Annotated in this window: 59 protein-coding genes and 3 pseudogenes (1 of these 62 running past the window's edge); 25 read left to right on the forward strand and 37 right to left on the reverse strand. The window is 62.8% G+C overall.

All coding sequences use genetic code 11. The features are described 5' to 3' along the window. Complete coding sequence (locus tag ACF8Q6_RS17440; RefSeq protein WP_392491827.1) at positions 1 to 165, forward strand: DUF6021 family protein; 165 nt, start codon at positions 1 to 3, stop codon at positions 163 to 165. A gap of 92 nt (positions 166 to 257) precedes the next feature. Here the strand turns inward: ACF8Q6_RS17440 and ACF8Q6_RS17445 are convergent, their stop codons facing one another. Then, positions 258 to 509: a hypothetical protein gene (locus ACF8Q6_RS17445; RefSeq protein ID WP_392491828.1), complete on the reverse strand. Its 252-nt coding sequence runs from the start codon at positions 507 to 509 to the stop codon at positions 258 to 260. 8 nt (positions 510 to 517) lie between these two features. After that, on the reverse strand, positions 518 to 1018 hold the full coding sequence (locus ACF8Q6_RS17450) for a DUF4142 domain-containing protein (protein ID WP_392491829.1): 501 nt from the start codon (positions 1016 to 1018) through the stop codon (positions 518 to 520). Between the two features lie 152 nt (positions 1019 to 1170). Between ACF8Q6_RS17450 and ACF8Q6_RS17455 the strand changes: the two genes are divergently transcribed. Beyond that, positions 1171 to 2739, forward strand: a complete 1569-nt coding sequence (locus tag ACF8Q6_RS17455; RefSeq protein WP_392491830.1) for a diguanylate cyclase — start codon at positions 1171 to 1173, stop codon at positions 2737 to 2739. Positions 2740 to 2782: 43 nt separating this feature from the next. Here the strand turns inward: ACF8Q6_RS17455 and ACF8Q6_RS17460 are convergent, their stop codons facing one another. Next, entirely contained in the window at positions 2783 to 3286 is a 504-nt protein-coding gene (locus tag ACF8Q6_RS17460) for a GNAT family N-acetyltransferase (RefSeq protein ID WP_392491832.1), read from the reverse strand. A gap of 17 nt (positions 3287 to 3303) precedes the next feature. Beyond that, on the reverse strand, positions 3304 to 4017 hold the full coding sequence (locus tag ACF8Q6_RS17465) for an MgtC/SapB family protein (RefSeq protein ID WP_392491833.1): 714 nt from the start codon (positions 4015 to 4017) through the stop codon (positions 3304 to 3306). 398 nt (positions 4018 to 4415) lie between these two features. On the opposite strand from ACF8Q6_RS17465, the gene ACF8Q6_RS17470 reads away from it, so the two are divergent. Continuing rightward, on the forward strand, positions 4416 to 4883 hold the full coding sequence (locus ACF8Q6_RS17470; protein WP_392491834.1) for a beta-carotene hydroxylase: 468 nt from the start codon (positions 4416 to 4418) through the stop codon (positions 4881 to 4883). A 34-nt stretch (positions 4884 to 4917) separates the two neighbouring features. On the opposite strand, the gene ACF8Q6_RS17475 is transcribed toward ACF8Q6_RS17470, so the two are convergent. Further along, positions 4918 to 5811, reverse strand: coding sequence for a bile acid:sodium symporter family protein (locus tag ACF8Q6_RS17475; protein WP_392491835.1), 894 nt, complete (start codon positions 5809 to 5811; stop codon positions 4918 to 4920). Between the two features lie 184 nt (positions 5812 to 5995). On the opposite strand from ACF8Q6_RS17475, the gene ACF8Q6_RS17480 reads away from it, so the two are divergent. The 10 genes and pseudogenes from ACF8Q6_RS17480 to ACF8Q6_RS17525 all read left to right on the forward strand — a co-directional run bounded on the left by ACF8Q6_RS17480 (position 5996) and on the right by ACF8Q6_RS17525 (position 14701). Beyond that, positions 5996 to 6859, forward strand: coding sequence for a Dyp-type peroxidase (locus tag ACF8Q6_RS17480; protein WP_121783503.1), 864 nt, complete (start codon positions 5996 to 5998; stop codon positions 6857 to 6859). 89 nt (positions 6860 to 6948) lie between these two features. Further along, complete coding sequence (locus tag ACF8Q6_RS17485) at positions 6949 to 7860, forward strand: aldo/keto reductase (RefSeq protein WP_017148354.1); 912 nt, start codon at positions 6949 to 6951, stop codon at positions 7858 to 7860. Between the two features lie 4 nt (positions 7861 to 7864). Then, the gene (locus ACF8Q6_RS17490) at positions 7865 to 9148 is read left to right on the forward strand and encodes an NTP/NDP exchange transporter (protein WP_392491838.1); all 1284 of its coding nucleotides are present in this window, start codon (positions 7865 to 7867) and stop codon (positions 9146 to 9148) included. A gap of 204 nt (positions 9149 to 9352) precedes the next feature. Further along, positions 9353 to 9478, forward strand: a pseudogene (locus tag ACF8Q6_RS17495) (general stress protein); the annotation flags it as partial. Between the two features lie 58 nt (positions 9479 to 9536). Next, positions 9537 to 9734, forward strand: coding sequence for a hypothetical protein (locus ACF8Q6_RS17500; protein WP_014756700.1), 198 nt, complete (start codon positions 9537 to 9539; stop codon positions 9732 to 9734). A gap of 18 nt (positions 9735 to 9752) precedes the next feature. After that, entirely contained in the window at positions 9753 to 11084 is a 1332-nt protein-coding gene (locus ACF8Q6_RS17505) for an iron-containing redox enzyme family protein (RefSeq protein ID WP_392491840.1), read from the forward strand. After that, positions 11084 to 12037 carry a class I SAM-dependent methyltransferase gene (locus ACF8Q6_RS17510; protein WP_019751594.1) on the forward strand — a complete coding sequence of 318 codons (954 nt, stop codon included), beginning with the start codon at positions 11084 to 11086 and terminating at the stop codon, positions 12035 to 12037. The genes ACF8Q6_RS17505 and ACF8Q6_RS17510 overlap by 1 nt, the downstream gene beginning before the upstream one ends. 6 nt (positions 12038 to 12043) lie before the next feature. After that, entirely contained in the window at positions 12044 to 13150 is a 1107-nt protein-coding gene (locus ACF8Q6_RS17515; RefSeq protein WP_012052321.1) for a carboxylate-amine ligase, read from the forward strand. Between the two features lie 56 nt (positions 13151 to 13206). Beyond that, a complete protein-coding gene (locus tag ACF8Q6_RS17520; RefSeq protein WP_012052320.1) occupies positions 13207 to 13794 on the forward strand; it encodes a nucleosidase in 588 nt (195 codons plus the stop codon). A gap of 85 nt (positions 13795 to 13879) precedes the next feature. Further along, positions 13880 to 14701: a Ku protein gene (locus ACF8Q6_RS17525; RefSeq protein ID WP_004576232.1), complete on the forward strand. Its 822-nt coding sequence runs from the start codon at positions 13880 to 13882 to the stop codon at positions 14699 to 14701. 21 nt (positions 14702 to 14722) lie between these two features. Here ACF8Q6_RS17525 and ACF8Q6_RS17530 read toward each other — a convergent pair whose 3' ends face one another. Genes ACF8Q6_RS17530 through ligD form a run of 5 tightly spaced genes read right to left on the reverse strand, consistent with a single transcriptional unit; the run spans position 14723 to position 20327 of the window. Further along, positions 14723 to 15382: a glycosyltransferase gene (locus tag ACF8Q6_RS17530; RefSeq protein ID WP_392491842.1), complete on the reverse strand. Its 660-nt coding sequence runs from the start codon at positions 15380 to 15382 to the stop codon at positions 14723 to 14725. Continuing rightward, the gene (locus ACF8Q6_RS17535; protein ID WP_392491843.1) at positions 15379 to 15978 is read right to left on the reverse strand and encodes a class I SAM-dependent methyltransferase; all 600 of its coding nucleotides are present in this window, start codon (positions 15976 to 15978) and stop codon (positions 15379 to 15381) included. Before ACF8Q6_RS17535 ends, ACF8Q6_RS17530 begins: the two co-directional genes overlap by 4 nt. An 11-nt stretch (positions 15979 to 15989) precedes the next feature. Beyond that, positions 15990 to 16745 (reverse strand): PIG-L deacetylase family protein, encoded by a 756-nt coding sequence (locus ACF8Q6_RS17540; protein ID WP_012052317.1) that lies wholly within the window; start codon positions 16743 to 16745, stop codon positions 15990 to 15992. Then, entirely contained in the window at positions 16742 to 17785 is a 1044-nt protein-coding gene (locus ACF8Q6_RS17545) for an acyl-CoA dehydrogenase (RefSeq protein WP_392491844.1), read from the reverse strand. Before ACF8Q6_RS17545 ends, ACF8Q6_RS17540 begins: the two co-directional genes overlap by 4 nt. Before the next feature lie 40 nt (positions 17786 to 17825). Beyond that, positions 17826 to 20327, reverse strand: a complete 2502-nt coding sequence (gene ligD, locus ACF8Q6_RS17550; protein WP_392491845.1) for a DNA ligase D — start codon at positions 20325 to 20327, stop codon at positions 17826 to 17828. Between the two features lie 127 nt (positions 20328 to 20454). On the opposite strand from ligD, the gene ACF8Q6_RS17555 reads away from it, so the two are divergent. Continuing rightward, complete coding sequence (locus ACF8Q6_RS17555; RefSeq protein WP_392491846.1) at positions 20455 to 20919, forward strand: phosphotransferase system, HPr-related protein; 465 nt, start codon at positions 20455 to 20457, stop codon at positions 20917 to 20919. Beyond that, complete coding sequence (locus tag ACF8Q6_RS17560) at positions 20916 to 21140, forward strand: metallothionein (protein ID WP_004576227.1); 225 nt, start codon at positions 20916 to 20918, stop codon at positions 21138 to 21140. The genes ACF8Q6_RS17555 and ACF8Q6_RS17560 overlap by 4 nt, the downstream gene beginning before the upstream one ends. A 90-nt stretch (positions 21141 to 21230) precedes the next feature. Here ACF8Q6_RS17560 and ACF8Q6_RS17565 read toward each other — a convergent pair whose 3' ends face one another. From ACF8Q6_RS17565 to ACF8Q6_RS17585, 5 genes are read right to left on the reverse strand one after another with little or no spacing between them, the layout of a single operon-like run. Beyond that, positions 21231 to 21647: a hypothetical protein gene (locus ACF8Q6_RS17565; RefSeq protein WP_012052313.1), complete on the reverse strand. Its 417-nt coding sequence runs from the start codon at positions 21645 to 21647 to the stop codon at positions 21231 to 21233. A gap of 28 nt (positions 21648 to 21675) precedes the next feature. After that, the gene (locus tag ACF8Q6_RS17570; RefSeq protein ID WP_012052312.1) at positions 21676 to 22629 is read right to left on the reverse strand and encodes a lysylphosphatidylglycerol synthase domain-containing protein; all 954 of its coding nucleotides are present in this window, start codon (positions 22627 to 22629) and stop codon (positions 21676 to 21678) included. After that, a complete protein-coding gene (gene clsB, locus ACF8Q6_RS17575) occupies positions 22629 to 23831 on the reverse strand; it encodes a cardiolipin synthase ClsB (RefSeq protein ID WP_053867985.1) in 1203 nt (400 codons plus the stop codon). Before clsB ends, ACF8Q6_RS17570 begins: the two co-directional genes overlap by 1 nt. Next, the gene (locus ACF8Q6_RS17580) at positions 23828 to 24601 is read right to left on the reverse strand and encodes an endonuclease/exonuclease/phosphatase family protein (protein WP_392491847.1); all 774 of its coding nucleotides are present in this window, start codon (positions 24599 to 24601) and stop codon (positions 23828 to 23830) included. The genes clsB and ACF8Q6_RS17580 overlap by 4 nt, the downstream gene beginning before the upstream one ends. Then, on the reverse strand, positions 24598 to 25650 hold the full coding sequence (locus ACF8Q6_RS17585; RefSeq protein ID WP_392491848.1) for a DUF72 domain-containing protein: 1053 nt from the start codon (positions 25648 to 25650) through the stop codon (positions 24598 to 24600). The genes ACF8Q6_RS17580 and ACF8Q6_RS17585 overlap by 4 nt, the downstream gene beginning before the upstream one ends. Positions 25651 to 25774: 124 nt before the next feature. Here ACF8Q6_RS17585 and ACF8Q6_RS17590 point away from each other — a divergent pair, with 124 nt between their 5' ends. After that, positions 25775 to 26326: an ATP-dependent Clp protease proteolytic subunit gene (locus ACF8Q6_RS17590; RefSeq protein WP_012052308.1), complete on the forward strand. Its 552-nt coding sequence runs from the start codon at positions 25775 to 25777 to the stop codon at positions 26324 to 26326. A gap of 1 nt (position 26327) precedes the next feature. Here ACF8Q6_RS17590 and ACF8Q6_RS17595 read toward each other — a convergent pair whose 3' ends face one another. Next, a complete protein-coding gene (locus ACF8Q6_RS17595) occupies positions 26328 to 26726 on the reverse strand; it encodes an NUDIX hydrolase (protein WP_012052307.1) in 399 nt (132 codons plus the stop codon). A gap of 235 nt (positions 26727 to 26961) precedes the next feature. Between ACF8Q6_RS17595 and ACF8Q6_RS17600 the strand changes: the two genes are divergently transcribed. Together ACF8Q6_RS17600 and ACF8Q6_RS17605 are read left to right on the forward strand one after the other, a co-directional pair. After that, positions 26962 to 27171, forward strand: a complete 210-nt coding sequence (locus tag ACF8Q6_RS17600) for a general stress protein (protein WP_012052306.1) — start codon at positions 26962 to 26964, stop codon at positions 27169 to 27171. A gap of 166 nt (positions 27172 to 27337) precedes the next feature. Beyond that, on the forward strand, positions 27338 to 27607 hold the full coding sequence (locus tag ACF8Q6_RS17605) for a DUF6555 family protein (RefSeq protein WP_004374494.1): 270 nt from the start codon (positions 27338 to 27340) through the stop codon (positions 27605 to 27607). Positions 27608 to 27685: 78 nt separating this feature from the next. On the opposite strand, the gene ACF8Q6_RS17610 is transcribed toward ACF8Q6_RS17605, so the two are convergent. The 16 genes and pseudogenes from ACF8Q6_RS17610 to paaF form a co-directional block, all read right to left on the reverse strand. Beyond that, positions 27686 to 27856 (reverse strand): hypothetical protein, encoded by a 171-nt coding sequence (locus tag ACF8Q6_RS17610; RefSeq protein WP_392491850.1) that lies wholly within the window; start codon positions 27854 to 27856, stop codon positions 27686 to 27688. A 245-nt stretch (positions 27857 to 28101) separates the two neighbouring features. Next, complete coding sequence (gene paaZ / locus ACF8Q6_RS17615) at positions 28102 to 30156, reverse strand: phenylacetic acid degradation bifunctional protein PaaZ (RefSeq protein ID WP_392491852.1); 2055 nt, start codon at positions 30154 to 30156, stop codon at positions 28102 to 28104. A gap of 37 nt (positions 30157 to 30193) precedes the next feature. After that, positions 30194 to 31426: an OprD family porin gene (locus ACF8Q6_RS17620; RefSeq protein ID WP_392491854.1), complete on the reverse strand. Its 1233-nt coding sequence runs from the start codon at positions 31424 to 31426 to the stop codon at positions 30194 to 30196. 39 nt (positions 31427 to 31465) lie between these two features. Continuing rightward, positions 31466 to 33034: pseudogene (locus ACF8Q6_RS17625) on the reverse strand (cation acetate symporter); the annotation flags it as partial. After that, a complete protein-coding gene (locus ACF8Q6_RS17630) occupies positions 33025 to 33333 on the reverse strand; it encodes a DUF485 domain-containing protein (protein ID WP_004374508.1) in 309 nt (102 codons plus the stop codon). The pseudogene ACF8Q6_RS17625 and the gene ACF8Q6_RS17630, both read right to left, overlap by 10 nt. Before the next feature lie 141 nt (positions 33334 to 33474). Beyond that, positions 33475 to 34551, reverse strand: coding sequence for a 1,2-phenylacetyl-CoA epoxidase subunit PaaE (paaE, locus tag ACF8Q6_RS17635; RefSeq protein ID WP_161773754.1), 1077 nt, complete (start codon positions 34549 to 34551; stop codon positions 33475 to 33477). A 15-nt stretch (positions 34552 to 34566) separates the two neighbouring features. After that, a complete protein-coding gene (gene paaD, locus ACF8Q6_RS17640) occupies positions 34567 to 35100 on the reverse strand; it encodes a 1,2-phenylacetyl-CoA epoxidase subunit PaaD (RefSeq protein WP_004374513.1) in 534 nt (177 codons plus the stop codon). Then, positions 35087 to 35845, reverse strand: coding sequence for a 1,2-phenylacetyl-CoA epoxidase subunit PaaC (gene paaC, locus ACF8Q6_RS17645; protein WP_004374516.1), 759 nt, complete (start codon positions 35843 to 35845; stop codon positions 35087 to 35089). Before paaC ends, paaD begins: the two co-directional genes overlap by 14 nt. Before the next feature lie 8 nt (positions 35846 to 35853). Further along, the gene (gene paaB / locus ACF8Q6_RS17650) at positions 35854 to 36135 is read right to left on the reverse strand and encodes a 1,2-phenylacetyl-CoA epoxidase subunit PaaB (RefSeq protein ID WP_004374528.1); all 282 of its coding nucleotides are present in this window, start codon (positions 36133 to 36135) and stop codon (positions 35854 to 35856) included. A 25-nt stretch (positions 36136 to 36160) separates the two neighbouring features. Then, on the reverse strand, positions 36161 to 37150 hold the full coding sequence (paaA, locus tag ACF8Q6_RS17655; RefSeq protein ID WP_004374531.1) for a 1,2-phenylacetyl-CoA epoxidase subunit PaaA: 990 nt from the start codon (positions 37148 to 37150) through the stop codon (positions 36161 to 36163). A 226-nt stretch (positions 37151 to 37376) separates the two neighbouring features. Beyond that, positions 37377 to 38696, reverse strand: a complete 1320-nt coding sequence (gene paaK, locus ACF8Q6_RS17660; protein WP_392491856.1) for a phenylacetate--CoA ligase PaaK — start codon at positions 38694 to 38696, stop codon at positions 37377 to 37379. Between the two features lie 121 nt (positions 38697 to 38817). Continuing rightward, positions 38818 to 40038, reverse strand: a complete 1221-nt coding sequence (pcaF, locus tag ACF8Q6_RS17665; RefSeq protein ID WP_392491857.1) for a 3-oxoadipyl-CoA thiolase — start codon at positions 40036 to 40038, stop codon at positions 38818 to 38820. Continuing rightward, complete coding sequence (paaI, locus tag ACF8Q6_RS17670) at positions 40031 to 40471, reverse strand: hydroxyphenylacetyl-CoA thioesterase PaaI (protein ID WP_012052299.1); 441 nt, start codon at positions 40469 to 40471, stop codon at positions 40031 to 40033. Before paaI ends, pcaF begins: the two co-directional genes overlap by 8 nt. Beyond that, on the reverse strand, positions 40464 to 41981 hold the full coding sequence (gene paaH / locus ACF8Q6_RS17675) for a 3-hydroxyacyl-CoA dehydrogenase PaaH (protein ID WP_392491858.1): 1518 nt from the start codon (positions 41979 to 41981) through the stop codon (positions 40464 to 40466). Before paaH ends, paaI begins: the two co-directional genes overlap by 8 nt. Position 41982: 1 nt before the next feature. Beyond that, positions 41983 to 42774 (reverse strand): 2-(1,2-epoxy-1,2-dihydrophenyl)acetyl-CoA isomerase PaaG, encoded by a 792-nt coding sequence (gene paaG, locus ACF8Q6_RS17680; protein ID WP_121783485.1) that lies wholly within the window; start codon positions 42772 to 42774, stop codon positions 41983 to 41985. 34 nt (positions 42775 to 42808) lie between these two features. Next, positions 42809 to 43582 (reverse strand): 2,3-dehydroadipyl-CoA hydratase PaaF, encoded by a 774-nt coding sequence (gene paaF, locus ACF8Q6_RS17685; protein WP_012052296.1) that lies wholly within the window; start codon positions 43580 to 43582, stop codon positions 42809 to 42811. A 345-nt stretch (positions 43583 to 43927) separates the two neighbouring features. Between paaF and paaY the strand changes: the two genes are divergently transcribed. Together paaY and paaX are read left to right on the forward strand one after the other, a co-directional pair. Then, positions 43928 to 44527: a phenylacetic acid degradation protein PaaY gene (gene paaY / locus ACF8Q6_RS17690; protein WP_014861994.1), complete on the forward strand. Its 600-nt coding sequence runs from the start codon at positions 43928 to 43930 to the stop codon at positions 44525 to 44527. A gap of 77 nt (positions 44528 to 44604) precedes the next feature. Further along, complete coding sequence (gene paaX / locus ACF8Q6_RS17695) at positions 44605 to 45528, forward strand: phenylacetic acid degradation operon negative regulatory protein PaaX (RefSeq protein ID WP_267827436.1); 924 nt, start codon at positions 44605 to 44607, stop codon at positions 45526 to 45528. 58 nt (positions 45529 to 45586) lie between these two features. On the opposite strand, the gene fnrC is transcribed toward paaX, so the two are convergent. Both fnrC and ACF8Q6_RS17705 read right to left on the reverse strand, forming a co-directional pair. Continuing rightward, entirely contained in the window at positions 45587 to 46384 is a 798-nt protein-coding gene (gene fnrC, locus ACF8Q6_RS17700) for a Crp/Fnr family transcriptional regulator FnrC (protein WP_392491859.1), read from the reverse strand. 2 nt (positions 46385 to 46386) lie between these two features. Next, positions 46387 to 46635 carry a hypothetical protein gene (locus ACF8Q6_RS17705; protein WP_392491861.1) on the reverse strand — a complete coding sequence of 83 codons (249 nt, stop codon included), beginning with the start codon at positions 46633 to 46635 and terminating at the stop codon, positions 46387 to 46389. 288 nt (positions 46636 to 46923) lie between these two features. Here ACF8Q6_RS17705 and ACF8Q6_RS17710 point away from each other — a divergent pair, with 288 nt between their 5' ends. Continuing rightward, complete coding sequence (locus tag ACF8Q6_RS17710; RefSeq protein ID WP_392491862.1) at positions 46924 to 47850, forward strand: universal stress protein; 927 nt, start codon at positions 46924 to 46926, stop codon at positions 47848 to 47850. A gap of 29 nt (positions 47851 to 47879) precedes the next feature. On the opposite strand, the gene ACF8Q6_RS17715 is transcribed toward ACF8Q6_RS17710, so the two are convergent. Further along, a complete protein-coding gene (locus ACF8Q6_RS17715; RefSeq protein ID WP_012052291.1) occupies positions 47880 to 48428 on the reverse strand; it encodes a GNAT family N-acetyltransferase in 549 nt (182 codons plus the stop codon). 182 nt (positions 48429 to 48610) lie between these two features. Between ACF8Q6_RS17715 and ACF8Q6_RS17720 the strand changes: the two genes are divergently transcribed. The 4 genes from ACF8Q6_RS17720 to ACF8Q6_RS17735 all read left to right on the forward strand — a co-directional run bounded on the left by ACF8Q6_RS17720 (position 48611) and on the right by ACF8Q6_RS17735 (position 52316). After that, entirely contained in the window at positions 48611 to 49537 is a 927-nt protein-coding gene (locus ACF8Q6_RS17720; RefSeq protein WP_088513171.1) for a universal stress protein, read from the forward strand. Next, complete coding sequence (locus ACF8Q6_RS17725) at positions 49528 to 50895, forward strand: MBL fold metallo-hydrolase RNA specificity domain-containing protein (protein ID WP_392491863.1); 1368 nt, start codon at positions 49528 to 49530, stop codon at positions 50893 to 50895. The genes ACF8Q6_RS17720 and ACF8Q6_RS17725 overlap by 10 nt, the downstream gene beginning before the upstream one ends. Positions 50896 to 51053: 158 nt before the next feature. Next, on the forward strand, positions 51054 to 51560 hold the full coding sequence (locus tag ACF8Q6_RS17730; RefSeq protein WP_004577369.1) for a hypothetical protein: 507 nt from the start codon (positions 51054 to 51056) through the stop codon (positions 51558 to 51560). A 63-nt stretch (positions 51561 to 51623) separates the two neighbouring features. After that, the gene (locus tag ACF8Q6_RS17735; protein ID WP_392491865.1) at positions 51624 to 52316 is read left to right on the forward strand and encodes a phosphoribosyltransferase; all 693 of its coding nucleotides are present in this window, start codon (positions 51624 to 51626) and stop codon (positions 52314 to 52316) included. 149 nt (positions 52317 to 52465) lie between these two features. On the opposite strand, the pseudogene ACF8Q6_RS17740 reads toward ACF8Q6_RS17735, so the two are convergent. Both ACF8Q6_RS17740 and ACF8Q6_RS17745 read right to left on the reverse strand, forming a co-directional pair. After that, positions 52466 to 52654 (reverse strand): annotated as a pseudogene (locus ACF8Q6_RS17740) (erythromycin esterase family protein); the annotation flags it as partial. Positions 52655 to 52752: 98 nt separating this feature from the next. Further along, positions 52753 to 53086: the 3' portion of a GNAT family N-acetyltransferase gene (locus tag ACF8Q6_RS17745; RefSeq protein WP_392491866.1), read on the reverse strand. 236 nt of this gene lie beyond the right edge of the window; the window shows 334 of its 570 coding nt (coding positions 237-570); its start codon lies off the right edge, out of view; its stop codon occupies positions 52753 to 52755.

Below are 53086 nucleotides of genomic sequence, written 5' to 3' on the forward strand. Positions count from 1 at the left end.
ATGCCTGGAAGTCAACCACCGCACAAAGAGGGGCCTCACTCGGCCGAGCAGGTCGATAAAAAGACAGACCTTGGTTTCGACCCCGATTCCCCGGATGTCGAAGACCCTCAAGTCGACCCGCAGGGGCCGGCCAAGCCGCCTCGAGACATTGAGAAGAAGGAATAAACCACGGCCTTGATGATTGGCCTCATCGCCGGCAAGCCATGCGCAATATCTCGGGGCAGGCTTGTCGGCGACCAGGCCAGACCAGGTTCTTGTCAGCCTCCTGCGCGCCTGGCGGCCTCTACGCCCGCCGCCGACAGCTTGATCGGGTAGTGCACGCTGATCTGATAATCACTGCTCACCGCCACGCTACCGTCGTGAATCAGACCGGCTTCTTGCAGCGTCTTGAGCATGCCGGCCACCGCCTTTTCGCCGCGGTAGTTGTCCAGCACTTCCTTGCCTAGCCCTTCGGGATGCGCATGCAGCAGACGGGTAAGTACTTCGGTCTTCAATGCATCGTTACTCATGTGCGACCTCACTTGCCGTGCTTGGACTGAAGTGCCTTGGCATGCTCCAGGTGCTGTTCGAGTTTGGGCAACGTTTCGCTGGCAAAGGCCTTCAGTTCAGCCTTGTCGGACGATGCAGCCTCCTTCTTGAACAGTTCCACCGCTTTTTCGTGAGCGTCTACCTGGTTGTTGAGGTACGACTTGTCGAAGGACTCATCGCGCCATTCCAGGATCATTTTCTTGACCTTGTCGGTCATGGCGGCCTCATCCGGCACGGAAATGTCCAGCTTGCGGGCAATGTCGCCGAGTTTCTGGTTGGCCTGGGTGTGGTCGGTGACCATTTGCTGGGCAAATGCCTTGATCTCGGCGTTCTGGCTTTTCTCCTGAGCCAGATTGCCGGTCACCACTTCGGCAATGCCGGCCTCGGTGGCCGCTTCGACGAAATCATCGGAAGTCGCGGCCATTGCGTGCACCGATGCCAGGCCCAGCACCATGGAAAAACCAACGCGTTTGATGAAGAGGCTATTCATGCTTCACTCCTTTTAACCGTGGCGCGACCTCAGTGTCGCGTACGGTTGAGGGTGAAGGCGTGGCAAAGGTTTAATCTTTTTTGCCGCCGGGTCCGATATTCGACGCTGAACTATAGTGAAAGGCGGCGAACGCGGTATGGCCAGGGATTCCAATGTGCGCAGCCCGGAAACAGTATGACGACGGGGTTTTCGCCATCAGTGGCGAGGGCCGCGCGGTGGCGCTGTTCCGTCTGGTACTGGCGTTCATGCTGGCGGTGATGCTGGCATTCGTGCTGGTGGAGGGCTGGCGCATCTGGCGTGACTACCGTTTTGCCTATAACAACGCCGAGAACATGGTCAGCAACCTGGCTCGGGCCACGGCACAGCACGCCGAGGACGCTATCCGCCAGGTCGACGTCATTACCGCGGCCTTGGCCGAGCGCCTGGAAGGCGACGGTTTCGATCACATCGACCGGCCGCGCCTGCATGCCTTGCTGGCGCAGCAAAAAAGCATCATGCCGCAGTTGCACGGGCTTTTCGTTTACGGCCCGGACGGCAGCTGGATCGTCACTGATCAGGCGGCCATCCCGCCCAACGCCAATAACGCCGACCGGGACTACTTCGTCTATCACCGCAGCCATACCGACCCCGGTGTACGTATCGGTTCGGTGGTGCGCAGCCGCTCCACCGGCGACCTGATCATTCCTATTTCCAGGCGCCTGGAGTATGCCGACGGCCGCTTCGCCGGCGTATTGCTCGGCACCATCAAAGTGGCGTGGTTCGTGCGTTACTACGGCGACTTCAAGATTGACGAACGCGGTGCGCTGGTGCTGGCCAAGCGCGACGGCACCCTCCTGGTACGGCGCCCGTTCGTGGAACAGGTGATAGGCCGAAGTCTTGCCAACAGTGAGATCTTCCGCAACCACTTGCCGTATGCCACAGAAGGGGTAGCGGAGGCGGTAGCGGTCGTCGATGGTACACCTCGGCTGTATGGCTACCGCGCGTTGTCCAGCTACCCATTGGTCGTGGAGGCGGGGCTGTCGCGTGAGTCCATTGTCGCGCCCTGGCGGTACGATGCGATCAAGTCGGTGGCGGTATTGCTGCTGTTGTTGGTCGGGCTGGCAGCGTTTGGCGGAGTGGTGCTGCGCCAACTGCGCGAGCGGATCGCCATCGAGCGGGCGCTGCTCCAGGCGCACCAGACGCTGAAAGCGTTGGCCTTGACCGACAGCCTTACCGGGCTGGGCAACCGTCGGCGGCTGGATGGGGTGTTCGAACCTGAGCTGCGCCGTGCACGGCGCCAAGGCTACCCCCTGGCGCTGGTGATGCTAGACCTGGATTACTTCAAGGCCTACAACGACCGCTACGGTCACCCGGCTGGTGACCAGTGCTTGCGACGCTTTGCCGAAGTGCTGCAGCAGGCCTTGAAACGGCCGGCCGATCTGGCGGTGCGCTATGGTGGGGAGGAATTTACGCTGTTGCTGCCCGATACCGATGGCCGCGGCGCGGAACTGCTGGTGCAGGAGTTACAGCAGCTGTTGCGCCGACAGGCGCTGGAACATGCCGCGAGCCCGTTGGGAAGGGTGTCGTTCAGTGCCGGGATCGCGGTGGTCGACCTGGCGCGGGAGGGCGTCACTGCTGAGGCGCTGGTCGCGGCGGCGGACAGGGCGTTGTACCAGGCCAAACAGCAGGGGCGGGACGGGTATTGCGTGGCGGGTAGTGTGGCGGCGGGGCAGGGTTGCTGACCTGGCTGGAGCGCGCGGGGGCGCCATGCGTCGCGATGAAACGCTAAAGCCCCAGACGCATTGCACAACGCCCGCTGAGACCGTGAGCATGCTCGCTTGCGAGGATGCTCTGGAGTCGTTCGCAAAGCCGGCTTTCCTGAAGCATCTCGAACCCGAAACGGGCATAGAACGGCGCATTCCAAGGCACATCCACAAAGGTGGTCAGCGTCAGCTCGCGTACACCGGCGCAGCGGCCTGCATCGACCACTTGCTGCAGCAACCGGCGCCCGACACCTTGCCCCTGGGCCTCCTGGCGCACCGATATCTCATGAAGGTGCAATGCCTGATCCGCCCGCCGGGCGCAGGCAAAACCCACAATGCGCCCAGCCGGGTCCTGCGCCACCCAACTACCATCTGCCTCGACGAAAGCCCTGTGCGCCGCGCAATCCATGACTTCGCCTCGCGCCAGCCAGGCCAGTGCCGGCCAACTGACAAAAGCCTGGGCTGCCGAGCGCTCGACGTCCGGCAGCCACGTGATGTCCCGGTCAAGGGTAGGGCGGATAAGCATGAGTCACTCCTGTCGTTCTAATCCGTCGCCAGCACCTGCGGCTGTAATTGCCAGCGCACCGAGCTTACACCTTTCTCCAGGCTGACCCTGCTGACCAGGCGCTCCAGTTGCGCCGGCGCCTGCGCGGTGCCCAACAGCTCGGCGCGCACTTCCAGGCGCGCAGGATTTTCCAGGTCCTGGCTCTGCAACGACTGCAGGCGCAGTTGTGGGTCGCCCAGGCTATGCAACATCAGGCTACGCACCTGGATCTCATCCTCGCCGCGGCAGACGATACGGACTTCGAAGTGCTGTTCCACCTCGCTGGCCGGCACCACGTCCTGACGGTCCAGGCGCTGGGCGATGTCACGCAACAAGATGTTGGCGCAGAGCACCACCAGGCTACCCAGCGCCGCCTCCATCATCAGCCCGAGGCTGCACAGCACGCCGACCGCAGCCGTGCACCACAAGGTGGCCGCGGTGTTCAGGCCACGTACATTGAAACCATCGCGCATGATGACACCACCGCCGAGAAAGCCGATGCCCGACACCACATAGGCTGCGACGCGCGACGCATCGGCAGGCGCCATGCCTGGCACCGCCTGGGTCATCAATACGAACAGGCAGGCACCGGTACTGACCAGCGCATTGGTGCGCAGCCCGGTCAGGCGTTGGCGCAATTGCCGCTCGGCACCGATCAGCGCCCCCAGCACCAGGGCAATGCTGACGCGCAGCAGAAATACTTTCCAATCCATAGCAAACCTCTTCCGCAGGCACACGCCCGCATGAACGCCATCAGTTGGCGCGGTTGAAATAACCAGAAAATTGCGCAGGACCACGCGGAGGGAAGGAGAAGCGGGGGTTACAGAAAACCACCGTCTTGCCAGAGCGGCCAGACAGGGCAGAACACTGCCGGGCTAGCGCGCCACGCGGGCCTGTCGCAAGCGACTGGGGCTACTGTCCAAGGCAGGTCTCCTGTTGAGGAAGGCAAAATTGCGTCGCGGACCATACGCCGCAGGGCAGAGCAGGTCAAGGGCAAACACATGACAATGGCTTCATCAGGGAACGGCCTGCTGCCGGTCACGCCCACATGGAAAAAACCCTGGGCAGCCGGTAACCTTGCGCCTTCCTTTGCCATCACCCGGACCGTTCCATGCTGTTCAATCTCGCCATATTGTTCGGCACCCTGGTAGCCATGGAGGGCGTTGGTACGCTGGCTCACAAGTACATCATGCATGGCTGGGGCTGGTGGCTGCACCGATCGCACCATGAGCCACACCTGGGTATGCTCGAAACCAACGACCTGTACCTGATGGCCCTGGGGCTGATCGCCACGGCGCTGGTGGCGCTGGGCAAAAGTGGTTATGCGCCTTTGCAGTGGGTGGGCGGTGGTGTGGCTGGGTATGGGGCACTGTATGTACTGGCCCACGACGGCTTCTTTCACCGACACTGGCCGCGCAAGCCGCGGCCGGTCAACCGCTACCTGAAACGCCTGCACCGCGCGCACCGCCTGCACCATGCGGTGAAGGGGCGCACAGGGAGCGTGTCGTTTGGGTTTTTCTATGCGCCGCCGCTGAAGGTGTTGAAGCAGCAACTGCGCAGCAGGCGCAGCCAATCGTGACGCATCCCCGGCACCTGCCGGGCATTGGGTGACGTCAGTTCACGGTTTCACCTTTGGGCTCTGCCGCCACATGCCCGCGGCTCACCCACCAGCCAAACCCGGCCGCAGTAAAGAACATGATCAAGCTGTACAACGCAGCCGGCACCGCCATGGTCGCGTTGTTCAGCAGCGAAGGGCTCAACGCCAGGGCAATCGCCAAGGTCCCGTTATGGATGCCAATTTCCATACCAATGGCAATCGCCTGGCGCTTGGGAATGTTCAACAACCGCGGCACCCAATAGCCCACCGTCAGGCTCAGCAGGTTGAACAGCAGCGCCGCCAGGCCCACCACCGGTGCGTACTCGACCACTGTCTGCCAGTCCTTGGCCAGTGCCAGGACGATGGTGAAGGCCAGGAACAGCGCAGCCACCAGCTTCATCGGTTTCTCCATGCGCGCAGCGAATGCCGGGGCAAAATGGCGAATCAGCATGCCCAGCGCCACCGGCAGCAAGACGATGGCGAACACCTGCATGACCTTGGCGAACTGCAGTGGAATAGCCTGGTCCGAGGCCATGAACCAGCTCAGCGACAGGTTCACCAGCAACGGCATGGTCAGGATCGCGATCAGTGAGTTGACCGCCGTCAGGGTGATGTTCAATGCCACGTCACCGTGGGCCAGATGGCTGAACAGGTTGGCCGTGGTACCGCCCGGCGAAGCCGCCAGAAGCATCAACCCCACTGCCAGGGCAGATTCCAGGCCAAAGCCGTTGGCGATCAGAAAGCACACCAGCGGCAACAGCAGGATCTGGCACACCAGGCCCACCACCACGGGCTTTGGGTATTTCACCACGCGAGCGAAGTCGGCCAGGGTCAGCGACAACCCAAGGCCAAGCATGATGATGCCCAGTGCAAGCGGCAGAAACGCAGTGAACAGGGGCGAGGCGGTCATGAGGGAGATCTCGGGCGAAGGATCTGAAGCAGTGTAGGTCGGCCTTGATCGATAGCTAATTGCAAAGGGCCAGCTCTTGGTAACCGTTTGTTACCACGTGCAGCGGCTGGCGAGGCTGCATGCCGCATTGCAGCAGGCATGCAGGCGAAGTAGCATTCCGTTTTTACCTTAGGATTAGCCTGATATGCCGTTCCAGCAAGGTCTGCTTGCCACCCCGGTGCCGGCCCACGCCCGTCACCTGTTCTTCACCCTGCAGTCGCCCGAGGCGTTGCCTGCCGCGCTGGATGCCTTGCTGCCGCAGGTCGATGGCAAACAGTTGCTGCTGGGTGTAGGCGCCCCGCTGGCCAAGGCCCTGGGCCGTGAAATACCCGGCCTGCGCCCGTTCCCGCTGCTGGATGCCGCGGTGGAGAACCCCAGCACCCAACACGCCCTGTGGCTGTGGCTGCGTGGCGACGAACGTGGCGACCTGCTGCTGCGCGCCCAGGCCCTGGAGCAGGCGCTGGCACCCGCCCTGGGCCTGGCCGACAGCGTTGATGGCTTCCTGCACCGGGGCGGCCATGACCTTACCGGTTATGAAGACGGTACCGAAAACCCGGTAGACGAAGAGGCGGTGCAAGCGGCCATTGCCGCAGATGGCTCCAGCTTTGCCGCGTTCCAGCTGTGGAAGCACGACCTGCAATACTTCAAGTCGTTGCCCCAGGCAGACCAGGACAACATCATCGGCCGTCGCTTGAGCGATAACGAAGAACTCGACGACGCCCCCGAGTCCGCGCACGTCAAGCGCACCGCCCAGGAAAGCTTTGAACCCGAGGCGTTCATGGTCCGTCGCTCGGTAGCCTGGGCCGACCAACGCGGCGCCGGCCTGGCCTTTGTCGCGCTGGGCAAGAGTTTCGAGGCATTCGAAGTGCAGCTGCGGCGCATGAGTGGCCTGGAAGACGGCATCATCGACGGACTTTACCGCTTTAGCCGCCCGCTGACGGGGGGCTACTACTGGTGCCCGCCAATGAGCGAGACGGGTGTCGATCTGAGCCCCTTGCTGCGGGCCTGATCTCTAAACATCCAGATACAGAAACACCCGCAGGCGAGGGACAGAGCGGCTAGGCTTGAAAATTTCCGATTCATGACGGGAGATTTTCCATGTACGCACGTCGTGAAGTCCTACGCGCCGGTGCAACATTGGGGTTGCTGGCCGCCGCCAGCCCTTGGCTGCACGCTGCCGTGCCGGCGGGTTTGCTGGCCCGTAAAGTCCCGTCCACCGGTGAAGCGTTGCCGGTGATCGGTGCCGGTACTTCGGGCAGTTTCGAAGTAGAAAGCGGTTCGCCCCAATACCTTCAGCTCAAAACGGTGCTGAAGGCATTTTTTGAAGGCGGCGGCCGGGTGATCGACACCTCGCCCAACTACGGGGGCGCCGACAGCATTCTCGGCCAGTTGCTGGAAGAGGGCGGCTGGCACCGCCAGTGCTTCCTGGCCACCAAGATCGCCGCCAATAGCCGGGCTGAAGCCCAAGCGCAGTGGGCCGGCAGCCTCAAGAGCCTGCGTACCGACAAGGTCGACTTGCTGCAGATTCACAACCTGCGTGACTGGCAGACCCAGCTGCCTTATGCCCGCGAGCTGAAGCAGCAGGGCGGGACACGTTATGTCGGCATCACCCATTACCTGAACAGTGGCCACGACGACGTCGCCCGTATCGTGCGCAGCGAGCCGCTGGACTTCATCCAGATCAACTACTCGGTCAACGCCCCTGATGCTGCCCGGGAACTGCTGCCGCTGTGCCAGGACAAGGGCGTTGCGGTGTTGATCAATCGGGCCTTCGACGATGGCCGGCTGTTCGCCCGGGTCAAGGGCCAGGCCTTGCCGGGCTGGGCCGCCGAAGCAGGCATCGGCAGCTGGGCACAGCTGTTTCTCAAGTTCGCCATCAGCCACCCGGCAGTGACCACGGTCATACCCGCTACCAGTCGGCCTGACCGCCAGCTCGATCAGCTCAAGGCCGGGCATGAGCCAATGCTCACCCCGGCGCAGCAACAGGCGCTGATCACGCAGTTTGCCTGACATCATGCAAGCCTGGCGGCGGCGCCTGGACCAAGGGCTGAATATCCAGCCTGGTGAAGGGCCGGCGGTCATCGCCGGCTTGTTGCTGTTCTACCTGCTGTTCACCGGTTACTTCATGCTGCGCCCGGTGCGCGAAACCATGGGCGTTGCCGGTGGCGTGGAAAACCTGCAGTGGCTGTTCACCGGCACCTTCATTGCCACGTTGGCGTGCCTGCCGCTGTTCGGCTGGCTGGCATCCAGGGTGCAGCGCAGGCATATCCTGCCTTGGACTTATGGTTTTTTCGCCAGCAACCTGTTGCTGTTCGCGGCACTGTTGGCCGGTAACCCTGACGATCTCTGGACCGCCCGGGCCTTCTACATCTGGCTGTCGGTGTTCAATTTGCTGACGATCTCGCTGGCCTGGAGCGTGCTTGCCGATCTGTTTTCCACCGCCCAAGGCAAGCGGCTGTTCGGTCTGCTGGCAGCCGGAGCCAGCCTGGGCGGGCTCAGTGGCCCCCTGCTTGGCACCCTGCTGGTGGCGCCGCTCGGCCATGCCGGGTTACTGGTGCTGGCGGCGGTATTTCTGCTGGGCAGTATCGGCGCGACACTGTTCCTGCAACGCTGGCGAGCCCGTCAACCCATTGCGATTCAAACCGAACATCAGGACGCGCGGCCACTGGGTGGCAACCCCTTTACTGGCGCCACCGCCGTCCTGCGTTCGCCCTATCTGCTAGGCATCGCCTTGTTCGTGGTATTGCTGGCCAGCGTCAGCACATTCCTGTACTTCGAGCAGGCGCGTATTGTCAGCGAAACCTTCACGGACCGCACCCGACAGACACAGGTGTTCGGCCTGATCGACACGGTTGTGCAGGCCCTGGCCATCCTCACCCAGGTCTTTCTTACCGGGCGCCTGGCCCGTCGGCTGGGTGTCGGTGTATTGCTGGTTGCAGTGCCGCTGGTCATGGCTGTCGGCTTCTTGTGGCTGGCACTGGCCCCGGTGTTTGCCCTGTTCGTGGTGGTGATGGTGGTGCGCCGGGCAGGTGAATACGCACTGGTACGGCCAGGGCGGGAGATGCTGTTCACCGTGCTGCCCGCCGAGGACAAGTACAAAGCCAAGAACTTCATCGACACGGTGGTCTACCGTGGTGGCGATGCGCTGAGCGGCTGGCTCAAGCGTGGGTTGGACGTCATGGGCGAGCACCCACAATTGGCGATGCTGATCGGCGCGCTGCTTGCCGTGGGTTGGGCCGCGACGGGTGGCTGGCTGGGCCGGCGCCAGGCGCGCATGGATCGCCCGCCGCACCACTGACACGCGCACCAAATACGGCGATGCCGTTTATTTAACGCCACCGGTCCGAACCTCTCGTAATAAAGCGAATCTGCCGATATCGCCGAACTCCGAATCTGTGTACGGCATCTTGCCGTGCATTCCGAAGTCATATGAGGTTTGAACACCATGGCCACTAAAGACAACAGCCGCACCGGCAATCAACAAGGCAGCCAAGGCGGTAACAAGAACCCGGGCAATTTCGCCAATGACCGTGAAAAAGCTTCCGAAGCCGGTCGCAAGGGCGGCCAGTCCTCGGGCGGCAACATGCCCCACGACCGCGAGTCGGGCCACAAGGGCGGCCGTTCGTAACTGACCAAGGCGCAGTGCCGGGGCGACCTGGCACTGCAATTATCCAAGGAGGTACTCCATGCGACTGACTCCACTGATCATCCTGATGGCCGCGCTGAGCTTGGTCGGCGGCTGTTTCGACCGCGACAATGACCACCCTGGTAAAGATTCCGACCCCAGCAAGCCTTCGCTGCAGATGCAGCAACCTGATTCCAAGCCTGCACCGCAGCCTGCGCCCGACCCCGAGCCGATGCCTGGCCAAAAGCCGAGCCAGTAAGAAGACAAGGAGCACGGCATGACGGTGATGAACCGCAATACTGCAAGAAGTGCGCAAGTGGTCACCGAATCGACCAGCCTGCGACAACGCTACCAAGCAATGCTCGCAGGCCAGGATGCTGGCAGCGGCTCATGGCTCGAGGAACAACTGGCGGGGGCCGCGAGCATGCCGGACGACTTGCCCGACACACCGTCCGAGTTGCCGGCCTGGAGCAAGAAGCATACCGCCGAGGTCGCCAAGGCCTACACCGATTACCGGGCACAACGCCGTCAAGGCATGCCCCGGCGTTACTTTTCCAACCGCGCCCACGCATTGTGGTTCCTGCAACAGGTTGCGCCGACCAAGGCCGTGGATGGCGCCTGGCTACAGGGCACCCTGCATCACTGGCGCGATCCACATTATCACGGGCTGATTCGCACCTATCTGGAAGAGCTCGGCAACGGTGATCCACGCTGCAACCATGTGCTGATCTATCAGCGCCTGCTTGGTCGCCTGGGTTGCGTAGAGGCCATGCCCCTGGATGACACGCGATATCTGCAAGGGGCCCTGCAACTTGCCCTGGGGCAGCACTGCGACACTCACCTGCCAGAGGTGGTTGGCTACAACCTCGGTTATGAGCAGCCACCGCTGCATCTGCTGATCACCACGTACGAGCTGGCCGAACTGGGCATCGACGGGCAGTATTTTCAGTTGCATGTGACCATCGACAATGCCGCCAGCGGCCACGCCCGCCTGGCAATTCAGGCGCTGAATCAGCTAAGCCCCGCGCATGATCCGCAGGCGTTCTACGCCAGGGCGCGCTTAGGCTACCGCCTGAATGACCGGGGTATCGCCACGCCAGACCTCATCCGCCAGTTCGACCTGCAAGGCGAACTGTTTGCAGCCCTTGAACGCAAGCGGGTCTATGGCCAATTGATGCATGCCGACCATTGCCGCCTGCAGCAGCGTACGATCAATCAATGGCTGGCCGAACCCGGCGCCATGCCCGCATTCGTTGCCGCATTGCAGGCTCAGGGTTGGATCCGCAGAGGGCAGCCGCCGGCGAACAGCCGCTGGTGGACGCTGATCGACGGGCCGACCGCGGCGATGTTCGGGGTGTTCAACGCCTATGAAAAACAGCTATGGCATGACTGGATCGCCGACGATTGGCAGCCGTCCATCCGCCGCGTGTCCCCTGGCAGTTGGGGGCTGCCCGAGGAGCCTGAAGACATACCCAAGGACGCCTTGAATGTGGCCCCCAAGGCGTTGATCCAGAGGATGGTCGGCAATCGCCACGCCACGCCCGACGGTCTGTCTGCCACGCGCGCCTACATGCGCGTAACCGGGCTGCGCCAGGAGGAACCACGTTGATGATGCTCGCTCACAGGCAAATCGAGGCAGACCAGGCGTTGCTACAACTGGGACAGCGCCTGCGCGCCGATGGATACCGCTTTACCTGCGTGACACCCGCCACCCACGCGCGCGTCAATGCCCGCGAGGGCTGCGGGCAGGCCAGCACCCTGCGCGATATATTCGGCTGGAGCCGACCTTTCGAGCCAGGTTTGCTGTCGGCAGATCAGTTACTGTTGCTCGAACGTGCGCAGGCGTTGGGTGCACAGGGTGAACGGCTGATCAGCACGGTACGCTGGTCCAGCCTGGATGATTTACTGTTGCTGCATTCGGCGTATCCAACCGACGCCAGCGATGCCGTGTTCTTCGGCCCGGACAGTTACCGCTTTGCCCAGGTCATTCGCGATCACCTCCAGCACTGCCCCGAGCGGGTCGAGCATGCAGTGGATATCGGCTGTGGTAGCGGGGTGGGCGCCTTGCTGATTGCCCGCGCCGCCCAGCACGCACAGGTCAGCGCCGTTGACATCAACCCCCTGGCGCTGCGCTATACGGCAATCAATGCAGCCCTGGCGGGCGTGAGTAATCTGTCGGTCGAGCCCAGTGACTTGCTGAACGGTATCAGCGGCACGTTCGACCTGATCGTTGCCAACCCGCCCTACATGCTCGACACCAACGCCCGCATCTACCGTCACGGCGGCGGCGCGCTAGGCGCCGACCTGTCACTGCGTATCGTGGAGCAGGCTCGCGAACGGCTGAGCCGCCACGGTACATTGCTGTTGTACACCGGCGTGGCCATTGTCGAAGGCCGCGACGCCCTGCTCGAAGCCATCCGCCTGCGCCTGGCCGGTCCGGATTGGGCCTGGGTGTATCGGGAAATCGACCCCGACGTATTTGGCGAGCAACTGGCTGAGCCAGGCTACGAACAGGTCGAACGCATCGCCGCCGTGGCGCTCACCGTTACCCGCAGCCGCTGAGGCAGCATGATCCGGCCCTGTACGTTCGGCATCGAGGAAGAGTACCTGCTGGTGAACCTGGGCTCGGGTCAGGTTCCGGCCACACCGTCACTCGCGGTGATCGGGCGCTGCCGTGAAGCACTTGGCCGCTATTTCGCCCAGGAAATGTTCCGCAGCCAGATCGAGCTGGCGTCGCCGGTGTTCACCAACCTGCATGAAGCGCGTGAATTCTTCCAGCGCAGCCGTCAGCGGCTGCGCGTGGCATTGGCCGAAGAGGGGATGGGGCCATACGCTGCGGCCAGCCACCCCTGCGCCGCGTGGCTGCGGCAGAAGCCCGCGGCACAAGGGCACTATCAGCAGCTGTTCGATGACTACCGCCATGTGGCAAGGCGTAGCCTGCTCAATGGCCTGCATGTGCACGTTGGCGTGCCGCCAGCTTGTGACCGCATGCAACTGATCAACCGCCTTTTGCCCTGGTTGCCGTTGTTGCTGGTGTTGAGCACTTCGTCGCCCCTGTGGGCTGGCCAGGCTACCGGGTACATGAGCTATCGCCGTGTGATCTGTGGTGAGTGGCCGCACATGGGCTTGCCCGAAGCGTTGCCGGATTGGGCCGCCTATCAACGCTACCGTACCCTGTTGCAGCGCACCGGTGCACTGGCTGCCGATGGCGACCTTTGGTGGGCACTCCGGCCTTCGCGGCGCTATCCGACAGTGGAGTTGCGCATCTGCGATGGCTGCCCGAATCTGGAAGACGTTCTGTGCATTGCAGCACTGTTTCGCCACCTGGTTGAACACAGCATTGCCTACCGCCATGACCCGCTACCCTGCAGCCGCGAATTGCGCTGGATCGCCCAGGAGAACTACTGGCGTGCCATGCGCCATGGGCGCCACGCACACTTCATAGGTTGTCACGAGCAGCAGCCGGTCACGGCGCAAGGTTGGCTCGCCCAACTGCAGGCCCAGATACCCATAGACAGCGCGGACGCCGAGCGCGCCTGCCGGCACGCCCTGCACGTGCTGCGCCATGGCACCCATGCCGACCAGCAATTGCGCTGCCTGGCACAGGCCAGGGCAGACGGGCTTGGCAAAGGGCAGGCGCTACGCGCCGTGGTGGCTGCCGGGACTTGCATTTAGCCGGGGTTGACCGACAATGGCCGCGCCCTTTGCAGCCACTCGGAAACACCTGCTCCATGATGCTGATCAAGCAATTCCCCGACATTTCCCTGAATGACACGCTGTTCGTCTTTGCGCTTGAGGCCGAGGCTGGCGATGTCTTTACCGAGGTGAACACCGTGTTCACCGGCATTGGCAAGGTCAATGCCGCGATCGCCCTGACCAAGGCGATCGCAACGCGCAGGCCCAAGCTTATCGTCAACCTGGGCTCGGCTGGCAGCCAGCGTCATGGCAAGGGCGAAGTCGTGTGCTGTAACCGCTTCGTACAACGCGACATGGATGTGACCGCGCTGGGCTTTGCCCGTTATGAAACACCCTTGTCCGACACCCCGGTGGTACTCGAACACGGGGCGGCAATACCCGGCCTGGCTGTGGAAACCTGTGGCAGCGGTGACAGCTTCGAGATCAACCATGGCGACGCGCCTTACGACGTGGTCGACATGGAAGCCTACGTACTGGCATTGATCGCGCGGGGCGAAGGTATCCCGTTCGTGTGCCTGAAATACATTTCCGATGATGCCGGCAGCGAAGCCGCGGGAGATTGGGCGGTGCAAGTGCACCTGGCGGCCGAAGCGTTCAAGCGGGTGTTGTTCAGCCAGGCGTGACGGTTGCCGCAGGGCAGGGCAGCTAAACCTTTGTCGCCCGGCGCAGTCACTTCTGGTATCAGCAGGCAACCCTGGGAGCACCCTCATGGCTCGGGCAATCTGGAAAGGCGCCATCAGTTTTGGCCTTGTGCACATCCCCGTGGCACTCAATACCGCCGTGCGCACCGAGCGCGTGGACTTCGACTGGCTGGACAAGCGCAGCATGGAGCCGGTCGGCTACAAGCGGGTGAACAAAGTGACCGGCAAGGAAATCGACAAGGACAATATCGTCAAGGGCGTAGAGTTCGAGAAGGGCCGCTATGTGGTGATCAGTGAAGAGGAGATCCGCAAGGCCCGGCCCGAAGCGACCCAGACGATCGATATCTTTTCCTTTGTGGAAGCGGGCGATATTCCGCTGCAGCATTTCGATACGCCGTACTACCTGACCCCGGACCGCCGTGGCGGCAAGGTGTACGCCTTGCTGCGCGAGACGCTGGAAAAGACCGGCAAGGTGGCCCTGGCCACCGTGGTATTGCATACCCGGCAGCACCTGGCGCTGCTGCGGCCGCTGGACCATGCGCTGGTGATGATCACCTTGCGCTGGCCTGAAGAGGTGCGCGGGCTGGAAACGCTGGAGCTGGATGCCAGCGTGACCGACAGCAAGGTGGAGAAGCGCGAGCTGGAGATGGCCAAGCGCCTGGTAGAGGACATGAGCGGGCCCTGGAAGCCTGAGGATTATCATGACGCCTTCCGCCAGACGATCATGGACCTGGTGGAGGAGAAGGCCAGCAAGGGCAAGATCGAGGCGGTGGAGAAGGGCGACGCAGGAGGGGCCGAGAAAGGTGCGGACATCCTCGACCTGACCGAACTGCTCAAGCGCAGCCTGGGTGGCAAGAAACCGGTGAAGAAGACGCGAAAGGCTTCATGAACACGGCCAATGCCATTGAGTTCAAGACTGCGCCTGCAACCCAGCCAGGTAATCACCAAACCCCTCGCGGGCGCGGCTGTCACGTCGACTGCTGGTGGCCACACTATGCCTGGCGGTCCAGACGATCTGGGCGCCGCTGGCCTGCAGGTCGCTGACCAGCTGCACATCTTCATGCGCCGCCAGGGGCTGAAAGCCACCCACACGCTCATAGGCATCGGCACATACCCCCAGGTTTGCGCCGTGCACATGCCGATGCCCTTCACACGCCTGGTAGCGGCTCTGGTACAGCTTGCGCAGCGCGGCTGTCTGCCAGGGTTGCCAGTACTCGACATGCACGGTGCCGCAAACCACCTCGGCGCTACAGGCCAACTGCGACAGCAGCCAGTGCGCCGGGACCCGGCTGTCCGCATCGGTGCACGCCAACCACGTGGCGCCCCGCTCGACCATGTGCGCCGCGCCCACGCGACGTGCCATGCCGACATTACCGGCATCCACCTCCAGTATGTGTACGCCGAAACGCCGCGCCACGGCGGCGCTGCCGTCACTGCAGCGGTCCAGTACCACCAGCACTTCCACGTGCAGCCCCGACTGCTGCGCCTGCTGGGCAGCGATCAGCACTGCCCGCAGGCATCGCCCAAGGCGTCGGGCTTCGTTGTGTGCAGGGATGACAACGGCAATCATGGGCACGTCTCGTCGAGATCGACAACGCTTGGCTGGCATGACCAGTACTCCAGCAAGAAGTCCGCCTCCTCATGGCGGAACTGCTGATGCAACGGCAAATGCCGGGTGAACATGCGGTGCACGTCGCGACCGTCCTGCGGGCAACCCGCGATAGGGTGCTTCCAGTGGCAGGCCAGTAACGCGCCGTCGTAGGTAAGGCTGGCCACCGATTGTTCGATCACCTGCAGCCAGTCGGTGGGATCAAGGTAGTAACCCACCTCGCTGAGCACGATCAGGTCAAAGCGGCCGCCCGGCCAGTCCCCCGGTAACCGGGCCCGTTCGACCGAGGCATTGTGCACGTGAGCCAGGCGTTCGCGGGCCAGGCCTACGGCTGTCGGGTCCAGGTCCTGGCACAGCAGTTCGGCGCAACGCTCGGCCAGCAGCGCGCTGAGCTCGCCATTTGCGCAGGCTGGCTCGAACACGCGCTGATAGCACTGGCGTGGCAGGCTGGCCATCACCAGCTCGCGTTTGCGCCTCTCGTACCAGCGGGTGCGAAAGGCCCAAGGGTCTTCATTGGTGGCGTATAGCTCGGCAAAATACTGTGGATCGAGGCTCATGACAGCTCCATTCAAAGAAACACCAGTTCGAAAGGTTGCAGAAGGCAATCCAGCAGGTGCGGCGGTAGCACCGGCGGCTGCTCGCCGTCCGGCTGCAGCTGGCTGACGTGGGCGGCCAAGGCCTTGCGCTTGCGTGCCAGACGGCTTTCATCGAGCTGCACGCGGTGCGCACGGGGCCATGGCAGGCGCGGGTCGTCAGGCTCGGCCCAGTGCCAGGCCCAGACCGGTACCTCAGCCAAGTGCACCCCACGGGTTGCCGCCGCCTGCGCAGCGGCGCGGCCGACGGCCTCGTGATCGCAATGGCCATCACTGCGCCAGGTGGCCATCAGCAGGTCATCGGCGCGCAGTAACTGGGTGAGGTGACGGGTCAGAAACGCTTCTTCGCGCGGCAACTGGCCGTCCTTCAGATGAAGCCTGCGCCAGTCCAGGCGTTCAAGGTCCAGGTCGAGCTGTTGCAGGGCCAGTCGGCTTTCCTGGGGGCGCTGGCGGCGCAATCGATGTTCGGTCCAGTGACTGGAGCCGGGGTGGCTGCCTTCGCCGTCGGTGGCGGAGATCAGCACGAGCTCATCCTCACGCCCCTTGAAGCCTGCCAACAGGCCGCCGGCCATGAGAATCTCGTCATCCGGGTGCGGCGCAATCAATACCAGCCGGCGCCCCGGCGGGCACAGTTGGCGTGAGTCGAGCCAGGTCGCACGCGCCAGGTGCGCGCTTTGCTGCCAGGCTGCCCAAGGCGTGCCACCCGCGGCCTGGATCAGGTTCTGGCTCATAGTTGCCACACCCCGGCTGGCAACTGGGCCAACTGCTGGCCCAGCATCGCCAGATCGCGCTCGGCGTGGCTCTGACGCAGGAACACCGGCAGGTCGGCGCTCAGCCGGGCAAAATGACTGCTGCGACAGAACGGCGTGGCCCCCAAGGCACGCCCGACGTGACTGATAACCTGCTCTACGGCCTGTTCTACCTGGGCGCGGGTGCGGCGAACTTCGAAACTGGCATCCACACCGGGCTGCTGATCGATCCAGGCAGCACATTCACGCAATGACGCACGGGCGCCATGCAACGCAGCATCCACAGCGCCCAGATGCGCATCGGCATGCGGGTCTGGGCGGGGTTTGCGGCAATGTTCACGCAGGTAATCCGCCAGCGCCTCGGCCGCGCCGTACCAGCAGGCGGCGATACCCGCACCGCCTTGCCAGAAGCCAGGGCGCGAGAGGTACTGGCCTGGCGTGCCGATGAGCGTGCCTGGGGTATCGTTGAACGCCACCTCGACACTGGCGGTAGTGGCCATGCCAACGGCTTGCCAGTGCTCGATGTTCAGGCCCTGGCTCGGCTGTGACAGCTCGATTGCCACCAATTGCGGCTGCTCGGCCTCATCCCAGGCAGTAATCAGCGCGCGATCGATCTGCAAGGCACCGGAACACCAGGCCTTGGTGCCACTCAGGCGCACCTGGTCGCCTTCACGCGCAGTGATGTGGACCCGCGCATCGGGCGGCTCTGCCGCCCATACGCCCCAGATGCCGTCGTTGGCGTGGTGCGCTGCGCCGCATTCCGCCAGGATCGCCAAGGCATCGGTATGGCCCTCATAGAGCTTGGCCAGTGCCAGGTCACAGCCGGCCACCCGTGCCAAGGTCTGCCAGCGACGCAAGGTGTTGCCTTGCCCCGGCAACGGTAGCAGGTCGAGGTGATCAGCTTGCAGCGCCTGGATCAGTTGCGGCAATTGGGTATCGAGGTTGAGCGGTAGCTGGCGTTCGCCAAAGGCGCGTAAAAGGCGGTCAAGGGTGGTCAGGTTGAAGTCCTGAACGATGCTCATGGGCGTGGCTCCCGGGTCGTGTCCAATCGCAGGGGCATCATCATTCGAGCCCTAGCTGCTTGCGCATGCGCGCGGTGATCGACTGGCGTACCTTGCCCATGTCGGCCCAAGGGTCGTCGACCTCCGCCAGACGCTCGTGCAGGTTTGTGATGTTCCATTGGTTGGCGGCCTTGATTTGCGCCAGTTCCTCACGCCAGATAGGTACCGATACTGGCAGCCCGTCACGGGCTCGCAGTGAATAGGCGCACGCCGTGGTAGCGCCCTTGCCATTGCGCAGGTAGTCGATGAAGATGCGTCCCACGCGATTTTTCGGCCCCGACACCGCGCTCAGGCGCTCCGGAAACAGCTTGGCCAGGTAATTGACGATGGCGTGGCTGAAGCCCTTGACTTCGTCCCAGCCGGCACGTCGGGTCAAGGGCACAACCACGTGAATACCCTTGCCACCACTGGTTTTCAGGAACACCTTCAGGCCCAGTTCATCCAGCAGGGTGAGGGCCAGTTGGGTCGCCTCCACCATCGCCTTCCAGGGCAGCGCAGGATCAGGGTCCAGGTCGAGGACAAAACGGTCCGGCTTGTCGAAATCCTTGTCCGTGGCGTTCCAGGTGTGCAGTTCCAGCGTATTCATCTGCACCGCGCCCAGCAGCGTGTCCGGGCGATTGATGACCATCGCCGCCTGGCCTGCCTCGGCCTTTTCATAACTGAGTACGTTGGGTATGTGCAGCTGGCCCGCGTTTTTCTGGAAGAACAGCTCGCCACCCAGGCCGTCCGGGGCGCGCACCAATGCCACCGGGCGGTGCTTGAGCTGTGGCAGGATCCACTGGCTGATGCCAGCGTAATACTCGGCGACTTCGCGCTTGGTCACACCCGTGGTGGGGTCGATGACCCGGTCGGGGTGGGTCAGCCGCAGTTCACCCAGGTTCTCAGACGCCTTGGCCTGCTTGTTGCGGTTGGATACAGTTTTTGCGGGCATGGCGCGCTCCAGGTCAATGGCGGTGGCCGCCTTGTCATCGCGCAGGCCGTGGAACACCGAATGCCGCACGATGCCGTCACGGGTCATCTGGGCAAAGGCGACTTCAGCCAACAACTGCGGCCGCAGCCAGTGCACACCACGCGCTTCGGCTCCGGCAGGTGGCGAGGGCAGGGCAGGGCTGGCGATTTCCAAGGGCTTGAGCCGCGTGTGGATGCTGGCCAGTGTCGTGGTGTTGAAGCCGGTACCAACCTTGCCGGCATAGCGCAGCTCGCCACTGTCGTTGTCGTGCAGGGCCAGCAGCAGGGCACCGAAGCCGCTGCGGCTGCCTTTGGGGTCGGTGTAGCCGACGATCACGAATTCCTGGCGTTGCTTGCACTTGAGCTTGATCCAGTCTGGGCTACGGCGGCCGCTGTAAACACTGTCAGCACGCTTGCCGATCAGGCCTTCCAGCTTCAGCCGGCAGGCACTGTCGAGTAGCGATTCGACAGGTTCGTCGAAGTCGGCGGAATACTTGATGAAGTCGGAATGGTTGTGCTCAAGCAGTTGGCGCAACGTATCGCGGCGGTGCTGCAGCGGTAGCTGTCGCAGGTCCTGACCGCCCAGAAATGGCAGGTCGAACAGGTAATAGGTGATGCGTTCGTCGTGCTCGGTATCGAAGGCATTCTGCAACGCCTGGAAGTCAGCCATGCCATTCTCATCAGCCACCACCATTTCGCCATCGAGCCAGGCCGTGTCGATACCGAGCGCGCGCAAGGCGGCAACCTGACGGGGCATCTTGCTGCTCCAGTCATGGCCGTTGCGGGTGAACAGGCGGATGTCCTGGCCGTCGATTCGGGCCAGAATGCGGTAGCCATCGAACTTGACTTCGTAGCGCCAGTCGCCGCTGGGTGGAGAATCCACCAACGTTGCCAGCTGTGGCTGTAGCTGGGCTGGCAAGGGTGCAGCCTGAACTTTGTCGGCGCGTTTACGGCTGCTGCGCGGGGCAGTGGCTTTTTTTGCAGCGGATTTGCGTGGCACCAGCGTGCGCTCGCTGAGCACGCTGTCGGGCAGGGCCTCGACAATGCTGTACTCGGTTTCGCTGCGCGCCTGGGCGTCGTGCGACTTGACCAGCATCCATTGTTCTTTCTTGCCGGCCAGGTGGGTGCGAAACAGGTTCCACACGCCGGCTAGCTTCTCGCCTTGCAGGCGGAAACGCAGCTTGCCTTTGACATAGGCTTCATGGGCATCGCCTTCAGGCTCCCAGATACCGCGGTCCCAGACGATCACATCGCCTGCACCATAGTGGCCTTCAGGGATATGGCCCTCGAAATCGGCGTAGTCCAACGGATGGTCCTCCACATGCACTGCCAAGCGGCGCACCTTGGGGTCCAGCGATGGGCCTTTGGGGATCGCCCAGCTTTTCAGGGTGCCGTCGAGCTCGAGGCGGAAGTCGTAGTGCAGGTGACTGGCGTCGTGTTTCTGGATGCAGAACTGCAGCGCATGAGCCCGCTTGCCACGTTTGCGTTCGCCGCTGGGCTCGGGTGTAGCGTTGAAGTCGCGCTTGCGCGCATATTCCTGCAAGGGCTTGGCCATGGCGGGCTCCGGGCAAATCACAGTCTCTAAGGTGGGAGGTGCCGGCCGAGGCGGTAGTTCAAAAAACTCTGAATCTTCCGTGAGCTGGCGTAGTCGACCGAATGAAGCCACCTGATGGAGAACGCACATGACCCGACCCGATGCACCTAAGCCATACACCCCCACCGAAATCGATGACACTGAGGACCGCATGGGCAGCGTGCATGAACTGGATTTCGATGAACGCCTGGACGAACGCGAAGGGCGTGTGGGCGACGAGCGACCCGCCGCCGAGGTCGCCCGTGAGTTCCCACCCCAGCGCGTGGCACAAAGTGGCATGACCGGCGGCGAAACGCTGAGTGACAGCCTGCATGAGGACAATGTCACCTATGACGATTTGAGCCCGGACACCCTGCTGGACGAAACCGGCGCACGCGCCCCCCACGAGCCGGGCGGCAGTGACGGCCCGGCAGACCAGCATTTGCGCCAGGTGGATGCCGATGAGATTGGTGGCGGCATTGGCCTGGACGAGGCCGAATTGGCCCGATCCGCACCGCTGGATGGGGTGCCCTGGACCGATGAAGTGATTGACGACGAGGAGAGCAAGCCATGAACGATCAACGCTGCGCGTGTACGCACTGTTCCTGCACGGTGGATGCCAATGCCTTGCAGCGCGACGGCAAGGCCTATTGCTGCGAGGCCTGCGCCAGCGGCCACCGCAAGGGTGAGCCATGCCGGATGCAGGACTGCCATTGTGGTGAAAAGCCTGGCGAGAGCGCGGTAGACAATGCGCTGGATGAAACCTTTCCAGCGAGTGATCCGATCTCGCCCTGAAGCAGATAGGCGGGGTGCCCTTGCAGGCGATCGCCCCGCCCTTTGATCTTATTCTGGGAGCGGGCTTGCGCTGGCTCCCAGCCTTTTGTACTAGTGGGTCTGCCAGACCCCGTTATTTCGCTCACAGTCGCTACGGGCCTGGCCGAGGCTCGGGGTGTCGTAATAGTAAGTGATCACCCGCGCATCCTTGGGTAACGCCGGCTTCTCGCCACCGATTGCCTTGGGATTGGCCAATGCCTCTGGGGTCAGGGGAGCGATGCAGCTGCCGACACTCCCATCGGCACACCGCGCTACTTTGCTCTTTTCGCTATTGAGCATGTCCTTGCTTTCGTTGCTGCATGACCAGTTGATCGCTTCGGCGGGCATGTTGCTGTAGCTGTAACAGGTGTGCCGCTCCACCGGCGTCACAGCGTCGCTGGAGGAGCGAGTCAGCACATTGCAAGCTTCGGCCCAGGCCTGGCCGCTGGCCAGGCTGGCAACCATCATCATCAAGGCAGGAACACGCATTTTCCACCTCCAGGGCACAAGACCCTCGTCAGGTCTGAGCAGGCTTGTCGCGCCGGCGCATGGCTTTGGCGCGCTTTTCCAGGATCAGGTAGGTCACCACTGCCAACAGCAGCGGAATCAGGTAGTACAACGTGCGGTAGCCGAGCAGGGCAGCCACCAGCGTGCCCTGGGCCATCTGCCCATGCAGCAGGGCCAGAAACACCGCTTCCAGCACGCCCAGCCCCGCAGGGATATGCGCCACCACACCGGCCACGCAACTGATCAGCAGGATGCCGAGAATCGATGGGTAGAACGCTTCGCCCGGCAGCAGCCAGAAGATCAGCAGCGCCATCAGTGCCCAGTTGCTGGCACCCAGCGCCACCTGGCACAGCGCCAGACGCAGCGAGGGCAGCGTCACTTCGTGGTCGCGCCAGCACCAGGTGCGCTTCTTGGCGAAACCACAGGCCAGCAGGTAGCCGCCCGCAATCGCCAGCAACAGCAGGCCGATCAGGCGCAGGCCTGTAGTGCCCACCGCCCAGTTACCGGGCATCTCCACCAGGCCCAGGGCGAATACGGTGCCGGCCAGCAGCATATAGCCCATCCAGTTGGTCAACAGCCCCAAGGTGAGGATGCGTGTAATGGTCGCGGTATCCAGGCCCAGCCGGCCATAAAGGCGGTAGCGCAAGGCAACCCCGCCTACCCAGGTCGTGAAATTGAGGTTGAACGCGTAGCACACGAACGCGACGGGCAATACCTGCCGGGCAGGTAGCGTGTGGCCGGTGTAAGCCCGGGCCAACAGGTCGTAACTGGCAAACGCGAGGTAGCTGCTCAACGCGATCGCCAAGCCGATGGCAAGGGTGCCAGGCTTGTAGGCCAGCAAAGACTGGCGCACTTCGTTCCAGTCCAGGTTGCGCGCCAGCAGGTACAACAGCACAGGGATCAGGATCAGAAACGCGAGTGTGAGCAGACGTTTGCCCCACGTTTGCCAGCTTTTGCGCGCCATCAGGAGTTGCCCTCGTGCAAGTTGCCATGAGGTTCGGCTTCCGGCTGCACCGAGCGCAAACGCTGCCGGTGCGCTGGGAACCAGCCCGCAATGCGCGGGAAGTGGCGGATCACGTGGAAGCACACGAAGATCAACGGTGCTCGCCACCAGTAGCCGCGAATCATGCGCTCCAAGGTGACCGGTTTGCATTGCTCGCTGGCCAGTGCCTGCAGATGCTGGTGCAGTTGCTGGTTGAAGGCCCGATCACGAATGAACAGGTTGGCCTCCAGGTTGAACGACAGGCTGAGGGGGTCGAGGTTGCTGGAGCCGACGGTGGCCCATTGGTCGTCCACCAGTGCCACCTTGCCGTGCAACGGCCGCTGGCAGTACTCATGGATCTTCACCCCGTCGCGCAGCAGGTAGTTGTACAGCAGGCGCGACAATGCGCGTACCCAGCGCATGTCGGGTTGGCCCTGCAAGATCAACTGAACCTCTACGCCACGCCGGGCCGCATTGCGCAGCTCGCGCATCAATCGGTAGCCTGGGAAGAAGTAGGCGTTGGCGACGACAATGCGTTGCCTGGCTTTACGAAACGCCTGAAGGTAGTGCGCCTCGATATCAGTGCTGCGCATGCCGTTGTCGCGCTCGATCAATACAGCACTGCTGCTTCCGGCGGGCTCGGTAACCGGGCGTACCGCACTGGGTGGCTGCAGAACAGGAGACATCAGGCGCTTACTGGCTGCATGTACCTGCGCCACTACCGGCCCAGTGACCTCCACGGCATAGTCCTGCTTGGCCATGGCACCAAAGTCGCCTAAATGGTCGGCGCTGTAGTTAATACCGCCGATGAAAGCCCGTTCACCATCAACCACCACGATCTTGCGGTGCAAACGGCGAAACAGGTTGGTGCGCATGCCCAACAAGCGCGGCTGCGGATCGAACGCATGAAAGCTTACACCCGCGTCGGTCATCGCTGAAATGAACTCAGCCGGCAGCTCGGCTGTGCCGTAGCCATCCGCCGCCACTTCCACGCGTACACCGCGCCGGGCCGCCTCGATCAACACCTGCTGCAATTGCTTGCCCACCTTGTCGTCGAAGATGATAAAGGTTTCCAGCAATATTTCTTCCCGCGCCTGGGCCATGGCCTCGAATACGCGGGGGTAGTACTGCTCGCCATTGATCAGCAACTGCACGCCATTGCCGTCTACCCAGGGTCGGTTCACAGGTTGATCTCCGCAGCCAGTGGTACGTGGTCGGACAGATGCGACCACGGGTATTTGGACAACACCTGGGCAGCGCCCGGCACCGCGTTTCGCAAGTAGATGCGGTCCAGGCGCAACAACGGCAGGCGCGCGGGAAAACTGCGCGCCGGAGTGCCGAAGACTTCTGTCAGGTGTTCGCTGAGCACCGCGTCCGCCTTCAACCGCCAGTCGTTGAAATCGCCGGCGATGATGACCGGCGCGTTGGGCGGCAGGCTGGCCAGCAGGTCCAGCATCAGCTTCACCTGGCGCTGCCGGTGTGCTTCGCGCAGGCCCAGGTGTACGCATACCGCATGCACCTCGTCATGGCCCGGCACCTCCAGCTGGCAATGCAGCAGGCCACGTTGTTCATTGCCCTGCACCGACACATCCAGGTTGTTGAAGCGGCTGATGGGGAATTTCGACAACAGCGCGTTGCCGTGGTCGCCATGGGGATACACCGCATTGCGGCCATAGGCGAACTGCGGCCACATGCTGTCGGCCAGAAACTCGTACTGCGGTGTTTCGGGCCAGGCAGGGTGGCGCAAGGCGTGCTGCTGGTGACTGCCGTGCACCTCTTGCAAGAACACCAGGTCGGCGCCGGTGGCACGAACAGCCTCGCGCAACTCGGGCAAGATGAAGCGACGGTTGAAGAAGGTGAAGCCTTTGTGCACGTTCAGCGTCAACACATTGAGCCGGCGTACAGCGGTCACCTTGTCGATGATGCAGCGTGGGGCGGGCAGGGTCCTGTTCACAAGGCCACCTCCGGCACCACGCCTGGCTCGGTCATCAACTCATGGTCCAACGACAGCTTTTGCAGCAAGCGCCTGGCGTCGTATGGCGCGTGAACCTTCTGGTCGTTGTCGAAATAGCAGTACACATCCCGTGCGGCACGCCGAGGCGGCGGCCCCGGCACGACCAGGCGGGCATCGTCCGCCTGGTTACCTTCGCTCCATAGCTGGATACGCTGCTTCCAACGCCGCAGCGCGCGTGCGGTATATCCGCTGCTGTACAGCTCCACATCCCCGTGCAGGCGCATGTAGACGAAGTCGGCGGTCACGTCTTCGACACAGGGCCATTTACCGGCGCTGTCGGCGACTACCAGCGCTACGCGATGCTTGCGTAAGAGCTTGATGAAGGCTTCGCAAAGGAAACTCTCGTGGCGGATTTCCACGGCGTGACGCAAGCGAGCATTGCCCTTGATGGCAAGGCTGCCATTACCCTTCAGGCGCTCGGCGCAGCCTTGGGCGCGTTCAAGGGCCGCTTTGCGGGTGTGTGGCAGCAGCGCCAGAAACCGGGCAAAACGGTCTTCATCGAACTTCATGTTGGGGGGGAACTGCCACAGGAACGGCCCGAGCTTTTCGCCCAACAGCAGCGGCCCGGAGGCGAAAAAATTAGCCACTGGCTCTTCGATGTCCTTCAGCCGCCGGACATGGGTGATATAGCGCGGCCCCTTGACCGCGAACACGAAGCCGTCCGGCGTTTCTTCACGCCAGCCCAGATACCGCTGGGGCGTTTGCAGGCTGTAGAACGAGCCATTGATCTCGATGCTGTTCACCGCCCGTGAAGCGAATGCCAGTTCATCGTCCTGCTTCAGGCCTTTGGGGTAGAAGTCCTTGCGCCAGGGGCCATAGCGCCACCCGGAGATACCGATGCGAATATCGCTCACGCTGCCGTCCTCACTGCCGGTTCCTTGTTCGGTCGCTCTGAAAATGCGACCGGCAAAGGCCGGCGAGGGTTCACAACGCTTGACCAACGGAAATGCTGACGCCGAGTTGAACTTTGCGGCAGCTGGCGTCTCCACCGCATACCCGTTTCATGGAAGGGTGCCAGGATGACATTGGAGCGTTTCTCCCGTTGCCAGATGGCCGGGCTGGGCGACGATGTGCAAAAGCACAAGCAATGACCTGCCACCCGCGGAGGCAAGCATGGCCAGACATATCATCCACTTCACCGGGCCGATCAATTCGTCTACCTGCGGCAACCTGATCACGACCTGCTCACGGGCATTGCAACAGGGTGCCGAGCTTCTGCAACTGAACATCGCCACCATGGGCGGCGAATGCAGCTATGGCTTTACCCTGTACAACTTTCTGCGGGGGTTACCCGTGGAGGTGCATACCCACAACCTGGGTACGGTGGAATCCATGGGCAATATCCTCTTCCTTGCCGGAGAGCGACGCACGGCTTGCAGTTTCAGCAAGTTTCTTTTCCACCCGTTTCATTGGACCTTGCATGGTTCGGTGGACCATTCGCGGATGTCCGAGTATGCGATGAGCCTGGATTACGACCTTCGCCTGTATGCGCAGATCGTGGCCGAGCGCACGAAAGGCGCGGCCGAGGTCCTGGATGTACCGCGCTATCTAATGGCTTATCCAAGGATACTGGCGCCGCGGGAGGCGCTGGAAAACGGAATGATCCATGCAATCGACGAGATGCCGATCGCGTCAGATGCCGTTCAGTGGAGTGTGCACGCCTAGCTTACCGAACGGACGCCGCCGTGCCCGCGTCACAAGCCAGCAAGGAGCGGATCAGGGCCTTGATCTCGCCCTTCACCACAGCCACCTGATCCAGGTGTGCAAAGCGGCAGTCGGCAATTTCGTGCCGGGCCTTGGGCTGCGGTGCTTCGGCAAACTCCGCTGCAAACACGTAATGCACACGCTCTGACGTTTCGTGGCGCATCAACAACACCAGCGATTCAGCCTGTAGCCCAGTCTCTTCCAGCAACTCCCGCTGCGCGGCCTGCATCGGCGTCTCGCCGGGTTCGATCTTGCCGCCTGGAAGGGTCCAGGGCGCCTTCGGCTTTCTCACCCACAACCACTTGTGGCGCTGCTTGCCATGCCGGCAAATGATGGTGGCGCGATGCTTGACTGGTTTCATTCCGGCTCCTGGGCGATTCCTTTATTGCATGAAGTTTCGGCCCTGGCTGGCAATAAACGTTGCGTTGAAGCTGACGAACGGTCACTTCCATTACGCAAACAGCCTGCCTGCATGTTTTTAGTGCCACCGGTCAGCTGACTGTAAAACCATTGAGCACAGCGACCGATCGGGGGCTCGGAAGCTAGGCATGGCATCGATTCATGCGATCAGCCAATCCATCGCAAGGAGAAACGACATGGCGCAGGACCAAGAGCGAACCCGCCAGCGCGGCGGCACCAAGGAAACCAACCCAGGTAACTTTGCCAATGACCGCGAGAGGGCATCGCGCGCTGGCCACAAGGGTGGCCAGGCATCTGGCGGCAACTTTGCCAACGACCGCCAACGGGCATCGGAAGCCGGACGCAAGGGGGGGCGCAACAGCCACGGCGCAGGCCGCAGCCAGTGAGAGGGAGCTTTCGCTGAACGCCAGCTCCCCATAGGTGCCCAGCAGCGATTTCGGGGTAACCGCCCCGGAATCGCGCCATGACATTTTGTTGGACAAAATTTTGAATCTTCTGGCCACCGCCCGATCAATCAAAATGTCATCCATGGAGAAGAGGAGGCCCCCTGCGATGCCTAGTCCACAGCTGTACATAATCGATTACAAACTGCATGACCAGCCGCGCAGTTTCATCATTCGCCTGGAACGCCTGGACAATGCCGAGGCTTGGCATTGGGCAAGTTGTGATGCGGGCATCGGCATCATTCCCAAGTTCGGTCGCGAGAAAATCAGGAAGGTCAGTCGGCCGATGGCCGAGCGTTACGGCATTACCGCCGTGAGCTGGCGGATTTCGGGAAGCAAACCCAACCAGTCGGTGGGCGATCCGGCGGCGATGGTTTAATAGCTCGCCTGCAACCGGTAAAAGAAACTGCAGGAACGGACGTGCCCGCTCCTGCAGGATACGCTGATACTCACCGTATCAGGCACCAGACTCAGGGTCGCTGGCCGGGACGCCGGGCCGGTTTTCCTCATCATCAGTCACATTGGGGTCGGTATCCGGGTCGTCTGTCCGATCATTGCGTCGATCCGGCTCCAGCTCCGGCCAGTCATCTTCAACATTGCCGCCACCCATTCGCAGTAGGGAATCCATTGCGCAGTCCTCGTTGATGGTCCTCATGAATTGAGAGCTACAGGAGTACGCCAGAGGTTCACTGAGCATTGGCAGTCGCTGACCAACGGTTTAGATGCCTGCATGCTTCACTGCAGCCACGTACGTGTACTGATCCCAAGTGCCTTGAACCGCTACCGACCTCTTCGCGGGTGAACCCGCTCCCACAAGGGCGCTATGCCGGTCAGAGGCGGCGTGCCCGATAGGAGGCCAGTAGCTTCAACCCATCATGCTGGCTGTTTCAGCACCAAGGTCAGGATGTCATAGCTGGCCACTAGCTCACCCAGCTGATTGGTCACCTCCACATCCCACGCCACCACCCCCTGCGGCTGCCCCAGCGGGCTGGTCTTGCCCTGGTCGATCTTGCGCTTGCAGGTCAGCCGCGCCTGGATGGTATCGCCAATCCCCACCGGGTTGATGAACCGCAGGGTATCCAGCCCATAGTTGGCCAGCACCGGTCCGGCACCGGGCGACACGAACAGCCCGGCCGCTGCCGACAGTACGAAGTAACCGTGAGCAATGCGTTTACCAAACTGCGACGCCTTGGCGGCGATTTCGTCGAAGTGCATGTAGAAATGGTCGCCTGACAGGCAGCCGAAATTGACCAGGTCAGCTTCTGTCACGGTGCGGCGATGGGTGAGCAGCGACTCGCCGATACGCAGCTGCTCGAAGTAGCGACGGAACGGATGCACGTCGGTTTCGATCACGTCGCCGCCGCGCACGTACTCGCCGGTGACCGCCGTGAGCATGCTCGGCGAGCCTTGCACGGCGGCGCGCTGCAGGTAGTGCTTGACCGCACGCAGGCCACCCAGCTCTTCACCACCACCGGCGCGGCCCGGGCCACCGTGCTTGAGCTGCGGCAGCGGCGAGCCGTGCCCAGTGGACTCCTTGGCAGCCTGGCTATCGAGCACCAGCAGTCGGCCATGCCAGGCAGCAGCCACCGGGATAGCCTTGGCGGCCACGCTGCGGTCGGCGGTGACCAGGGTCGCCACCAGGCTGCCTTTGCCACGGGCAGCCAGTGCCAAGGCTTCGTCGAGGTCGTCATAGGCCATCAGCGTACTGACCGGGCCGAACGCTTCGATATCGTGGGCGCCGCCCTCGGCATGTGGGTCGCGGGCCTGCAACAAGGTTGGCGCAAAGAACGCGCCTTCAGCCACGCCTTCGCCACGCGGGGCAAAGCCATCGCTGGCGCCGAACAGCTGATCACAAGTCTGCAGCAGGCTGCGCACCCGCTCGCCGACATCGCGCTGCTGGTCATGGGAGGCCAGGGCCCCCATGCGCACACCTTCCAGGGACGGGTCGCCAACCACGACCTTGCTCAAGCGTTCGCGCAGGCGGGTGGCGACGGCATCCAGGTGCCTGGCCGGGACGATCGCACGGCGGATGGCGGTGCACTTCTGCCCGGCTTTAGTGGTCATTTCACGCACCACTTCCTTGATGTACAGGTCAAACTCTTCGCTGTCCGGACTCACGTCCGGGCCGAGGATGGCGCAGTTGAGCGAGTCGGCCTCGGCGGTGAACGGCACTGAGTTGCGAATCAGGTTGGGCGTCACACGCAGTTTCGCGGCAGTGTCGGCGGAGCCGGTGAAGGTCACCACGTCCTGCCCCTGCAGGCGGTCGAGCAGGTCGCCGGTGCTGCCGATAACAAGCTGCAGGCTGCCTTCGGGCAGCAGGCCGGAGGCATTCATCAGGCGTACCACGGCCTCGGTCAAATAGCTGGTCGAGGTCGCTGGCTTGACGATGCAGGGCATACCGGCCAGGAACGTCGGGGCAAACTTTTCCAGCATGCCCCAGATGGGGAAGTTGAACGCGTTGATGTGCACCGCAACGCCTGCCCGTGGCACCAGGATGTGACTACCGGCGAAATGGCCTTGTTTGCCCAAGGGTATGGCAGGCCCTTCGTGCACCAGGTTACCCGACGGCAGCTCGCGGCTGCCGATGCCGGCATAGGAGAACAGCGTGGCGTTGCCGCCTTCGATATCGATCCAGCTGTCGGCCCGGGTGGCGCCGCTGTGGTGCGACAGGGCGTAGAGCTGCTCCTTGTGGTCGGCCAGGTACAGGGCCAGGGCTTTGAGGCGCTGGGCACGTTGTTGGAAATCCATGCCCATCAGCGAGGCAAGACCGCGTGCACGCGCGTAGTCCACAGCTTCGGCGAAGTCCGGGCGCTCTTCATGGCTGTAGGCCAGTACGTGACCGTCGAGGGCGCTGCGCAGGGCCTGGGCGCCGTGCTGGCCTAGCCAACGGCCGGCGATGAAACTTTGCAGAGTAGGGGCGGCAGACATGCTGTTCTCCATGCTGTTCAAAATGTGAGAGGCGCTGTTACCACAGCGCCAGGGTGTAGCCGATGATCAGGCGGTTTTCGTCCACGGCGTTGGTCAGGCCGTTGCCGGAGCGGAAGGTGACATTGCGCCAGCGCAGGCTGACGTCCTTGAACGGGCCACTCTGGATGACATACGTGATGTCGGTGTCGCGCTCGCGCTCGCGGCCATTGGTCACGGTGGCAGTTTCCGCGTGGCGACCGTCGGTGTAGCGGGTCATGAAGCTCAGGCCGGGGATGCCCATGGCAACGAAGTCGTAGTCGTAGCGCACTTGCCAAGCGTCCAGCCCGGCGCGGGTGAAGGTGTTGTAGGTGACCAGGTTGACGGTGAACGGGTCGCCGCCGTTGACGAACGGGAAGGCGCTGTCACCGGACATCTGCTGCCAGGTGGCGGTGAGCTTGTGCGCCCGCACGCCCAGGGTGAACATGGCGTTGAAGTTACGGTTGTCGATGTTGCCGGCACGCTCGGCACCGTCGTTGCGGCTGTCGAAGTAGCGCAGGTCACTGCGCAGGCTCAGTCCTTCTGCCAGTGGGCGGGTGTCGATCAGACCGACGAACTGCTGACGGTAGATGTCCTGGAGCTTGGCGTAGTAATAGCTGACCGTGGTTTGCGGGGTGATGGCGTAGCTGCCACCGCCAAAGTCCAGGTGGTCACTGCTGGCAGCGCCATAGCCGATGTCGTCGCGGCCAGACGAATCCCGCAGGTTGGCCTTGGTCAGGCGTCCGGCATTGAAGGTGAGGCCATCGAGGTCCTGACTGGTGAGCAGGCCACCCTGGAAGGTGGATGCCAGCAGGCGGGTGTCGTTGTACACCACCACCGGCAGGATCGGCTGCAAGGTGCCCACCCGCAAGGTGCTCTTGGACACGCGTACCTTGCCGGTCAGGCCTAGCTCGCTGTAGTCATCGACCGGTTCGTGGCTGTTCGGGCCAAAAGGCAGCAGGCCGGTATTGCGACGGTCGCGGCTGGAATCGAGCTTGATGCCCAACTGGCCCAGCGCGTCCACGCCAAAGCCGACCGGGCCCTCGGTAAAGCCCGACTCCAGCCTGGCGGTAAAGCCTTGGCCCCATTCCTCGGCCTTGGCCTGCGGGGCGTTACTCTGGCGAAAATCACGGTTGATGTAGTGGTTGCGCAGCTCCAGGCGTGCATGGCTGTCGCCGATGAAGTCGGCCAGCGCGGGCATCGGCAGGGCGAAGGTGGCCAGCCAGGCGGCTGACAGGAAGTGTGTGCGGTTCATTGTTGTTGTTTTACCCGACATGTCTGTTCGTCCTTGAAGTCAGTGTTTGCTGGCGCCAGCCGCACCGATACCGGTCATGGAGCGGATGAACTGGCCCAGGTAGCGACCACGCTCTTCAACGGCACGTTCGGAGGTGTCGGTAACCGAGAACACCCAGGCACTGAGGAAGGCCAGGCTCATGGAGAACAGCGCAGGGTTGCTGTAGGGGAACAGCGCCGTTTCGTTGTGCAGTACGTTGACCCACACCGCCGGGCCCAGCACTACCAACAGCACCGCCGAGACCAGCCCGGCCATGCTGCCGCACACCGCGCCACGGGTGGTCAGGCCTTTCCAGAACATGGAAAGGAGCAGCACCGGGAAGTTGACCGAAGCGGCCACCGCCAGCACCAGGCCGGAAAGGAAGGCAATGTTCTGCGACTCGAACATCAGGCCCAGGATCACCGCCAGCAGGCCGATGAGCAACGTGGCAATGCGTGACACGCGCATTTCCTCTTGCTCGGTAGCCCTGCCTTTGCGCATTACGCAGGCATACAGGTCGTGGGACACGGCCGATGCCCCGGACAGCGCCAGGCCGGCGACCACAGCCAGAATGGTGGCGAAGGCGACGGCAGAGATGAAGCCCAGGAACAGGTTGCCACCCACGGCCTGGGCCAGGTGCACGGCGACCATGTTGCCGCCACCGATGATGGCGCCGGTGGCGTCGCGGTAGGACGGCTCGGTGCCGACCATGACGATGGCGCCAAAGCCGACAACGATCAGCAGCAGGTAGAAGTAACCAATGAAACCGGTGGCATAGAACACGCTCTTGCGTGCTTCCTTGGCATCACTGACAGTGAAAAAGCGCATCAGGATATGCGGCAGGCCAGCGGTGCCGAACATCATGCCCAAACCGAGGGAAATGGCGTCCACCGGGTTGGACAACAAGCCGCCTGGGGCCATGATCGCCTGGCCCTTGGCATGCACGGCCACCGCACTGGCAAACATGGCCTCGGTGCTGAAGCCGAAGTGCTTGAGCACCATGAAGGCCATGAAACTGGTGCCAGAGAGCAGCATTACCGCCTTGATGATCTGCACCCAGGTGGTGGCGAGCATGCCACCGAAGGTGACATAGGCAACCATCAGCACACCGACCAGCATGACCGCGTAGAGGTAGCTGATGCCGAACAGCAGCTCGATCAGCTTGCCGGCGCCGACCATTTGCGCCACCAGGTACATCAGCGCCACCACCAGGGTGCCGAAAGCCGAGGTCAAGCGCACCGGGGTTTGCGCCAGCCGGTAGCTGACCACGTCGGCGAAGGTGTACTTGCCCAGGTTGCGCAGGCGCTCTGCAATCAGGAACAGGATGATCGGCCAGCCCGCCAGGACACCAAGGGCATACAACAGGCCGTCGTAGCCGTTCATGAACATCATCGCGGAAATGCCCAGGAACGAAGCGGCACTGATCATGTCCCCAGCGATCGCCAGGCCGTTCTGCATGCCGGTCAAGCCGCCGCCGGCGGTGTAGAAGTCGCTGGCCGAGCGGGTGCGCAAGGCAGCCCAGCGGGTGACCAGCAGGGTGAAGCAGACAAACACCATGAACATCGAAATGGCGGTCCAGTTCATTGTGCGCACTCCTGCTTGACCTTGTCGTTGAGCGGGTCGAGCACGTTGTTGGCGCGGTGCACATAGATGCCGGTCAGGGCAAAGGACAGCAGCACCATCAACACGCCCACCAGCATGCCGACCGTGGTCACGCCCCCGCTGAGGGACTGGCCAAGGGTGCTGGGCGAAAACGCAACCAGCAGGACGAAGCCGTAGTAGACCACCAGCATGGCCAGGGTCAGGCTGCCGTTGAGGCGGCGCTTGCGCCGCACCAGGTGCTGGAAGTCGGGGTGGTTGGCAATGCTTTCTATGCGTTCGGGTGTCATGGCAAGCGATCTCTTGGTTTTGTAATTGTTGTGTTGAGGTCACGCGGGGTATTGCGTTGTTGCTTAGGCCCTCTTCGCAGGTAAGGATGCTGCCCCAAGGCCCTGTAGGAGCGGGTTTACCCGCGAAGCAGTCGACTCGGTCTACAACTGGTCGAAGTCCAGCACCACCTTGTCGCTCACCGGGTAGGTCTGGCACGACAGCACATACCCGGCCGCCACTTCGTAGTCTTCGAGGGCATGGTTGCTGTCCATCTCCACTTCGCCCTCGATCACCCGGCACTTGCAGGTGGAGCACACGCCGGCCTTGCACGAGTAGGGCAGCTCAGCGCCAATGGCGTTGCCGGCGTCCAGCACGTTCTGGGTGTTGCGCGGCAGGTCGAAAGCAAGGGCGCGGCCGTCGCTGATCACGGTGATGTGGCTAAGCGCCGAATCCACCTGGCGTGCCGCCTCACGGGCTTCGCGGCGGGCCTCGCTGCCGGCGGCGGCGAACAGCTCGAAGTGGATGCGTTCCTTGGACATGCCGTTGGCCTGCAGGCTGTCACGCACGGTCTCGGTCATCGCCTGCGGGCCGCAGATGAACGCCGCGTCCAGGCCGGCAACGTCCAGCCAGCGCGAAAACAGCTGGCCGCATTTGTCGGCGTCGATGCGGCCGTTGTACAGGTCAACATCCTGCTGTTCGCGGCTGAACACGAAAATCAGGTTCAAGCGGTCGAGGTAACGGTTTTTCAGGTCTTCGAGCTTGTCGCGGAACAGCGCCCCCGAACTGGAGCGGTTGCCGTACAGCAAGGTGAAACGGCTGTGCGGCTCGCTGGCCAGCGTAGTGGCGATGATCGACAGTATCGGGGTGATGCCGCTGCCGGCGGCCACCCCCAGATAGTTGCCCTGGCGAGCCGGGTCCAGCGGCACGAAGAAGCTGCCCGATGGCGGCATTACTTCCAGCTGCTGGCCTTCCTTGAGCACTTCATTGGCAAACGCCGAGAAGCGCCCGCCCGGGACGCGCTTGACGGCCACGCGCAGTTCGCCGTCCTGTACGGCGCTGCAGATGGAGTAGGAGCGGCGGACTTCTTCGTTATCCAGCTGGGTGCGCATGACCAGGTACTGGCCCTGAGTGAAGCGGAACTGGTCCTGCAGGTGCTCGGGCACATCGAAGGCAATCGATACCGCATCACGGGTCTCATTGCGCACTTGCTTGATGGTCAGGCTGTGAAACTGGCTCATGATGGTCTCCACGGCTCAAATGCATTTGAAATAGTCGAATGGCTCCAGGCACTCGCGGCAGCGGTACAGCGCCTTGCAGGCCGTGGAGCCGAACTGGCTGAGCAATTCGGTATGGGCGCTGCCGCATTGCGGGCAGCACACCTGGGGGGCTTCGCCGAGCAGGCTGCGCTTGCTGGCACTGCCTTGCGGCGGCGCAATGCCATAAGCGCGCAGGCGCTCGCGGCCCAGTTCGCTGATCCAGTCAGTGCTCCAGGCCGGGGTCAGCCGGCGCTCCAGCTCTGGCGCGGTGAAACCGGCCTGTTCCAGCGCCTGGCGGATATCCCCTTCGATGACTTCGGTGGCCGGGCAGCCAGAGTAGGTCGGGGTGACCACTAGGTGCAGGTGGCCGGCGCGCCAATCGACATCGCGCACGATCCCCAGGTCGACCACGCTGACCACCGGCACTTCAGGGTCCATGACCTGGCCCAATACCGCCCAGGCGCGAGCCAGGTCGTCGCCTTGCTGTGCCCGCGCGCCGCGGTCGCCGGCAATCAGTTCACCAGGTTGCATCGGGGTAGGCCCTTGGCAGGAACTGCATTTCGGCCAGCAGCAGGCCCAGATGTTCGGTGTGCAGGCCTTTGCGGCCATCCAGGTAGAAGTGGCTGGCGGCCTTGGGCAGCGGCAGTTCGACCGAAGCAAACGTCGCGGTGACCTGCTTCAGCCAGGTGGCGCCGACGGTAGCTGGATCGGCGCCGATACCGCATTCGGCCAGACGGACTTCGTTGTCGCTGCCAGCGGTGAGCTCAACGGTGAAGCGCCACAGTGTCGGGATAGCGGCAAGCATGCGCTGGCGGCTGGCATCGGTACCACCGCCCAGACGTTGTACCCATTCGCTGGACCGGCGCAGGTGGTAGGTGACTTCCTTCAGGGCCTTGGCGGCAATACCGGCGATTCGCGCGTCGCTGGACTCGACCAGCTCCTGCAGCACGGCGAAGTGCCACGCGTCGTAAAGGAACTGCTTGGTCATGGTCACGGCAAAATCACCGTTGGGTTGCTCAACCAGCAGCAGGTTGCGGTAGGCGCGCTCGTCACGGCGGAACGCCAGGGCATCGGCATCACGGCCATCGTCGAGCAGCTCGGCGGCATACTCCAGCCAGTTGCGGGCCTGACCGACCAGATCGAGACCGACGTTCATCAGGGCCAGCTCTTCCTCGATGGCCGGGGCGCGGCCACACCATTCACAGAGGCGCTGGCCCTGGACCAGGGCGCTGTCGCCGAGCAACAGCAGATAGGGGATAAGGGCTTCTTTATGCATGGCCCACCTCACATGTGTCCGACTTCGTCGGGCAGCTCGTAGAAGCTGGCATGGCGATAGACCTTGTCGTCCGAGGGGGCGAACAGCGGGTCTTTCTCGTCGGGGGAGGAGGCGGTGATCAGCGCCGACGGCACCACCCACAGGCTCACACCTTCGCTACGGCGGGTGTAGAGCTCGCGGGCGTTCTCGATGGCCATGGCGGCATCGGCGGCGTGCACGCTGCCGACATGCTTGTGGTTAAGGCCGTGCTTGCTGCGCACGAACACTTCGTAGAGGGTCCAGACAGACATTTTCGATCTCCGCATCAATCGCCGCTCAGGCGGCGTTCTTGTTCTGTTGCTTGCGCGCATAGGCCACAGCGGCCTCGCGTACCCAGGCGCCATCCTCGATGGCCTTGCGCCGGGTGGCGACACGTTCCAGGTTGCACGGGCCATTGCCCTTGATCACTTCGTAGAACTCGTCCCACTGGATTTCGCCAAAGTCGTAGTGGCCGCGCTCGGCGTTCCACTTCAGCTCAGGGTCAGGCGCAGTGCAGCCAAGCAGTTCCAGCTGCGGCACGGTCTGGTCGATAAAGCGCTGGCGCAGTTCGTCGTTGGTCTGGCGCTTGATCTTCCAGGCCATCGACTGGGCGCTGTTGGGCGAGTGTTCATCGCTCGGGCCGAACATCATCAGCGCCGGCCACCACAGGCGGTTGATGGCGTCCTGAACCATGTCGCGCTGGGCTTGGGTGCCCTGACGCATCATGGTCAGGAGCATTTCGTAGCCCTGGCGCTGGTGGAAGCTCTCTTCCTTGCAGATACGGATCATCGCGCGGGAGTAGGGGCCGTAAGAGGTGCGCTGCAGCACCACCTGATTGACGATGGCGGCGCCATCCACCAGCCAGCCCACAGCGCCCATGTCGGCCCAGCTGAGGGTGGGGTAGTTGAAGATGCTCGAGTACTTGGCCTTGCCGCTGTGCAGTTTGTCGATCTCTTCGTCGCGGTCAGCCCCCAGGGTTTCCATGGCGCTGTACAGGTACAGGCCGTGACCGGCTTCGTCCTGAATCTTGGCCATCAGCTGCAGTTTGCGCTTGAGGCTGGGGGCACGGGTGACCCAGTTGCCTTCGGGCAGCATGCCGACGATTTCCGAGTGGGCGTGCTGGGAGATCTGCCGGATGAGGGTCTGGCGGTAGGCCTCGGGCATCCAGTTCTTGGCTTCGATCTTGATTTCGGCGTCGATCTTTTCCTGGAAGTTGCGTTCCTCGGGGGACATTTCTTCCAGCGTCTTGACGCGCTTGACGCCGGTTTCCACTAACTGTGCGTACATGTGCTGCGACTCCTGCTAAGGCATGAGTCATTTGTAAGCGATACAAAACACAACGTCAAACACATTTATGTGTATCAAGTAAGATTTGTGTATCGCATTGCCGGCCAAGGGGCTGTTGCAGCCCACTCTCGGCACAAGGCTGCGCCTGCATCAGCGCGTGCCAGAGGGAACGCAGGCAAAAAAAAGGCCCCGGGCAATGCCGGGGCCGAAATGGCAGCCGATTGGGTCAGCTGGCCAACCGTTTGTCGAACACATGGCACGCCTTGCCCTCGGAGCGCTTGAGCGTGCCGCAGGGTTGCAGGTGCACCTGGGTGCTGATGCCGATGTAAGTCTTGATCTGTTTGGTCAACTCCCCGACAACCAACCTGCGCTGGCCTTCGTCAAGGTGCTGGCACTCTGCGCGCAGTTCCACATGCACTTGGACACTGTCCAGGTTTCCATTGCGATACAGATGGATCTCATACAGCTCTGAAAGCTGTTTTATTTTTAGGACCTGTTCCTCGATCTGGGTCGGGAACACATTGACCCCGCGAATGATCAGCATGTCGTCACTGCGGCCCGTGATCTTGCCGATCCGCCGCATTGGCCGAGCGGTGCCGGGCAGCAGCCGGGTGAGGTCGCGGGTGCGGTAGCGCACCATCGGCAATGCCTCTTTGCTCAGCGAGGTAAATACCAGCTCGCCAAGCTGGCCATCCGGCAGTACCTCGCCGGTAGCTGGGTCGATGATCTCAGGATAGAAGTGGTCTTCCCAGATGGTCGGGCCGTCTTTGGTCTCGATGCACTCCATGGCCACGCCGGGGCCCATGATCTCCGACAGGCCATAGATATCGAGGGCATTGATGCCCAGGCGCTGCTCAATTGAACGGCGCAGCTCGTCGGTCCACGGCTCGGCACCAAAAATGCCCAGGCGCAGCTTGAGGTGGTGGGGGTCGATGCCCTGACGCTCGATTTCATCAGCCAGGTTGAGCATGTAGGACGGGGTGACCATGATGATGTCGGGCTGGAAGTCGCGAATCAGCTGCACCTGCTTTTCGGTCTGGCCACCGGACATGGGGATCACGGTGCAGCCCAGGCGCTCAGCGCCGTAGTGCGCGCCGAGCCCGCCAGTGAACAGCCCGTAGCCGTAGGACACATGCACCTTGTCACCTTTGCGCCCGCCGGCCGCCCGAATCGAACGGGCAACCACGTTGGCCCAGGTGTCGATATCGTTCTGGGTGTAGCCGACCACCGTCGGCTTACCAGTGGTGCCACTGGAGGCATGCAGGCGCACCACTTCTTCCTGGGGCACGGCGAACATGCCGTAGGGGTAGTTGTCACGCAGGTCGTTCTTGCCGGTGAAGGGGAACTTCGCCAGGTCTTCCAGGCACTTGAGGTCATCGGGGTGGGCGCCGCTCTCGGCAAAGCGCTGGCGGTACAACGGCACATTGTCGTAGGCGTGCTTCAGGCTCCAACGCAGACGCTCCAGCTGGTGCTGGCGCAGGGCGTCGACGCTGGCGGTTTCCATCGGGTCCAGCAGGGCACGATCGGCATCATGGTACATGTTCATGGCTTCACTCGAATTGTTCTTGTACGCCGCGCGCCAGCGGTTGCAGGCCACGCGGTGAGTGTCATGGAGGCAGCATATACGGCTGCGTTCAGTTCGGTAACAAGCGCAGGGCCCGAACCGCTCAGAGGCGCTCGATGATCATGGCGATGCCTTGACCTACACCGATGCACATGGTGCACAGGGCGTAGCGGCCGGCCGTTTCTTCAAGCTCGTGCAAGGCAGTGGTCACCAATCGAGCACCGCTCATGCCCAGTGGATGGCCCAGGGCGATGGCGCCGCCGTTGCGGTTGACGCGTGGGTCGTCGTCGGCCAGGCCCAGCTCGCGCAACACGGCCAGCCCTTGAGCGGCAAAGGCCTCATTGAGTTCGATGACATCCAGGTCAGCCAGTGCCAGGCCGGTGAGCGCCAGCACCTTGCGGGTCGCAGGCACCGGACCAACGCCCATCAGCCTGGGCTCAACCCCGGCCACCGCCATGCCGACGATGCGACCGCGGGCCTTCAACCCATGGCGGCGGGCCGCGGCGCTGCTGGCCAGCAGCAGGGCGCAAGCGCCGTCATTCACGCCGGAGGCATTACCCGCCGTTACGCTGCCGCCTTCACGAAACGGCGTCCCGAGCCGAGCCAGCTGCTCCAGGGTCGTGTCGCCACGCGGGTGCTCGTCATGCTCGACCACTTTGGCTGGGCCTTTGCGTTGCGGGATTTCGACCGGCACGATTTCCCGCGCCAGGCGGCCGCGGGCCTGAGCGGCTGCAGCCTTGTGCTGGCTGCGCAGGGCAAAGGCATCCTGGTCGGCGCGCGAGATGCCGAACTGTTCGGCCACGTTTTCAGCCGTTTCCGGCATCGAATCGATGCCGTAGGCGGCCTTCATCAGCGGGTTGACGAAACGCCAGCCGATCGTGGTGTCGAACAGCTCGGCCGCACGCCCGAATGCCTGCTCCGACTTACCCATCACAAACGGCGCACGCGACATGGATTCCACACCGCCGGCCAGCATGAGCCCCGCTTCACCGCAGCGCAGGGCACGTGCCGCATTGCCGATGGCATCCAGGCCGGAACCGCACAGGCGGTTGATCGTGGTCCCTGGTACTTCGACTGGCAGCCCGGCCAGCAGGCTCGCCATGTGAGCCACGTTGCGGTTGTCTTCGCCGGCCTGGTTGGCACAGCCGAAGATAACGTCATCAATGGCTTTCCAGTCCAGTTCAGGGTGGCGCTGGACCAAGGCTTTGAGCGGGATGGCCGCCAGGTCGTCGGCGCGCACGCTGCTCAGGGCCCCGGCATAGCGGCCAATGGGGGTGCGCACGGCGTCGATGATCAAGGCATCGGCGTGGGTCGGTTCATTCATCTTGCGTCTCCTGCGCCAGCACGGTGCCGCGCACTTTGTAGGATTTGCCATGGAACATCGCCACCAGCTCACCACGCTGGTTGTCGATGCGCACGTCGTACAGGCCGGTGCGGCCTTTGCGGCTGACTTCGCTGGCGTGGGCGGTGAGCACGTCATCGCGCAGTGCCGGGGCCAGGTAGTCGATGGTGCAGCCCAGCGCCACCGTGGCCTGGTCGTAGCTATTGCAGGCGAAGGCGAACGCCGAATCGGCCAACGCGAACAGGAAACCGCCATGGCAGGTGCCATGCCCCTGGATCATGTCGGCACGTACCGCCATGCGCAGGCTGGCCCGGCCTGGGCCGGCATCCAGCAGGCTGATGCCCAGGCCCTGAGTGGCCGGGTCGCGGGCGTACATGGCGTCGGCACAGGCTTGTGCCAGTTCCACTTCAGTCATGCAGGGTGCCTCCTTTGGCTTCACAGCGGCGCAACAACAGGGAAGGGCGGTAGCGGCTCTCGCCGTAGCTGCGCTGCAGGTTGTCGAGCACGCGCAGGGTATGGGCAATACCGATGTTCGCCGCCCAGGCCAGCGGGCCGCAGGGGTAATTGACGCCGGCGCGCATGGCCAGGTCGATGTCGGCGGCGCTGCCGACGCCCTGAAGCACCGCATCGGCGGCCTCGTTGGCGAGCATTGCCACGGTGCGCAGTACCACCAGGCCGGGCAGGTCGGCGACACCGGTCACTTTCAGGCCGGCACGCCGCAGCAAGGCTACGGCTTGGTCGCGGGCGCTGTCAGTGGTATCGGCGGACCAACTGATGGCAAGGCGGGTGGCGCTGCTGTAGTCCAGCGCCAGGTCGAGCAGCACAAGGTTGCGCAGGCCGTCTTCGCGGGCACGCTGGCTGGCCAGGCGGCCATCGGACAGGGCCAGGGTGGCATCGCCCACCTGAATCAAGCCACTACCGGCGCGCTGGGTCACGGCAATGCCGCTTTGGCGAAGGCGCTCGACCAGCGGCTGCATCACCCCCAGGTTGCCCTCGACAACGCAGGCCTCTGCGCAGGCGGGGCTGTGCAGTTCGGCCGGCTGCGGACGCTCGACGCCTTCGGCATAGCGATAGAAGCCTTGGCCGGTCTTGCGCCCCAGGCGACCGGCGTCCACCAGTTCCTTCTGCACCAGCGAAGGCTGGAAGCGGAAATCGCCATAGAAAGCATCGAATACTGAACACGTGACAGCGTAATTGACATCATGACCAATCAGGTCGGTCAGCTCGAACGCCCCCATGCGAAAGCCGCCAGCGTCACGCATCAGCGCATCCAGGCTGGCGCAATCGGCGGCACCTTCCTGCATCAGGCGCAGGCTTTCGGCATAGAACGGCCGCGCTACACGGTTGACGATGAAACCCGGTGTAGAGCGTGCGTGGACCGGCTGCTTGCCCCAGGCCTGGGCAGTGGCGTAGATGCATGCGGCCACTGCCGGGTCGGTTGCCAGGCCCGACACCACCTCGACAAGCGCCATCAGCGGTGCCGGGTTGAAGAAGTGCATACCCACCAAGTGCTGCGGGCGTTCAAGGCCAGCGGCGAGGCTGGTGATGGACAGTGACGAAGTGTTGCTGGCAAGGATACAGTCGGCTGCGCACAGGGCTTCGAGCTGGCTGAACAACGCTTGCTTCACCTGCAGGTTTTCGACGATGGCTTCAATGACCAGGCCGGCATTTGCCAAAGCGTCGAGTGTATCGACCGGGCACAAGCGGGCATTGATCGCTTCGCGCTCAGCGGCCAGCAACGTTCCTTTGTCCACCAGCCGGGCCAGTTGGCGATCGATACCCGTCACCGCCTGGGCGGCAGCACCCGGGCGGTTGTCGTAGAGCTTGACGGGGTGGCCGGCCTGGGCCGCAACCTGGGCGATACCGGCGCCCATGGCGCCGGCGCCGATCACCGCCACCTGCACATTGCTTGCGAGTGCGGCCATTTCAGCGCCCCTTGAAGGCTGGCGTGCGTTTGTTCATGAAGGCGCTTACGCCTTCGCGGTAGTCCTCGCTGCGCCCGGCCAGGCGCTGCAGGTCGCGCTCCAGCTCCAGCTGTTCCTCAAAACCGTTGTCGAAACTGGCATTGAGGCTGCGCTTGATCAGTGCCAGGCCGTAGGTGGGCTGGGCGGCGAGCTGGCGGGCGAGGGTGAGGGCTTCGTCACGCAGCGCGGCATCATCCACCACGCGGTGGATCAACCCCCATTGCTCGGCCTGTTCGGCGCCAAGGCGCTCGCCCAGCATGGCCAGCGCCTTGGCCCGGGCCATACCGACCAAGCGCGGCAGCAGCCAGGTACCGCCGGAGTCCGGCACCAGGCCGATCTTGCAGAAGGCCTGGATGAAACTGGCCGAGCGGGCGGCCAGCACCAGGTCGCAGGCCAAGGGAATGTTGGCACCGGCACCGGCCGCCACGCCGTTGACCGCACAGATCACCGGCAAAGGCAGGTCGCGCAGGGTGCGTACCAGCGGGTTGTAAAACTTGTCGATCGATTGGCCCAGGTCCGGCATTTCGGCGCCTGGGGCAACGTTGCGGTCGGACAGGTCCTGCCCGGCGCAGAAGCCGCGGCCTTCAGCCGTCAGCAGCAGCACCCGCGCGTCACTGCTTTGGCGCACTTGCTTGAGCGCTTCGCGCACCTCCAGATGCATGGCCGTATTGAAGCTGTTCAGCTGCTCGGGGCGGTTCAATGAAAGGAAGGCAACGCCGTCCTCGATGGAAAACAGGATGTGCTGGAAAGTCATGACAGACTCGCTCCGTCAGTCGAGAGAATGATGATCAGCGCCCCTGGAAACGGGCTTGGCGCTTTTCCTGGAAGGCGCGGATGCCTTCATCGCGGTCGGCGGTGCCAGCCAGCAGGGTGAAGGCATGGCGCTCGAAGCGCAGGCCGCTGGCCAGGTCGGTATCACCGGCCTTCAGTAACGCCTCCTTGGCCAGGCGCACGGCCAGCGGCGCTTTGGCGGCGATGCTGCGGGCAACCTGCATGGCGCGTTCTACGGTGAGTTCGGGCTGGGTGATTTCGCTGACCAGGCCGGCCTGCTGGGCGCGGTGAGCAGTGATGGCTTCCCCCGTCAGTACCATCTGCATGGCCAACGGCTTACCGACGGCACGCAACAGGCGCTGGGTGCCGCCAGCACCGGGGATGATGCCAAGGTTGATTTCCGGCTGGCCGAAACGGGCGTCGGTCCCGGCGATGACGATGTCGGCGCACATTGCCAGTTCACAGCCGCCACCCAGGGCATAGCCGTTGACTGCGGCAATCAGCGGTTTGGCGAATGCGGCGATGCTTTGCCAATGCGCTACGCGCGGGTCATTGAGGATGCCGACCAGGTCGCGATCAGCCATCTCGCGGATGTCGGCGCCTGCGGCGAAAGCTTTGCCACTGCCGGTAATCACTGTGGCCCGGACATGCTCGTCGTCCCCGGCAGCCTGCAGCGCAGCAGCCAGTTCTGCCAGTAGCTCGGTGCACAGGGCATTCAAGGCCTCGGGCCGTTGCAGAGTAATGAGCTGAACGCCATGTTCGGGCGCCTGCACGTCGATATATCGCGGCATGTCGGGTTCCTCTGGCTGCACGCACGGCACATCGCGTGGCCGGCATTTTTTGGAATTGTTTGCAGGGGCGTAATGCGGGATCACGACCAGGTGAGGTCAGTATATGCTCATTGCGATACAGCAATGCAAGCTTAGAAATACTTTCGCGTATCTCTTTTTTCTTTTTCAGTGGCCAATCCACAGAGCAATGCCCGCAGATAAATCGTTTCATCTGGTTATTATCTGGTATTTACCGGCGGTTTTTGCCTGGCAGAATCAAATCAACATAAGCGATACACGATTGACGACCAAACAGCTTCTGATACAAGATCGAAAGAAATTTCAAATCATTTCAGGAGTGATGCCATGCCTTGCTATCGACTGGACGGCCTGACGCCCGTTGTTCACCCGACAGCCTACGTGCACCCCAGTGCAGTCCTGATCGGCGACGTCATCGTTGGACCCCGCTGCTACATCGGCCCACTGGCATCGCTCAGGGGCGATTTCGGCCGCATCGTGCTGGAGGAGGGCGCCAACTTGCAGGACACCTGCGTGATGCACGGTTTCCCGGGGGGCGACACCGTAGTAGAGCGTAACGGGCACATCGGCCATGGCGCCGTGCTGCACGGCTGCCGTGTGGGCGAAGACGCATTGGTCGGCATGAACGCCGTGGTGATGGATGGTGCCCATGTAGCACCACGCAGCATCGTCGCGGCCACCGCCTTCGTCAAAGCTGGCTTCGAAAGCGCGGCGCAGAGCCTGGTGATGGGGTCGCCAGCCCAAGTCAAACGCCCACTGACCGATCAGGAGCTTGCCTGGAAACAGCGCGGGACGGCGGAGTACCAGCACCTGGCGCAGCGCTCCATGAACAGCATGGTCGAATGCCCGCCGCTGGCCGAGGCAGAGCCGGGACGCCCGCGCATGGAAGACACCGGGGTCAGGCCCAAGGGCCAGGCGAGCGCATGAGCCTGGCAGCGACACGCAATGGCCAGGCGGCCCAACGCACAGGTATAGTCGGTGCTTTATCCGCGCACAGTTCGCCCATGAGCACTCTTGCCCCACTGAACCACTTGATCACCCGCTTTCAGGAACAGACGCCGATCCGCGCCAGTTCCCTGATCATCACGTTGTACGGCGATGCCATCGAGCCGCACGGCGGTACAGTCTGGCTCGGTAGCCTGATCAACCTGCTGGAACCGATCGGCATCAATGAACGGCTGATTCGCACGTCGATCTTTCGCCTGACCAAAGAAGGTTGGCTCACCGCAGAAAAGGTGGGTCGACGCAGTTATTACAGCCTGACAGGCACTGGCCGTCGGCGTTTCGAAAAAGCCTTCAAGCGCGTCTATAGCCCAAGCCAGCCAGCCTGGGATGGGGCCTGGACGCTGGTGTTGCTGTCGCAACTCGAGGCGGGTAAACGCAAGGCCGTGCGTGAAGAGCTGGAGTGGCAGGGGTTTGGTGTCATGGCGCCGAACCTGCTGGGTTGCCCACGGGCAGACCGTGCCGACCTGGTGGCCACGTTGCGTGACCTTGAGGCCGGCGACGACAGTATCGTCTTCGACACCCACACCCAAGAGGTGCTCGCGTCCAAGGCGATGCGCGCCCAGGTGCGGGAAAGCTGGCGTATCGACGAACTGGGGCAGCAATACAGCGAGTTTATCCAGCTGTTCAGGCCGCTGTGGCAAGGTTTGAAAGAGCAGCCGTTGCTGGATGCCCAAGATTGCTTCCTTGCGCGCACGCTGCTGATTCACGAGTACCGCCGCCTGCTGCTGCGCGATCCGCAACTGCCCGATGAGCTGCTGCCAGGGGACTGGGAGGGAAGGGCTGCGCGGCAGTTGTGCCGTAACCTCTACCGACTGGTGTTTGCCAAAGCCGAAGAATGGTTGAATGCAGCGCTGGAAACAGCAGATGGCCCATTGCCGGACGTGAGCGAGAGTTTTTACAAGCGTTTTGGCGGGTTGGTTTGAGGGGAGTGCTCGCCTCACAGTGCCGCGGCCAACATTCACGGCGTCGAACAGGGTGCCTTCAGGGGCCCTTGGCCCCACACTCACCGCCACCTTGTTCCAGTGCCATGAGTGCAGGCATATCGAGAATTTCTACCAACCTGCCATGCAGGTCGACGATACCCAGCGCGCGCAGACGGGCGACGGATCGGCACACGGTTTCCAGGCGTAAACCCAGGTACGAAGCCATGTCTTCACGAGACATGCGCAACATGAAGCCATGGGCAGAGTAACCGCGGCTGACGAAGCGCCTGGAGAGCCCCACCAGGAAGCTGGCCAGCCGCTGTTCTGCTGTCAGGTTGCACAGCATCAGCACGCGCCCGTGCTCACGCACGATCTCGCGGCTCATCAAGCGATTAAGGCTTTGCTGCAGCTCCGGAAACTCACGCGCCAGGGTTTGCAAGCGACGATAGGGGACGGGGCAGACTTCGCTGTCTTCCAGGGCAATGGCGTCACAGACATGGTGCTCTGTGGCAATGGCATCGAGGCCGAGTACATCGCCCGGCATCCAGAAGTTGATCACCACGCCTTGTCCCTCGGCGGTGTTCAGGCTGGTCTTGAAACTGCCACAACGTACGGCATAGAGCATGGTCAGCGGATCGTTGGCATTGAACAGCGCGGCACCCTTGCGAATGCGCATGCGTGGGCCTATCAAGGCGCCCAGGCAGCTGTTGTCGTCAACCGGCAGACCAGTGGGGAGGCACAGGCCGCTTACCCGGCAATCCATGCAGTGGTTCACCAGAGGTTTCAGGTGAATAGGGTTTGCCTTGGACAATGCGTTGGGTGAGTCGAGCAGGGTGACGTTCAGCTGGCCAGGCATTTTCAGGCCTCCTTCGCATTTTGGAGGCCGCTTTGGGCCCCTGCGCCATTACGCGCACCGAGCCCGACGGTCACCCCGGCATGGGGCGACCAATCAGCAAGCATGTCACGCGAGTGGGGGGCATTGAGGCGGCTTGTAAGCCGTTCAACAAACCGCTCGGCTTCGGCAGCCGTCCTGAAACCCACCCGCCAGTCATCCATGTGTACCCAACAGCGTCCCTGCTCTATGTGCTTCTCGACGTAAACGTTCATCAGGGCCTCCAAAGCATGTATCGGTAGACAATGCAGAATGAAGGCGTCCCTGCCGGCAGTGCAGGTGAAACTCAGGGCGGTGTCGCCATGGCACGCCTGCGGGGCCTGAAGTGGCTGTGATCTGGGTACAGGGTGCGCCGGCGAAGTCCCGAGGTATTGATCCGCGTCAAGTTCTTGCGCCATGGGCAATGCCACTGGTCGGTAGGTGCCTCCAGTTGATAAACATCAAGTTCGCAACACTAAGGTGACAGATGCTTTACGTACGTATCGCAACCTCAGAGGTGTGCCATGGAAACTCCGCAAAGATTGCTGCTGATCGCCTCCCCCCTGATGCGCCGAACCCCGGCCTATGACCGGGCCGCTGCGCTGGCAAAGGCCAAGGGGATGGCGCTGCACATCGTCGCTTTCGACTACGTGGAAGGGCTTGCCACGGCGGGCTTGGTGAATGACCAAGCGCTCGCAGTCATGCGCGAGGGTTACGTGCAGCAGCACCGTGAATGGCTGGAAACCCAGGCGTTGCCGATGCGGCGCAATGGCGTCACCGTCACAACCGAAGTGGTGTGGGTGCAGCAGCCCTTGAATGAGATCCTGATACACTTGCGTGAGCAACCGTTTGCCATGCTGATCAAAGAGCTCGAGCATGAGCCTTGGTGGATGCGCGCAATGTTCACCTCGCTGGATATCCAGTTGCTGCGCGAAACGCGAATACCCTTGCACTTGGTACACAAGGCGAGCCATGCGTTGCCACGCAGGATTCTGGCGGCGGTGGACCTGTCCAGGCCTGAGGATCAGTTTGAAGGTTTCAACGACCAGATCATCAGCGAAGCGCTGAAGCTGACATTGCAGTGCAATGCCCAGATCGAATTGCTGTACACCTACGACTTGGGTTCCATGTACCTGGACGCCGGCGGCAGCCGGGAACATTCGTTCCTGTTCGATTCGAACCGTGCCCAGACCTTGCATGACGTTCAGAGCGCTGCCTTCCAAGAGCTTGCCGAACGCAACGGGATCGCCGTCGAACACCGCCATATGCGCATCGGCGACCCGGCAAAGGCCCTGGCCATGTTCATGGATAACAATGATATCGACGTATTGGTCATGGGCAGTTATCACCACCATGGCATCGGCTGGTTCATCGGCAGTACTGCCGAGCGCGTTTTGCATCGGTTGTCCAGCAGTGTGCTGGTGATTTCTCCAGAACGCTCCAAAGGCTGAAGCACAAGGCCCGCAAGGGCCTTGTTTTTTCAAGGCCGCAGGTCAAGTTCGTGCAGGATCTCGCTCACATCCCCGCCAGGGTATCTTGAGGTGAAGCCCAGTGCCTTGACCAGCCGGTGCATGCCATAGTTGCTGGCCAGATCCCTGGAGACCATGCACTGAAAGCCATTGCGTCGTGCGGCTTCAATCAGGTGTTGCATCAGGCGCTTGCCCAACCCCTTGCGCTGCCAGTCTTCGCTGACCGCCACTGCACATTCGCACCGCTGACTGCCAGGTATGCCTGCATAGCGGCTGACGCCGATTTGTTGCAATTGACCGTCTACATGAACCAAGGCGACATAGGCCATGCGCTGGTGATAGTCCACGGGCATGTCTTGCGTGTCCAAGCTAGGCAAGCCGCCGCTGAGCCCGGCAATGAAACGAAAACGCCGTGATTCGTAAGCGATGGTGCTCAGAAAACGCTTGTCCCGTTCGCGGTCTTCTTCGCGCAGTGGGCGGATCAGCACCGCCGAACCGTCCTCGAGGTTTTCGACCCAGTGTTCGCAGGTCTGTGGCTGTGCTGTTTGCTGCCCGTTCATGACGCCTCCCGTTGCTTGATCAGTACCTGGTGCAGCCGTTTTAACGTGGCGGGCCGTTTCGGTTCTGACAATCATCAAGTTCAGCCTGGGTAGCGGTTTTCTGATCTGCATCAAGCAGCAGCGGTCCTGTGCGCGGAATATCGTCAGCATTACACCCACTCACGAAAGCGCGGAGGTTCACCATGGGGCAATATCGACAATTGCTGGTGCTGCTGACCGAGGTAGAACCGCATTCCGCCGCTTTGCGCAGAGCCCTTGCCTTGGCGCATGTCAGCGGCGCCAGCGTGCATGTACTGGGCTTGTTCGAGCCAAGCGAGGAGCACCTTCTGCGCGAAGAGCGGCTGAACGAGGCCGATATCAAGCGCCAGTACGAGCACTATCGCGTTCAGTTGACGGGATTGGTCGAGCGGCATCGCGGCAGCGGTATAACGCTGACGGTCGACAGCCTGAATGCGGAGGATATCCGCAGCCAGGCGATCGATTACATCAGTGAACTGCAGCCCGATATGGTCATCAAGGACAGCGAAGCCGCGTCGGCCCTGGTGCGCGTGTTCGGCACCCCACTGGATTGTGCGCTGATGCGAGGTTTCAAAGGCGTCAGCCATTTCGTGCCGGCGGGGGCCATCTCATTGCCGCGGCGTGTGCTGGTCGCAGTGGATACGGCGTTCAGTGAGACGCCTGCCGTTCAGGCGTGCTTCAATCGTGGTCTGGTTCGTGCTGCCCAGGCGCTGGCGTTGCAGTGTGACGCGCACCTGCATCTGCTATCGGCCTACAACCTGGCAGGGGTATTTGCCTCGGACATGAATGTCACCCAGGCGTGGATCGACGAGATGCGCGAGGCACTGCAGGAACCTTTCGAAGCGCTGGCCGATGCCGAAGGCGTCGCACCTGACCGCCGACATTTCATGGAAGGAGGCCCGGTACAGGTGATCCGTGAACAGGTCGCGGCCCTGGACATCGACGCGGTGGTGATGGGCGTGGTGCAGCCCAAAGGCCTGGACAAACTGTTGGGAGACACCACCGAGCGTATCGTCAGCCGCCCACCGTGCAGCGTGCTCGCCGTTCATCCCCAAATAGCCGAAAGTTGGGAGCCTTGGCCATGCAACTGACATTTCTTGGCGGCACCGGCACCGTGACCGGCAGCAAATTCCTGTTGACCCGTGACAGCACGCGGGTATTGGTCGACTGCGGACTCTTCCAGGGTTTCAAGCAACTGCGCCTGCGCAACTGGCAGCCACTGCCCCCGGCGCTGCGGGCGCTTGATGCGGTGGTGCTGACCCACGCCCACCTTGACCACAGTGGTTATCTACCGGTGCTGGTGCGGGAAGGCTACCGCGGGCCGATCTACGCCACGCCGGCGACGTGCGCCTTGGCGGAAATCCTCCTGCTCGACAGTGCACGGCTGCAGGAAGAGCAGGCCGAACATGCCAATCGCCACGGTTACTCCAAGCATGCGCCGGCGCAACCGCTCTATACCGAGCAGGATGCCAAACGTGCCCTGGCACTGTTTCGGCCCGTGGCGTTACATCAGGTGACCATGATCGCCGAGGGCATGGAGTTACTGTTGCGTACCGCCGGACATATTCTGGGGGCAGCCACGGTCCAGATCAGCGCCGAAGGGCAGACCGTGCTGTTTTCGGGTGACCTCGGCCGCCCTCAGGATCCGATCATGCGTGCGCCTGAGCTGGTCAGGACGGCGGACGTGCTGTTGATCGAGTCTACCTATGGGGACCGCCAGCATCCCGCCGAATCGACCGAGCAGTACCTGGCCAAGGTCATCAACGAAACGCTCCTGCGCCACGGCATTACCCTGGTACCCTCGTTCGCCGTCGGCCGTGCCCAACTGCTCATGTATTACCTGTACACGCTCAAGCGCGACCGGTTGATCCCTGATGTCCCTGTCTACCTGAACAGCCCGATGGCCACCGACGCCACCGCCTTGTACCAGCAGTACCGCAGTGAACATCGGCTGACCGCAGCCGAGTGCGCCGCCATGTGCAGAGGCACGCACATCGTCCGGACAGTCGATGAGTCCAGGCACCTGGACCAGCTGCGCGAGCCCGCAGTGATCATCGCCGCCAGTGGCATGGCGACCGGCGGACGGGTGCTTCACCACCTGAAGGCGCTGGCCCCCAACCCACGCAACAGCATTCTGTTCTCGGGCTTTCAAGCCGGGGGGACGCGGGGTGCCGATATCGTCGCGGGCGCCCACAGTGTGAGGTTGCACGGCGAGGATGTGCCCATCCGTGCACAGGTGCATGTGATGGAGAATCTTTCTGCGCACGCCGATGCCGATGAAATCATGGAATGGTTGCGCGGGTTCACCCGGCCACCCCGTCAGACCTATGTCATCCACGGCGAGCCACACGCTGCCGACACCTTGCGGCGGCGAATCAGCCTCGAACTCGGCTGGCAGGTGTGCGTGCCTGAGTACCAGGAAACGGTTGCCATCGACCCTGTGCGCTAGCCGGGCGCGGGAGGTGAATCATGAGTACACAAGCAAGGGCGAAACTGCGGGCCTGGTTGCACAGGCCCAGGGGCAGCCTGGGTTGGATCGTGACTATCGTCGCTTTACTCGTCGCCGCGTCCGTCTATCGCGCCTTAAGCGCTAGCTGGCGGATGCCCATGCGTGATCCGGCGGTACTCCTTGGCCTGCTGGCGTTGAGTGTCGCGCTGGGATGGGCGGTGCAGCGGGGCGTCAAGCGCACGGTCGGCAAGGCCATTTTCAATGGCCAGCAGACGGGTTGGCAGGCCAGGCTGGCGTTGCTGCGTTCAATCACCCGGGAATCGAACACGTTGATAAGCGTGTTGCTGCTCCTGGTCCTACTCGGTGCTGGCACCGTGTGGCTGGCGGGGCGCTCCGTGGCGCAGATCGTGGAGAATTGCACGGCCAACCTGCAGGCCCAGGTGGAGGTGCCTGAGGATGACAAGCTTGCTGCGCTGGTCGGCAAACCCGTGTGCACGTGCCTGGCACAGACCTTTCTGGAGCGCAATGGGGTGCTGCGCCTGGCCCTGTTCGAAACGCCCATGCAGGAAGTGAGCGGTCTGAAGGCGCTGACTCCCGCTGATGAGCAGCGTTGCCTCGCGCAGTTCGACTTGCTGCCCGAGGCGGGGCGTGCAGCCACGCCTTGAAGCCATCAACGGCTCCATCGGCAGCTGAAATGACCGGCGCCCATCGCGGCGCGGGAGGTGTTCATGTCCCATGATCTTGCCTTGCCAACTGTGTTTGTCGACCGTACCCAGGCTGGACGTTGCCTGGTAGAGCCACTGGCCCGGTATGCCGGCAGGCCCGACGTGATCGTGCTTGCACTGCCGCGTGGTGGTGTTCCGGTGGCCTATGAAGTCGCGACTGCCCTTAACGTTCGCCTGGACCTGCTGATGGTGCGCAAGCTCGGTATGCCGTTTCACCCCGAGCTCGCCATGGGGGCGATAGCCAGCGGCGGAGTAACCTTCCTCAATGACGACATGTTGCGGGCCTATCCGGTAGATCGCGCGGTGTTCGACGCCGTGGTTGCCAGGGAAACCGAGGAACTGGCGCGGCGCGAGCGGGCTTACCGGGGAGGGCGGCCAGCCCAGCAACTCAAGGATCAGGTGGTGATTCTCGTTGATGACGGCCTGGCGACCGGTGCCACGATGAGGGCGGCGATACAGGCTGCACGAGCCCAGTCACCGGCGCGGATCGTGGTCGCCGTCCCGGTCGCACCGCCAGAAACGCTCGAAGCGCTGTACGGTGAAGTGGATGAGCTGGTGTGCCCGCGCGTGCCTGAGCGGATGGTTTCGGTTGGCTATTGGTACCAGGATTTCCCGCAGACGTCGGACGAGGAAGTCATGACGCTCATGGCGCAAGCTGATCAGCAAGCACTTAGCCGGAGTGCCCCCCATGACTGAGCGCAGGGGTGAAGTTCGCACGCAAACGATGAAGCTGGCAAGTTGCGCATCGGCTTGTTCGGTGCAGGCACGGGGGCCACTGCGCTTGCCGGTGACGGGTTTGTGAAGTACCTGCAGCGCGTATCCGCCTGATAGCGCTTCGCCGAGGCTCATACACCAAATGGATAGGTTTCGTCCTCAGGCTCAAGGTGCTGTTGTTTCGGCAAGGGCAGGGCAGTCACTGGCTGGGTCTGTTCGGACCAGAGCAGCGCATCGAACTGCTGGGCCAGCACCGCCTCGAAGTAGTGGCTCAGCCGTTAGCTCTCGGGGCGATAGATGACGCCGATGACGCGTTCGAGTTAGAGTTTTTCCATCAATGTCTTCGAAGGGCCGCTCATGGGGAGCCTCCCGTAATCGGGCCGCCGCGCATTGACCCGTCAGTGCGACGGCCCAGGGTTCAGATCAGGGAGAGCCGGTGGATGACCTGGCTGGGATCATCCGGGTCAGCGACGGTGGTGAACCCCGCCGCTTTGGCCAGCTCGCGCATCGCTTGGTTGGCTGCTGCATCAACCGAATACATCTGCCGCAAGCCCTTGGCCCGGGCATGGTCGATCAGGTGCTTGAGCAGCAGGCGACCCAAGCCATGGTGCTGCCAGCTGTCCATGACGGTAACGGCACACTCGCACTCGTCCTTGCCGCTAGCAGTGGCGTAGCGGGAAATGCCCACTTCCTGCAATTCGCCATCCACGTGGGCAAGGGCGACGTAAGCCGCCTGGCGATCCTGGTCGACC

The sequence above is a fragment of the Pseudomonas sp. GLN_2 genome (assembly GCF_043106005.1).
Classification (GTDB): domain Bacteria; phylum Pseudomonadota; class Gammaproteobacteria; order Pseudomonadales; family Pseudomonadaceae; genus Aquipseudomonas; species Aquipseudomonas alloputida.

Coding starts and splice junctions, on each gene's coding strand:
- ACF8Q6_RS17440 (WP_392491827.1), top strand. CDS start 1: ATGCCTGGAAGTCAACCACCGCACAAAGAGGGGCCTCACTCGGCCGAG.
- ACF8Q6_RS17445 (WP_392491828.1), bottom strand. CDS start 509: ATGAGTAACGATGCATTGAAGACCGAAGTACTTACCCGTCTGCTGCAT.
- ACF8Q6_RS17450 (WP_392491829.1), bottom strand. CDS start 1,018: ATGAATAGCCTCTTCATCAAACGCGTTGGTTTTTCCATGGTGCTGGGC.
- ACF8Q6_RS17455 (WP_392491830.1), top strand. CDS start 1,171: ATGTGCGCAGCCCGGAAACAGTATGACGACGGGGTTTTCGCCATCAGT.
- ACF8Q6_RS17460 (WP_392491832.1), bottom strand. CDS start 3,286: ATGCTTATCCGCCCTACCCTTGACCGGGACATCACGTGGCTGCCGGAC.
- ACF8Q6_RS17465 (WP_392491833.1), bottom strand. CDS start 4,017: ATGGATTGGAAAGTATTTCTGCTGCGCGTCAGCATTGCCCTGGTGCTG.
- ACF8Q6_RS17470 (WP_392491834.1), top strand. CDS start 4,416: ATGCTGTTCAATCTCGCCATATTGTTCGGCACCCTGGTAGCCATGGAG.
- ACF8Q6_RS17475 (WP_392491835.1), bottom strand. CDS start 5,811: ATGACCGCCTCGCCCCTGTTCACTGCGTTTCTGCCGCTTGCACTGGGC.
- ACF8Q6_RS17480 (WP_121783503.1), top strand. CDS start 5,996: ATGCCGTTCCAGCAAGGTCTGCTTGCCACCCCGGTGCCGGCCCACGCC.
- ACF8Q6_RS17485 (WP_017148354.1), top strand. CDS start 6,949: ATGTACGCACGTCGTGAAGTCCTACGCGCCGGTGCAACATTGGGGTTG.
- ACF8Q6_RS17490 (WP_392491838.1), top strand. CDS start 7,865: ATGCAAGCCTGGCGGCGGCGCCTGGACCAAGGGCTGAATATCCAGCCT.
- ACF8Q6_RS17500 (WP_014756700.1), top strand. CDS start 9,537: ATGCGACTGACTCCACTGATCATCCTGATGGCCGCGCTGAGCTTGGTC.
- ACF8Q6_RS17505 (WP_392491840.1), top strand. CDS start 9,753: ATGACGGTGATGAACCGCAATACTGCAAGAAGTGCGCAAGTGGTCACC.
- ACF8Q6_RS17510 (WP_019751594.1), top strand. CDS start 11,084: ATGATGCTCGCTCACAGGCAAATCGAGGCAGACCAGGCGTTGCTACAA.
- ACF8Q6_RS17515 (WP_012052321.1), top strand. CDS start 12,044: ATGATCCGGCCCTGTACGTTCGGCATCGAGGAAGAGTACCTGCTGGTG.
- ACF8Q6_RS17520 (WP_012052320.1), top strand. CDS start 13,207: ATGATGCTGATCAAGCAATTCCCCGACATTTCCCTGAATGACACGCTG.
- ACF8Q6_RS17525 (WP_004576232.1), top strand. CDS start 13,880: ATGGCTCGGGCAATCTGGAAAGGCGCCATCAGTTTTGGCCTTGTGCAC.
- ACF8Q6_RS17530 (WP_392491842.1), bottom strand. CDS start 15,382: ATGATTGCCGTTGTCATCCCTGCACACAACGAAGCCCGACGCCTTGGG.
- ACF8Q6_RS17535 (WP_392491843.1), bottom strand. CDS start 15,978: ATGAGCCTCGATCCACAGTATTTTGCCGAGCTATACGCCACCAATGAA.
- ACF8Q6_RS17540 (WP_012052317.1), bottom strand. CDS start 16,745: ATGAGCCAGAACCTGATCCAGGCCGCGGGTGGCACGCCTTGGGCAGCC.
- ACF8Q6_RS17545 (WP_392491844.1), bottom strand. CDS start 17,785: ATGAGCATCGTTCAGGACTTCAACCTGACCACCCTTGACCGCCTTTTA.
- ligD (WP_392491845.1), bottom strand. CDS start 20,327: ATGGCCAAGCCCTTGCAGGAATATGCGCGCAAGCGCGACTTCAACGCT.
- ACF8Q6_RS17555 (WP_392491846.1), top strand. CDS start 20,455: ATGACCCGACCCGATGCACCTAAGCCATACACCCCCACCGAAATCGAT.
- ACF8Q6_RS17560 (WP_004576227.1), top strand. CDS start 20,916: ATGAACGATCAACGCTGCGCGTGTACGCACTGTTCCTGCACGGTGGAT.
- ACF8Q6_RS17565 (WP_012052313.1), bottom strand. CDS start 21,647: ATGCGTGTTCCTGCCTTGATGATGATGGTTGCCAGCCTGGCCAGCGGC.
- ACF8Q6_RS17570 (WP_012052312.1), bottom strand. CDS start 22,629: ATGGCGCGCAAAAGCTGGCAAACGTGGGGCAAACGTCTGCTCACACTC.
- ACF8Q6_RS17590 (WP_012052308.1), top strand. CDS start 25,775: ATGGCCAGACATATCATCCACTTCACCGGGCCGATCAATTCGTCTACC.
- ACF8Q6_RS17595 (WP_012052307.1), bottom strand. CDS start 26,726: ATGAAACCAGTCAAGCATCGCGCCACCATCATTTGCCGGCATGGCAAG.
- ACF8Q6_RS17600 (WP_012052306.1), top strand. CDS start 26,962: ATGGCGCAGGACCAAGAGCGAACCCGCCAGCGCGGCGGCACCAAGGAA.
- ACF8Q6_RS17605 (WP_004374494.1), top strand. CDS start 27,338: ATGCCTAGTCCACAGCTGTACATAATCGATTACAAACTGCATGACCAG.
- ACF8Q6_RS17610 (WP_392491850.1), bottom strand. CDS start 27,856: ATGGATTCCCTACTGCGAATGGGTGGCGGCAATGTTGAAGATGACTGG.
- paaZ (WP_392491852.1), bottom strand. CDS start 30,156: ATGTCTGCCGCCCCTACTCTGCAAAGTTTCATCGCCGGCCGTTGGCTA.
- ACF8Q6_RS17620 (WP_392491854.1), bottom strand. CDS start 31,426: ATGAACCGCACACACTTCCTGTCAGCCGCCTGGCTGGCCACCTTCGCC.
- ACF8Q6_RS17630 (WP_004374508.1), bottom strand. CDS start 33,333: ATGACACCCGAACGCATAGAAAGCATTGCCAACCACCCCGACTTCCAG.
- paaE (WP_161773754.1), bottom strand. CDS start 34,551: ATGAGCCAGTTTCACAGCCTGACCATCAAGCAAGTGCGCAATGAGACC.
- paaD (WP_004374513.1), bottom strand. CDS start 35,100: ATGCAACCTGGTGAACTGATTGCCGGCGACCGCGGCGCGCGGGCACAG.
- paaC (WP_004374516.1), bottom strand. CDS start 35,845: ATGCATAAAGAAGCCCTTATCCCCTATCTGCTGTTGCTCGGCGACAGC.
- paaB (WP_004374528.1), bottom strand. CDS start 36,135: ATGTCTGTCTGGACCCTCTACGAAGTGTTCGTGCGCAGCAAGCACGGC.
- paaA (WP_004374531.1), bottom strand. CDS start 37,150: ATGTACGCACAGTTAGTGGAAACCGGCGTCAAGCGCGTCAAGACGCTG.
- paaK (WP_392491856.1), bottom strand. CDS start 38,696: ATGAACATGTACCATGATGCCGATCGTGCCCTGCTGGACCCGATGGAA.
- pcaF (WP_392491857.1), bottom strand. CDS start 40,038: ATGAATGAACCGACCCACGCCGATGCCTTGATCATCGACGCCGTGCGC.
- paaI (WP_012052299.1), bottom strand. CDS start 40,471: ATGACTGAAGTGGAACTGGCACAAGCCTGTGCCGACGCCATGTACGCC.
- paaH (WP_392491858.1), bottom strand. CDS start 41,981: ATGGCCGCACTCGCAAGCAATGTGCAGGTGGCGGTGATCGGCGCCGGC.
- paaG (WP_121783485.1), bottom strand. CDS start 42,774: ATGACTTTCCAGCACATCCTGTTTTCCATCGAGGACGGCGTTGCCTTC.
- paaF (WP_012052296.1), bottom strand. CDS start 43,582: ATGCCGCGATATATCGACGTGCAGGCGCCCGAACATGGCGTTCAGCTC.
- paaY (WP_014861994.1), top strand. CDS start 43,928: ATGCCTTGCTATCGACTGGACGGCCTGACGCCCGTTGTTCACCCGACA.
- paaX (WP_267827436.1), top strand. CDS start 44,605: ATGAGCACTCTTGCCCCACTGAACCACTTGATCACCCGCTTTCAGGAA.
- fnrC (WP_392491859.1), bottom strand. CDS start 46,384: ATGCCTGGCCAGCTGAACGTCACCCTGCTCGACTCACCCAACGCATTG.
- ACF8Q6_RS17705 (WP_392491861.1), bottom strand. CDS start 46,635: ATGAACGTTTACGTCGAGAAGCACATAGAGCAGGGACGCTGTTGGGTA.
- ACF8Q6_RS17710 (WP_392491862.1), top strand. CDS start 46,924: ATGGAAACTCCGCAAAGATTGCTGCTGATCGCCTCCCCCCTGATGCGC.
- ACF8Q6_RS17715 (WP_012052291.1), bottom strand. CDS start 48,428: ATGAACGGGCAGCAAACAGCACAGCCACAGACCTGCGAACACTGGGTC.
- ACF8Q6_RS17720 (WP_088513171.1), top strand. CDS start 48,611: ATGGGGCAATATCGACAATTGCTGGTGCTGCTGACCGAGGTAGAACCG.
- ACF8Q6_RS17725 (WP_392491863.1), top strand. CDS start 49,528: ATGCAACTGACATTTCTTGGCGGCACCGGCACCGTGACCGGCAGCAAA.
- ACF8Q6_RS17730 (WP_004577369.1), top strand. CDS start 51,054: ATGCGTGATCCGGCGGTACTCCTTGGCCTGCTGGCGTTGAGTGTCGCG.
- ACF8Q6_RS17735 (WP_392491865.1), top strand. CDS start 51,624: ATGTCCCATGATCTTGCCTTGCCAACTGTGTTTGTCGACCGTACCCAG.